46 protein-coding genes, 1 tRNA gene, 1 other RNA gene and 4 pseudogenes (2 of these 52 only partly in view) are annotated in these 57671 nt (G+C 63.3%); 20 read left to right on the top strand and 32 right to left on the bottom strand.

All coding sequences use genetic code 11. The features are described 5' to 3' along the window. Together ACSQ76_RS10515 and ACSQ76_RS10510 are read right to left on the bottom strand one after the other, a co-directional pair. Positions 1-170 carry the 5' portion of an exopolysaccharide biosynthesis protein gene (locus tag ACSQ76_RS10515; protein ID WP_437156542.1) on the bottom strand. The gene continues 148 nt to the left of window position 1, outside the view, so 170 of the gene's 318 nt are visible here — the first part of the coding sequence; it begins with the start codon at positions 168-170; its stop codon lies off the left edge, out of view. After that, positions 167-1177 carry a TerC family protein gene (locus ACSQ76_RS10510; protein WP_437156541.1) on the bottom strand — a complete coding sequence of 337 codons (1011 nt, stop codon included), beginning with the start codon at positions 1175-1177 and terminating at the stop codon, positions 167-169. Before ACSQ76_RS10510 ends, ACSQ76_RS10515 begins: the two co-directional genes overlap by 4 nt. Before the next feature lie 242 nt (positions 1178-1419). Here ACSQ76_RS10510 and secD point away from each other — a divergent pair, with 242 nt between their 5' ends. Further along, entirely contained in the window at positions 1420-3990 is a 2571-nt protein-coding gene (gene secD / locus ACSQ76_RS10505; protein WP_437156540.1) for a protein translocase subunit SecD, read from the top strand. Positions 3991-4042: 52 nt separating this feature from the next. Further along, the gene (locus ACSQ76_RS10500) at positions 4043-4441 is read left to right on the top strand and encodes a hypothetical protein (protein ID WP_437156539.1); all 399 of its coding nucleotides are present in this window, start codon (positions 4043-4045) and stop codon (positions 4439-4441) included. A 299-nt stretch (positions 4442-4740) separates the two neighbouring features. Here the strand turns inward: ACSQ76_RS10500 and ACSQ76_RS10495 are convergent. The 10 genes and pseudogenes from ACSQ76_RS10495 to ACSQ76_RS10450 all read right to left on the bottom strand — a co-directional run bounded on the left by ACSQ76_RS10495 (position 4741) and on the right by ACSQ76_RS10450 (position 16182). Then, positions 4741-4830: transfer RNA gene (locus ACSQ76_RS10495), tRNA-Ser, on the bottom strand. A gap of 150 nt (positions 4831-4980) precedes the next feature. Continuing rightward, the gene (locus tag ACSQ76_RS10490; protein ID WP_437156538.1) at positions 4981-7470 is read right to left on the bottom strand and encodes a DUF3772 domain-containing protein; all 2490 of its coding nucleotides are present in this window, start codon (positions 7468-7470) and stop codon (positions 4981-4983) included. A 5-nt stretch (positions 7471-7475) separates the two neighbouring features. Further along, positions 7476-8506: pseudogene (locus ACSQ76_RS10485) on the bottom strand (cysteine synthase A). A 58-nt stretch (positions 8507-8564) separates the two neighbouring features. After that, positions 8565-9515, bottom strand: coding sequence for an NUDIX domain-containing protein (locus ACSQ76_RS10480; protein ID WP_437156537.1), 951 nt, complete (start codon positions 9513-9515; stop codon positions 8565-8567). 4 nt (positions 9516-9519) lie between these two features. Next, positions 9520-9978: a TrgA family protein gene (locus ACSQ76_RS10475; protein WP_306128341.1), complete on the bottom strand. Its 459-nt coding sequence runs from the start codon at positions 9976-9978 to the stop codon at positions 9520-9522. Next, positions 9969-11137 (bottom strand): annotated as a pseudogene (locus ACSQ76_RS10470) (class I SAM-dependent methyltransferase). Before ACSQ76_RS10470 ends, ACSQ76_RS10475 begins: the two are co-directional and overlap by 10 nt. A 131-nt stretch (positions 11138-11268) precedes the next feature. Next, positions 11269-12693, bottom strand: a complete 1425-nt coding sequence (locus ACSQ76_RS10465) for a cryptochrome/photolyase family protein (RefSeq protein WP_437156536.1) — start codon at positions 12691-12693, stop codon at positions 11269-11271. 53 nt (positions 12694-12746) lie between these two features. After that, the gene (locus ACSQ76_RS10460) at positions 12747-13973 is read right to left on the bottom strand and encodes an aminotransferase class V-fold PLP-dependent enzyme (RefSeq protein WP_437156535.1); all 1227 of its coding nucleotides are present in this window, start codon (positions 13971-13973) and stop codon (positions 12747-12749) included. Between the two features lie 95 nt (positions 13974-14068). Further along, positions 14069-15721: a BCCT family transporter gene (locus ACSQ76_RS10455; protein ID WP_437156534.1), complete on the bottom strand. Its 1653-nt coding sequence runs from the start codon at positions 15719-15721 to the stop codon at positions 14069-14071. 44 nt (positions 15722-15765) lie between these two features. Continuing rightward, positions 15766-16182, bottom strand: a complete 417-nt coding sequence (locus ACSQ76_RS10450) for a universal stress protein (RefSeq protein WP_437156533.1) — start codon at positions 16180-16182, stop codon at positions 15766-15768. 291 nt (positions 16183-16473) lie between these two features. Here ACSQ76_RS10450 and ssrA point away from each other — a divergent pair. Next, positions 16474-16822, top strand: a transfer-messenger RNA (tmRNA) gene (ssrA, locus tag ACSQ76_RS10445). 65 nt (positions 16823-16887) lie between these two features. Here the strand turns inward: ssrA and ACSQ76_RS10440 are convergent. Then, complete coding sequence (locus ACSQ76_RS10440) at positions 16888-17325, bottom strand: DUF2383 domain-containing protein (protein ID WP_437156532.1); 438 nt, start codon at positions 17323-17325, stop codon at positions 16888-16890. 258 nt (positions 17326-17583) lie between these two features. Between ACSQ76_RS10440 and chrA the strand changes: the two are divergent. The 6 genes and pseudogenes from chrA (at position 17584) to ACSQ76_RS10410 (ending at position 21651) form a co-directional block, all read left to right on the top strand. Beyond that, positions 17584-18830 (top strand): annotated as a pseudogene (gene chrA, locus ACSQ76_RS10435) (chromate efflux transporter). Positions 18831-18897: 67 nt separating this feature from the next. Then, positions 18898-19386: an SspB family protein gene (locus ACSQ76_RS10430; protein ID WP_437156531.1), complete on the top strand. Its 489-nt coding sequence runs from the start codon at positions 18898-18900 to the stop codon at positions 19384-19386. A 100-nt stretch (positions 19387-19486) separates the two neighbouring features. Then, a complete protein-coding gene (gene fumC, locus ACSQ76_RS10425; protein ID WP_437156530.1) occupies positions 19487-20884 on the top strand; it encodes a class II fumarate hydratase in 1398 nt (465 codons plus the stop codon). Beyond that, positions 20881-21060 (top strand): DUF4169 family protein, encoded by a 180-nt coding sequence (locus ACSQ76_RS10420; RefSeq protein WP_437156529.1) that lies wholly within the window; start codon positions 20881-20883, stop codon positions 21058-21060. Before fumC ends, ACSQ76_RS10420 begins: the two co-directional genes overlap by 4 nt. Next, a complete protein-coding gene (locus tag ACSQ76_RS10415) occupies positions 21057-21275 on the top strand; it encodes a ribbon-helix-helix domain-containing protein (RefSeq protein WP_306128330.1) in 219 nt (72 codons plus the stop codon). The genes ACSQ76_RS10420 and ACSQ76_RS10415 overlap by 4 nt, the downstream gene beginning before the upstream one ends. 145 nt (positions 21276-21420) lie before the next feature. Then, positions 21421-21651 carry an N-(5'-phosphoribosyl)anthranilate isomerase gene (locus tag ACSQ76_RS10410; RefSeq protein ID WP_437156528.1) on the top strand — a complete coding sequence of 77 codons (231 nt, stop codon included), beginning with the start codon at positions 21421-21423 and terminating at the stop codon, positions 21649-21651. Between the two features lie 60 nt (positions 21652-21711). On the opposite strand, the gene ACSQ76_RS10405 is transcribed toward ACSQ76_RS10410, so the two are convergent. The 3 genes and pseudogenes from ACSQ76_RS10405 to ACSQ76_RS10395 form a co-directional block, all read right to left on the bottom strand. Continuing rightward, positions 21712-23076 (bottom strand): cytochrome P450, encoded by a 1365-nt coding sequence (locus ACSQ76_RS10405; RefSeq protein ID WP_437156527.1) that lies wholly within the window; start codon positions 23074-23076, stop codon positions 21712-21714. Then, complete coding sequence (locus tag ACSQ76_RS10400) at positions 23073-24281, bottom strand: hypothetical protein (protein WP_437156526.1); 1209 nt, start codon at positions 24279-24281, stop codon at positions 23073-23075. Before ACSQ76_RS10400 ends, ACSQ76_RS10405 begins: the two co-directional genes overlap by 4 nt. A gap of 64 nt (positions 24282-24345) precedes the next feature. Beyond that, a pseudogene (locus ACSQ76_RS10395) lies at positions 24346-25097 on the bottom strand (cytochrome c biogenesis CcdA family protein). A gap of 105 nt (positions 25098-25202) precedes the next feature. Here ACSQ76_RS10395 and ACSQ76_RS10390 point away from each other — a divergent pair. Next, a complete protein-coding gene (locus tag ACSQ76_RS10390; protein ID WP_437156525.1) occupies positions 25203-25430 on the top strand; it encodes a sulfurtransferase TusA family protein in 228 nt (75 codons plus the stop codon). Between the two features lie 292 nt (positions 25431-25722). Here ACSQ76_RS10390 and ACSQ76_RS10385 read toward each other — a convergent pair whose 3' ends face one another. Beyond that, the gene (locus ACSQ76_RS10385; RefSeq protein ID WP_437156524.1) at positions 25723-26061 is read right to left on the bottom strand and encodes a hypothetical protein; all 339 of its coding nucleotides are present in this window, start codon (positions 26059-26061) and stop codon (positions 25723-25725) included. A gap of 196 nt (positions 26062-26257) precedes the next feature. Then, a complete protein-coding gene (locus ACSQ76_RS10380) occupies positions 26258-26671 on the bottom strand; it encodes an ASCH domain-containing protein (RefSeq protein WP_437156523.1) in 414 nt (137 codons plus the stop codon). Positions 26672-26813: 142 nt separating this feature from the next. On the opposite strand from ACSQ76_RS10380, the gene ACSQ76_RS10375 reads away from it, so the two are divergent. Further along, positions 26814-27176 carry a phasin family protein gene (locus tag ACSQ76_RS10375; RefSeq protein ID WP_306128322.1) on the top strand — a complete coding sequence of 121 codons (363 nt, stop codon included), beginning with the start codon at positions 26814-26816 and terminating at the stop codon, positions 27174-27176. Between the two features lie 285 nt (positions 27177-27461). Then, positions 27462-29261 (top strand): phosphomethylpyrimidine synthase ThiC, encoded by a 1800-nt coding sequence (gene thiC / locus ACSQ76_RS10370; RefSeq protein WP_437156522.1) that lies wholly within the window; start codon positions 27462-27464, stop codon positions 29259-29261. 241 nt (positions 29262-29502) lie between these two features. Here thiC and ACSQ76_RS10365 read toward each other — a convergent pair whose 3' ends face one another. From ACSQ76_RS10365 to purC, 7 genes are all read right to left on the bottom strand, one after another. After that, the gene (locus ACSQ76_RS10365) at positions 29503-32277 is read right to left on the bottom strand and encodes an Rne/Rng family ribonuclease (RefSeq protein ID WP_437156521.1); all 2775 of its coding nucleotides are present in this window, start codon (positions 32275-32277) and stop codon (positions 29503-29505) included. Positions 32278-32747: 470 nt separating this feature from the next. Continuing rightward, positions 32748-33503, bottom strand: a complete 756-nt coding sequence (locus tag ACSQ76_RS10360; RefSeq protein ID WP_437156520.1) for an SDR family NAD(P)-dependent oxidoreductase — start codon at positions 33501-33503, stop codon at positions 32748-32750. 61 nt (positions 33504-33564) lie between these two features. Next, the gene (locus ACSQ76_RS10355; protein WP_437156519.1) at positions 33565-34899 is read right to left on the bottom strand and encodes a sigma-54-dependent transcriptional regulator; all 1335 of its coding nucleotides are present in this window, start codon (positions 34897-34899) and stop codon (positions 33565-33567) included. A gap of 6 nt (positions 34900-34905) precedes the next feature. Beyond that, positions 34906-36681: a sensor histidine kinase gene (locus tag ACSQ76_RS10350; protein ID WP_437156518.1), complete on the bottom strand. Its 1776-nt coding sequence runs from the start codon at positions 36679-36681 to the stop codon at positions 34906-34908. A gap of 79 nt (positions 36682-36760) precedes the next feature. Then, positions 36761-37429, bottom strand: a complete 669-nt coding sequence (purQ, locus tag ACSQ76_RS10345) for a phosphoribosylformylglycinamidine synthase subunit PurQ (protein WP_437156517.1) — start codon at positions 37427-37429, stop codon at positions 36761-36763. Next, complete coding sequence (purS, locus tag ACSQ76_RS10340) at positions 37429-37668, bottom strand: phosphoribosylformylglycinamidine synthase subunit PurS (RefSeq protein ID WP_437156516.1); 240 nt, start codon at positions 37666-37668, stop codon at positions 37429-37431. Before purS ends, purQ begins: the two co-directional genes overlap by 1 nt. A gap of 13 nt (positions 37669-37681) precedes the next feature. Beyond that, positions 37682-38443, bottom strand: coding sequence for a phosphoribosylaminoimidazolesuccinocarboxamide synthase (gene purC, locus ACSQ76_RS10335; protein ID WP_152492292.1), 762 nt, complete (start codon positions 38441-38443; stop codon positions 37682-37684). 159 nt (positions 38444-38602) lie between these two features. On the opposite strand from purC, the gene ACSQ76_RS10330 reads away from it, so the two are divergent. Together ACSQ76_RS10330 and bmt are read left to right on the top strand one after the other, a co-directional pair. After that, on the top strand, positions 38603-38917 hold the full coding sequence (locus ACSQ76_RS10330) for a DUF1476 domain-containing protein (RefSeq protein WP_306128315.1): 315 nt from the start codon (positions 38603-38605) through the stop codon (positions 38915-38917). Positions 38918-39352: 435 nt separating this feature from the next. Next, positions 39353-40375 carry a betaine--homocysteine S-methyltransferase gene (gene bmt, locus ACSQ76_RS10325; protein ID WP_437156515.1) on the top strand — a complete coding sequence of 341 codons (1023 nt, stop codon included), beginning with the start codon at positions 39353-39355 and terminating at the stop codon, positions 40373-40375. Between the two features lie 321 nt (positions 40376-40696). On the opposite strand, the gene ACSQ76_RS10320 is transcribed toward bmt, so the two are convergent. Next, a complete protein-coding gene (locus ACSQ76_RS10320; RefSeq protein WP_437156514.1) occupies positions 40697-43129 on the bottom strand; it encodes a GcvT family protein in 2433 nt (810 codons plus the stop codon). A 339-nt stretch (positions 43130-43468) separates the two neighbouring features. On the opposite strand from ACSQ76_RS10320, the gene ACSQ76_RS10315 reads away from it, so the two are divergent. Together ACSQ76_RS10315 and ACSQ76_RS10310 are read left to right on the top strand one after the other, a co-directional pair. Further along, a complete protein-coding gene (locus ACSQ76_RS10315; RefSeq protein ID WP_437156513.1) occupies positions 43469-45886 on the top strand; it encodes a GcvT family protein in 2418 nt (805 codons plus the stop codon). A gap of 31 nt (positions 45887-45917) precedes the next feature. Continuing rightward, positions 45918-46517, top strand: a complete 600-nt coding sequence (locus ACSQ76_RS10310; protein WP_437156512.1) for a nucleotidyltransferase family protein — start codon at positions 45918-45920, stop codon at positions 46515-46517. Positions 46518-46868: 351 nt separating this feature from the next. Here the strand turns inward: ACSQ76_RS10310 and ACSQ76_RS10305 are convergent, their stop codons facing one another. Continuing rightward, positions 46869-50861: a Hint domain-containing protein gene (locus tag ACSQ76_RS10305; RefSeq protein ID WP_437156511.1), complete on the bottom strand. Its 3993-nt coding sequence runs from the start codon at positions 50859-50861 to the stop codon at positions 46869-46871. A 637-nt stretch (positions 50862-51498) separates the two neighbouring features. Next, complete coding sequence (locus ACSQ76_RS10300) at positions 51499-51744, bottom strand: hypothetical protein (protein WP_437156510.1); 246 nt, start codon at positions 51742-51744, stop codon at positions 51499-51501. 110 nt (positions 51745-51854) lie between these two features. Here ACSQ76_RS10300 and ACSQ76_RS10295 point away from each other — a divergent pair, with 110 nt between their 5' ends. Continuing rightward, entirely contained in the window at positions 51855-52235 is a 381-nt protein-coding gene (locus ACSQ76_RS10295) for a hypothetical protein (RefSeq protein ID WP_437156509.1), read from the top strand. A 68-nt stretch (positions 52236-52303) separates the two neighbouring features. Here ACSQ76_RS10295 and ACSQ76_RS10290 read toward each other — a convergent pair whose 3' ends face one another. Genes ACSQ76_RS10290 through ACSQ76_RS10275 form a run of 4 tightly spaced genes read right to left on the bottom strand, consistent with a single transcriptional unit; the run spans position 52304 to position 55551 of the window. Beyond that, on the bottom strand, positions 52304-53203 hold the full coding sequence (locus ACSQ76_RS10290) for a substrate-binding domain-containing protein (RefSeq protein ID WP_437156508.1): 900 nt from the start codon (positions 53201-53203) through the stop codon (positions 52304-52306). A gap of 55 nt (positions 53204-53258) precedes the next feature. Further along, positions 53259-54077, bottom strand: coding sequence for a substrate-binding domain-containing protein (locus ACSQ76_RS10285; RefSeq protein ID WP_437156507.1), 819 nt, complete (start codon positions 54075-54077; stop codon positions 53259-53261). Positions 54078-54104: 27 nt separating this feature from the next. After that, a complete protein-coding gene (locus ACSQ76_RS10280; protein WP_437156506.1) occupies positions 54105-54860 on the bottom strand; it encodes an ATP-binding cassette domain-containing protein in 756 nt (251 codons plus the stop codon). Continuing rightward, on the bottom strand, positions 54853-55551 hold the full coding sequence (locus ACSQ76_RS10275; RefSeq protein ID WP_437156505.1) for an ABC transporter permease: 699 nt from the start codon (positions 55549-55551) through the stop codon (positions 54853-54855). Before ACSQ76_RS10275 ends, ACSQ76_RS10280 begins: the two co-directional genes overlap by 8 nt. Positions 55552-55801: 250 nt before the next feature. Here ACSQ76_RS10275 and ACSQ76_RS10270 point away from each other — a divergent pair, with 250 nt between their 5' ends. From ACSQ76_RS10270 to ACSQ76_RS10260, 3 genes are all read left to right on the top strand, one after another. Further along, entirely contained in the window at positions 55802-56593 is a 792-nt protein-coding gene (locus ACSQ76_RS10270) for a molybdate ABC transporter substrate-binding protein (protein ID WP_437156504.1), read from the top strand. Between the two features lie 163 nt (positions 56594-56756). Beyond that, the gene (locus ACSQ76_RS10265) at positions 56757-57299 is read left to right on the top strand and encodes an aromatic ring-hydroxylating oxygenase subunit alpha (RefSeq protein ID WP_437156503.1); all 543 of its coding nucleotides are present in this window, start codon (positions 56757-56759) and stop codon (positions 57297-57299) included. Beyond that, positions 57191-57671: the 5' portion of an RHO alpha subunit C-terminal catalytic domain-containing protein gene (locus tag ACSQ76_RS10260; RefSeq protein WP_437156502.1), read on the top strand. Its footprint extends 299 nt past the window's final position; the window shows 481 of its 780 coding nt (coding positions 1-481); it begins with the start codon at positions 57191-57193; its stop codon lies beyond the right edge, outside the window. The genes ACSQ76_RS10265 and ACSQ76_RS10260 overlap by 109 nt, the downstream gene beginning before the upstream one ends.

Genomic DNA, 57671 nt, shown 5'->3' with positions numbered 1-57671 from the left:
GGCACCGCGAATAGCACCATCAGTGGCGCGAAGCTTCGATCGCGGAGACCGGACACCAGGTCTCCGAGCGCGATGCGCGGTCCGAGTCCGTACTCGAGATCCCGCAAGACATCCGAGAGGCGGCGCGGCGCCGCGGCGAGCGCTGGATTTAGAACGGGATCGAGTGTCATTTGAGCACCGGATCCGCCGCGGATATCGAATTCGGGTTTGTCGGAGCTTTACCAGTTTTCCACAGTGAGAAGGCAACGCCGGCGCCAAGGATCGCGAAGGTGATGCCAAGCGACCAAGCGGGCGGAAACTTCTCCCATCCGATGATATCAGCGATGAAGATCTTCGAGCCGATGAAGAGCAACAGCATCGAGAGCACGTACTTAAGATAGGCGAAGCGATGCAGGATCGCAGCGAGCGCGAAATACAGGGCGCGCAGGCCCAGTATGGCGAAGATATTCGAAGTGTAGACGATGTAGGGGTCGGTGGTGATCGTGAAGACGGCAGGGATGGAGTCAACCGCGAAGACGATATCCGCGATCTCGATCATGATGAGCGCAAGCAACAACGGCGTCGCATAGCGGACGAGATGCCCGGTCTCGGGATGGGGCTTGAGCACGAAGAAGGCATGACCTCGGATTTCGTCGGTCACGTGCATCCGGCGCTTGAAGAACCGGATCAGTCCGTTCTCCTCGATCTTGTGCTCCTTGTCGGCCACGAACAGCATCTTGATCCCGGTGAAGATCAGGAAGGCCGCGAAGACATAAAGCACCCAGTGATACTGGTCGACGATGGTGGCGCCGAGGCCAATCATGATGCCGCGCAGCAAGATCACGCCAAGGATGCCCCAGAACAGCACCCTGTGCTGGTACTCCCGCGGGATGGCGAAGAAGCCGAAGATCAGTGCGATGACAAAAATGTTGTCCATCGCCAGCGTTTTTTCAACGACGAAGGCGGTCAGATATTGAGCGGTCGCCTCGGCATCTATCTGCCACCAGATGGAGCCCGCAAAGGACAGGCCTAGGACGATGTACATGCCCGAGAGCTTCAGGCTTTCGGCGACGCCGATCTCGTGATCGTCCTTGTGCAAGACGCCGAGATCGAAGGCAAGCAGCGCAACAACGAGACCAAGAAAGAGCAGCCACATCCAGAGCGGCTTGCCCAGAACCAACAGGAGCAGGAATTCCAAGATAGTGACTTTTCAGCACACCACGCCTGGGCGGTCACGGGCACGTCGATGCGTCAGCGACACCGGGCGGAGAGGTGCGGTCCGACATTACGAAGGTCATCCGTCGTCAGAGGGGCCCGGACCGCGATGGAGAAGTGGAGATCGCTGTATTCTTTTCAATGGATCGACAAATTATTTTTACATCGCCTCTTGTGCGCGAAGCTTAGGCACCTGATCTCATTCGTGCCAGTCGCAGAACAAGTATGGCGGACCGCCCCCTTGTCGCTTCGATGATCGGCGAGGCGCACCCGGCGCTTCCGGGTTTGGAGACCTCGGTCTTGAAGCTGCCCCTCTGGCGTTTTGCGCTGTATCTGCTGGTTATTCTGACCGGCCTTGCCGTCGCCCTGCCCACCTTTCTGCCGCGAAACCTTGCGCAATCCTGGCCGACCTCCCCGGTCTCGCTCGGGCTCGATCTGCGCGGCGGAGCCTCGCTCACGCTGCGGGCCGACGAGGCCGCGATCCGATCAAAGCTCTTGTCCGACTTCGCAGGCGCCTTGACCGAAGCGGAGCAGGGTCTGACGACGCGCGCGACCGACGACGGTTATGGCCTGATCATAACCGAACCGTCCGGCATGACGTCGGAGGCCGTGCTGAGCCTCGCGCGGCAGCACCTGCCAGAGGTCGGCGGGGGTCCTTTGAGCCAAGCGGAACCGACCTTCTCACTCGCTACGGGCGACAACAGTGTCGTTGCCACGCTGCGCTCTGCTGCCGTTGCACTTGTGCAGGAGGACGCGGTCGCGCGTAGCATCGAGGTCATCCGCAACCGGATAGACGAGGCCGGTGTGGCCGAGCCATCGATCCAGTCCATGGGGCGGGATCGAATCCTGGTCCAGATGCCCGGGATCGAGGACCCGGCAGGCCTGCGCGCGCTGCTTGGGGCCACGGCAGAGCTGACATTTCACAGGGTTGTACCCGCAGACACGGAAGGCGCGCTCACCCTGACCGAAGCCGGCGGCGTGGAGATATCCGTCGTCGCGCGCCCGGCGCTTGACGGCGAGCTGTTGGCCGATGCCAGCGCGACCTTCGACCCGGAGAGCGGTGCGCCGCTCGTCCAGTTCCGTTTCGATACCGAGGGCGCGCGGACCTTCGGAGAGCTGACCCAAGATCTGGTTGGACAGAGGTTCGCCATTGTGCTCGATGGCGAGGTCATCTCGGCTCCAGTCATCCAGGAACCGATCCTCGGTGGCTCGGGCGTCATCAGCGGCGCCTTCACGGTCGAGGAAACAACAAGGCTGGCGGCCCTGCTGAGCGCGGGAGCACTCCCTGTACCGCTCGAAATCATCGAGGAACGTACGGTGGGCGCCGATCTCGGCGCCGACGCAATCGCCATGGGGCTCTGGACAGGACTTGCAGGCTTCGCCCTGATCGCCGTGATGATGATGGCGCTCTACGGTGCCTGGGGGGCGGTGGCCACCGCTGCCTTGCTAATCAATGTCGCGCTGACTGTCGCGGCACTCGTTCTGCTCGGCGCAACGCTAACGCTGCCCGGCATCGCCGGCCTGATCCTTGGCATGGGGCTGGCAGTGGACGCCAACGTGTTGATAAATGAACGCATCCGCGAGGAAGCACGTGGAGGCAGACGCGCGGCCTCGGCCGTGCACGCCGGTTTCGACCGGGCCTACCGCGCGATCCTCGACTCGAACCTGACGAGCCTCATCGCGACGGTGCTCCTCTTCTGGCTCGGTTCCGGCCCTGTACGCGGCTTCGCCCTGACCATGGGCATTGGCATTGTGATTTCGCTTTTCACCGCCGTCGCGGTGGTACGGGCAGCGATGGACATCCACCTGCGCACCTGGAAGCTGAAGACATTCGAGATCCGCCCGCTGTTCCGATTTCTCGCGTCGGAAACCACCCCATCCTTCCGCTTCATGCGCGCACGGGTTGCGGCGCTAGCGGTGTCGCTGGTGCTCTCGGTAGCCTCGATCGGGCTCTTCATCGCGCCAGGGCTCAACTACGGCGTCGACTTCCGCAGTGGCGCGCTGATTGAGGCTCGCAGCGATGCGCCCGCCGACCTTTCGGCCTTGCGCGCCAGCGTCCAGGGCTTGAACCTCGGCGAGGTCTCGCTGCAAGAAAGCCATGGCGGCCGCTCCATCCTGATCCGTGTGGAGGAACAGCCCGGCGGCGAAGCCGCGCAAACAGCAGTGGCCAAGGAGGTGCGAAGTATCGTCAGCGAGGTTTCGCCTTCCGCTGAGATCGACCGTACCGAAATCGTCGGACCGCGTGTCAGCGACGAACTGGCAGTCGCAGGGCTCATCGCCGTCGCGGTCGCGAGCCTCGCCATGCTGATCTATATCTGGGTGCGCTTCGACTGGCCGTACGCAGTGGGCGCCATAGCAACACTGGTGCTCGATGTTACGAAGGTCGTCGGATTTCTGGCGCTCACGGGACTCGATTTCGGGCTGACCGCTATCGCAGCGTTGCTGACGCTGATCGGTTATTCGGTCAACGACAAGGTCGTGGTCTACGACCGGATGCGCGAAAATACTGACCGGCACCCTGACATGCCGCTACGCACCCTGATCGATCTGTCGATCAACCAGACGCTCGCGCGCTCGCTCTATACCTCTGGCACAGCGTTGCTGGCCATGCTCCCCATGGCGATCTGGGGCGGCACCGCCGTCCAGAGCTTCGCGATCCCGATGATCTTCGGGATCCTCGTCGCAGCTTTGTCGTCGATTTTCATCGCCGCACCCATCCTACTTCTCATTGGCGATTGGCGTCGTCATCGCGGTCAGGACGGAACACCATCGACAACGTTGAAACCCATTGCCTGAAATCAATGCTTTGCCCTGACTATTGCCGGCGCTTACTGAAAGGAACCACCAGATGATCCATGCTGCCGCTCTATTCTCAAGCCTCGCTTCGCTCGCGCTCGCCTTTCTCATCTACTCTTGCCACGTCTTGGCTTCGCGCGACAGTCGGCTTCGAGCCGAATGGCTCACGTCAATCTTTTTGTCGCTTCTGACTGGTCTATTTCCGCTATCACTTGCAGCATCGGTAACCGGCCTGTGGGACGTGTTCTCCGCGGGTATCACGCTCGACGCAATCATTGCGGCCAGCGCGGACTTGGCCAGTCTCGCCACATTAACCGCAACGGTCATCGTGTTTCGGTCAATGCTCAAGGCAAATGCGGCCTCGCGGGCTGTCCCGTCCAACATCATGCCGCTGCCGCCACTCGGGACGGATTCCCATGTCGGCACCACAGCAATGAAAGATGGCGCGTAACGAAGCAGCCCGGACATCAATGTGCCGACGATGATCGAGGAATTCTGGTAAATTGCGGCTGTTGGGTTCGCAGCGAAGACGGTCGACGGTGCGCTCGGCATGGCCTACGGGTTAACTTCGACCTCGCTGTTGCTTACCAAATCTGTTCAGTCGAGAGGTCCAGAGAATATCGGCCTTGAGAGACCACTTCCGGCCCTCCCGGCACCGGGGCCAGTGCTCAGCCCCTCCCGCATAACCCTCTAAAACAACGAAAAAATCCGGCCGCGGCCGGATCGGGAGAACGCTTTCGCGGGGGCAAGTGGCGGAGAGACAGGGATTCGAACCCTGGAGACGGTTTCCCGCCTACACGCGTTCCAGGCGTGCGCCTTCGACCACTCGGCCACCTCTCCGGTCTGGCCTCTTTATCGCCTGCGCTCATGCCAGTTCAAGAGCTTTCTTGAGGATCAGGCTGTGCGCGTTTGCAAGTTGTCGATTGCCCCTGCCCCATCTGAGAACCCAGGCAGACTGTCGTGCGCGTGAACTTGATCGAACTGGGTCCGTTAGCGCGCGTCGCCCGCCCCACCAGAGTCTCCGTCGGCATCGCCGTCCATGTCCGGTGGCTCGTCGCGTTGACGCGGCGCGGATGGGTGCATCACGGCAGCCTCAGGCACGTCATTTGTCTTGAGCTTGTCCTCCGCCGGTTCGACACCGCCCCCGCCAAGCACTTCGGCGTTGCGGATCCAGATGTCGCGCTGCGCAAATGGGATCTCTATTCCAGCAGCCACAAAGCGGCTGGCAATCTCGTGGTTCATTTCGGAATGCACAGACAGCACGTAGTTCACATCGCGCAAGATCGCACGGATCTCGAAATCCAGCGCATCGGCGCCGAAGCCTCGGAAGATCACCGCCGGGGGCGGGTTCAGCAGGACAAGCGGATGCGCCTCGGCAATCTCTTGCAGTATTCCCTCGACCATCTTCGTGTCCGTGCCATAGGCCACGCCCACCGGAACGATCAGCCGCCCGACGGTATTCCCGCGTGTATAGTTCGTGACCCTCCCCGACACGAGATCTGCATTGGGGACAATAACGTCGGAGCGGTCAAAGGTCTGGATGATGGTCGACCGGACCGAGATGTCCTTGACGTTGCCGTGCACGCCGCCAACTTCGATCCAGTCGCCTTCGGAAATGGGTCGTTCGACCAGCAGGATGATACCGCTGACGAAGTTCGACACCACGTTTTGCAGGCCGAAACCGATACCGACCGACAGCGCGCCTGCAACATAGCCCAGGGCCGTCAGGTCGATACCCGCGCTGGTGATCGCAATCACCGCCGCGAGGAAGATACCGATGTATCCCACGCCCGACAGGATGGCGTTTCGGCCCCCCGTGTCGATCTTGGTCTTTGGCAGGATCGTGTTCTTGAGCGCGCCCTGCAGCAGCCGCGTCGCGGTGTAGCCAAGCACGAAAACGAAAGCCAGTGTCAGGAAAATCGTGGGCGATATGCGCGTCTCCCCGATAACGAACCCTTCGGCGGCGCGAGCATAAAGCTCGGTCAGGTCCGCCACGCGGGCCCCCCAAATCAGCGCGAAGATCGGCAGCGACAGCAAGACCAGGGCCACGCCAACCATGATCGGAACAAGCGATTCCGCCGCGCCGGCGCGGTTTCGGGTCACCAGGACGTAGAATTCGACCACCACCCGCTGCAGCACCAGCAGCACCGCCAGCACCTCGATCGAGGCAAGCGACGGGTAGAGCAACGCCTGGGCCAGCCGGAAATATCCGATCGCCCCCAGCACCGGCACGACAATGGACAGCGCCGCCATGAGGAAAGCAAGGATTCCCGTCATGCGCGAGCGGTAGGTTTCCTCGCCCTCTATCGCCGCATCTGCCCTTACATGTTCGCGCAGAAGACGCGAGATCCGCAGCAGAAGCAGGCTGCACACGACCATGAGCGGGAACTGGTTCACCACCGAGGCAGAGTGGCTCCATTGGGAAATCTCTCCGACCTGCTGCAGAAAAACGCTGCCCGAAGCGAACGCCCCCAGAAGCATGCCATAGAACCGTCCCTTTCGGCGGCTTTCCGGCGACAGGTTCAGCGGCAGTGTGCGGGCCTCCTGCGCCGGGAAGACCCGTGACGCCAGCCATCGCGCCAGAAGGAAAGTAAAGACGAGCGGGCCCAGTACGTCCAGCATACGGCTGCCGCGCAGTCCGACCAGGCCCGAACTGGAAACGGCCTCGATCAGGAAGTACACACCGAAAAGCGGCAGGAACAGGGTTCCCATGGAAACGACGAAGCCGACGATCCAGCGTGCGGCGCCAGGCTCTTCACCAAGGATCCTGCGCGTTAACTTGTGTGTCCACCTTCGGCCCCACGCCACCAAGACGATACCGATCACCGTCATCACCAGCAGGGCGGGAATGTTATTCTTGGTTTCGCCACGCTGAACGGGGTTGTCCAATGCGCTGATGGCTTCCGAGCGCAGGGTCGAAAACGTGCGACCGAGCGCGGCGACGCCTTCTGGCCAGTGAACCGGGTTCAGCGGTGACGCGCCGAACTCCATTATTTCCCTGGTTTGACGCGCGCGAATGATCGCGTCGATGCCCTGGATCAGACCGTCGGCACGGGTAAAGGACAGTTCGGCCTTGCGCACCGGCTCGCGCAAACGATCCATCCGTTCTTCCAGCTGGCTTCGCTCCGCCGTGATGTCGGCGGGTTCTGTCGCGCCCTCTTCCGGCGCGGGTCCAAGCGCGTCCAACTGCCGTTGAACCGTCTCGATCGCGTTGCGGTTGATATCCTGCGCGTCCAGAAAACGCTGCCGCCAGTCCGCCAGTTCGACGCGCAGCATCTCCAGCGCGTTTGTCGAGGCTCGCCCGGTCTCGATCGCCTCGTCGGCCCGTGCGGCCACGCGGTTCCACGCCTCGTAATCCGGGGTGATGTCCGACACACTGGTCTGTGCCACAGCCGGTGAAGCGGTCAAAATCAGGGTGGTCGCAAGCGGTGCCCCGTACCCGGCCAGCAGTAGGGCCAGCAAGGTCAGGCAGCGCAGCATTGAGGTCATTCCACGAAGACCCCGGGAATGCTGCGTGGCGCCTCGGTCAGCCAGTTGGGCGTAGGCAGGTTCTTCTCGCGCAGAAATTCGGGATTGAACAGCTTCGACTGATAGCGCGTGCCGTAGTCGCACAGAACGGTCACGATCGTATGTCCCGGCCCCATGTCGCGGGCCATGCGGATCGCGCCGGCCACGTTGATTCCGGTAGACGCGCCCATGCACAGGCCCTCGTGTTCCAACAGGTCGAACACGATCGGCAGGGCCTCTTCGTCGGGAACCTGGTAGGCGAAATCGGGTGTGAACCCTTCAAGATTCGCTGTGATCCGCGCCTGTCCTATGCCCTCGGCGATGGAACTGCCCTCGGCCTCCAGTTTCCCGGTCGTGTAATAAGAATAAAGCTTCGCGCCCATCGGGTCCGCGATGCCCATCTTGACGCCTTTGGATTGCAGCGCCATTGCCACGCCCGCCAGCGTTCCGCCCGAGCCACAGGCGCAGATGAATCCGTCGATCTTTCCGCCTGTCTGCTCCCATATCTCGGGGCCGGTTGTCTCGACATGGGCCTGGCGGTTGGCGGTGTTGTCGAACTGGTTGGCCCAGATCACGCCCTTTTCGGCGGTCTCGGCCAGTTTTTGTGCAAGGCGTTCGGAGTAGCGCACGAAATTGTTGGGGTTGGTATAAGGCGCCGCCGGCACCTGAACCAGTTCCGCGCCGGCCAACGTCAGCATGTCCTTCTTTTCCTGGCTCTGCGTTTCGGGGATCACGATCACTGTCTTGAATCCCATCGAGGCCCCCACAAGCGCCAGGCCGATGCCGGTGTTCCCGGCCGTCCCTTCGACGATCGTGCCCCCGGGTTTCAGTTCGCCGCGCGCCATCGCATCGGTGATGATCGACAGCGCAGCGCGGTCCTTGACCGATTGGCCCGGGTTCAGAAACTCGGCCTTGCCATAGATGTCACATCCCGTTTCCTCACTGGCCTTGCGCAGTTTGATGAGGGGGTGTTTCCGACCGCGTCGGCCAGATCCTTGGCGATCCGCATCGCTTAGGCTCCTTAAATCAGGTATTTGGAATCTGATTAAGGCGGAACCGCCGTGAACTCAAGCGGATGCGGTCAATCGGTGGCGTTCCCGTTCAAGCCAGAGCAGCAGAGCAAAGAGCGGACCGATATTAACCTCGCCAGTACGTGTCATCGCCATCGCTGTCTCGAACGCGATGACATGGCGGCGCAGGTCCTCGTGCTCAGCCTCCAGCCCGCCATGGCTCTGCCCGCCGTCCGGCAGGTCGCACAGACCGACGTAACAGTGGAACATCTCGGTTGAACAGCCCGGAGAACAATAGTGCGAAGAGACATGTTCTAGCCGCGTGAGGGCAAGGTCGGCCTCTTCGCTGCATTCGCGTCGGGCAGTTTCCTCCGGCGCCTCGCCGGCATCGACGCGTCCCGCCACCGGCTCCAGCACCCAGGGGTGCGGGTCGCCGCGTCCGAAAGGCCCCATGCGGAACTGTTCTATCAGCAGGACCCGGTCGCGCACGGGGTCGTACGGCAGCACGATGGCGGCGTCCGTGGCGACGAATACCTCCCGCGTGAGGGGGGCGGTCATCTCTCCGTCGAATTGCGGATGGCGCAACCGATAGCTGCGCGTCAGGAAAAATCCCTCGTGCGGAGTTTCCTGCGACAGGATTTCGACAGCACGGGCCTGTGTGGCGCTGCGCAGCTGCACCGGCGCACCCTGGCGCGCCGCGATAATCCGCGCCGCGGCACGCGAGAGGATCATCTGGCGGCGGGGTACAAGTTCTTTAACCGCCATCCGACCGAAATACCCCATGATTTCGACTGCGGCGTGCCGGTACAGCTCCGGGTCGGCATCGTCTTCGGCCCGAAGTACCACAGCCTGACCGCCCTCGTCGTGCGAAAGGCCCACCACCTCGGCGAAGTAAAGCGCGCGCTCGGCTTCGGCGCCGGTCAGGTGGTCACCGGGGCCGATCCCGTCGCCGAAAAGGCGCAGCAGCGCTTCGGTCCAGATCGGACCCTCAAGAAGAATGTCGCTCACCGGTTCAGCGCCAGCGCCGCGCGACCCATTCCGACACAAGCCCGATCACGATACCACCGACCACCAGAAGCACGATCAGCGGGATGTGCCACATGGTGAACAGGTAATCCAGGCCGATCTCGAAAATGGCGATGATGCCCTCGACCGGACCGTCGTACCGGTTTTCCAGCGCACGGCGCAGCATTTCGTTGAAGCTTTGCAGGAACAGCGCCCAGAAGACCAAACCGCCGACCCCAGTCAGGCCGGCGCCGATGGCGTTGCTGTACCCGTGGTTCAGCCGCGCCCCGATCACTACCCAGCCCATCAGCAAGCCCAAGCCCACATTCACCCAGTTGAACCAACCAAACCCGGTGCCCTCGGGCATGAGCGGGCGAAACATCTCGGAGGCATACCAGGCAAGGATCGCCATCAATATTGCGGCGACGCCTCGACCGGTGGTCGGCATACTGTCGGTTACGGGCATTCCTCTGCGGGCCTCGCGATCGTGATCTGTGTCACATCGCAGTTACCCGCATGAAACGCCGCCGCACAAGAGGTCAGGTAAAAATTCCACATCCGTCGAAAGCGTTCGTCAAAGCCCATTTCGGCAATCTGCTCCCACTTTTCGTTGAACGTGCCGTGCCAGCGGCGCAGCGTCTGGCTATAGCTTTCTCCGAACTCGATGGATTGCCGCAATAAAAGTCCGGCCCGCTCGATCTGCGCACGAAGGGCCGCGGGGCTGGGCAGCATGCCCCCAGGGAAAATGTACTTCTGAATGAAATCGACGTCCTTGCGATAGGCGTCGAACCGGTCGTCGCCCACTGTGATGATCTGAAGCGTCGCCTGCGCGCCCGGTTTCAGACGGGCATGCACCGTATCGAAATAGACTGGCCAGTACCGCTCTCCAACGGCCTCGAACATCTCGATGCTGGCAATGCCGTCATAATGTCCGGTTTCATCCCGATAGTCCTGAAGCTTGAAAGTTACCAAGTCCGAAAGCCCCGCATTTTCAATGCGTTCCTCTGCGCGTACTTGAACTGTTCCTCGCTGATCGTCAGACAGGTGACCCGCAGCCCGCGCTGGCCTGCCGCATATTCCGCGAACCCGCCCCACCCACAGCCGATTTCCAGCACGTGATCGCCGGGCTTTGCGCCCATTTGATCGATCAACGACGCGTACTTGGCCGTTTGCGCCAGCTCTAGGCTTTCTTGCCCGGTATCGAAGATGGCACTGGAATAGGTCATCGTATCGTCCAGCCAGAGCCCGTAGAAATCGTTCCCGAGGTCGTAGTGATAGCTGATGTTGCGCCGTGCCTGTTTACGCGTGTTGCGCTGGAACCAGAACCGCAGCTTTTCGTAAAGCTCCACCAGCTTCTGCCCCGGATAGCCGTTGTACATGTCGTCATTGTCGCTGTTGACAAGATCCATGAAGGTCTGAAGATCCGGCGTCGTCCACCATTCATCGAGGTAGGCCTCGCAGAACCCAAGATAGCCTTCGCGCAGCATCCGCGAGAAAAGCTCGTCATTGTGGATATCGATCCGCGCCACCGGCCCCGGTGCCGCCCCCTCGGCGCGAAACACCCGCCCATCATCCAGCCCGATGTCCAGCCGGCCATGCTGCAGCGTCAGGGCCACCTGAAACATGCGGGCGAAATAGCGCGGAAGCCCGGTCTGCCCTTCGGTGTTCGTCAGAACGGTCTCGGACCAGCGCTGACTTGGTTTGCTGTCTTCCGGCGCCGTGGCCCGCGCGGCGCCCGGTGGTGTTCCCAGTGCTTTCAAAACGGTCTCGCTTCATAGGCTTCGAGCGCGCGCTTTCGGCCCTCAGAGAGGTCGATCAAGCGCTCGGGATAATCGTCATCGGGTTGCATGGCCCAGCTGCGCGGTATTGCATCGAAATAGCTAAGCGCGGTCTTGCTGGGCCGGCTCCGCCCCTCGGCGATCCAGCGGCTGCGGTAGGCGCCTTCGGGATCGAATTTTTCCAATTGGGTCTCCGGGTTGAAGACGCGGAAATATGGCGTGGCGTCCGGACCGCTGCCGGCTGCCCATTGCCAGCCCATGGCATTCGACGCCACGTCCCAATCCGTCAGGCAATCGTCGAACCACGCTTGCCCCACCTTCCAGTGGGTCATCAGGTGCTTGCTCAGATAGCTCGCCACGATCATCCGCGCCCGGTTGTGCATTTTGCCGGTCACGTACATCTCGCGCATGGCCGCATCGACGAAGGGCTCCCCGGTGCGGCCCTGTTTCCAAGCCTTGACCTCCGCGCGGCGCTCGTCCTGGTTCCAAGGGAAGGCATCCCATTCCTCGCGCCAGTTGCCATCCTTGATGCGCGGCGTGTGATAGATCAGGTGATATGCAAACTCGCGCCAGACCAGTTCCTGCAACCAAGTCTCGGCGCTCTTGCCGCCGCCTTCGTGAAGCGCGCGCTGACCGGCATGCCAGCATTGGGCCGGGGAGATCTCGCCATAGGTCAGGTTTTCGGACATGCCTGACGTTCCGTCCTCGGCGGGAAAATCGCGGTTCTTCCGGTAGTTCGAGATGGCATGGTCCGTGAACCAGCCCAATCGCTCATTCGCCGCTTTTTCCCCGACCCGCTGATGTGGCAGGCAGACCTCGGCGCCACGGTCCATCGCCTCGCCCATCTTCCAGTCGTCCAGCGCGTCGCTTTCCGGCCAGTTTTCGGGCGCCGGTATTTTCGACGGAGCGGGCAGTGGCGCATCGACCTCGCGGTCGCGTACGGCGCGCCACATCGGGGTATAGACCTTGTAAAAGCCGCCGGCCTTTGTCTCGACCGTCCAGGGCTCGAAGAGCAGATGGCCGGTATGGCTCTCGGCTTTGATATCCGCGTCTTTCAGGGCCGCTTTCACCTTCTTGTCGCGCTCAATCGCATCCGGGTCATAGGCGCGTGACCAAAACACCGCCCCTGCCCCGGCCTTTTTGGCGAGATCCAGCAGGATATCGGCGGGTCTGCCCGCGCGGAACACGATCCGGCTGCCCCTGTCGCGCAACCTTGCGTCAAGGTCGGCAAGCGACAGGCCCAGCCGCCATTTCGGCGCGGCGCCAAGATCGTCGACCAGCTTGTCACGGATGAACACCGGGATCACCGGCCCACCCTGCTCGACCGCGGCGGTCAGGGCTGGATGGTCCGACAAACGCAGGTCGCGGCGCAGCCAGAGGATCGTCGGTGTCGTGTCGGTCATTGCTCGAAGCCCCCCGTCGTCAAGGGGCTATACGGCCTGCAAGTCCCCGTGGATCAAAGACAAGTTTCCAAAGCCTCCAGAAGGCTGTCGACCTCGGTCTTGTTCGTGTAGTGAACGAAGCTAAGCCGCAGCACGCCCTTGTCCAGATCAATCCCCATCGCCTGCAGTGGGCGCGCGCCGTAGAAATCACCACCCCCGGCCATGACCCCGTGTTCGGCCAGCCGCGCCGCCATCTCGGCCCCCGGTCCGGGAAGTTCCACGGCCACGGTGGGCGCCTTGAGGGAGGCATCGCGAGGGCCGATCAGGCGCAGCGTGTTCTTTTCGGACAGGTAGTCGAGCAAAGGTTGCAGCAGTTCGGTCTCATGGCCTCGCATCAGGTCATGCACACCGCTTGTCCGCCCGGCCGCATCGCCTGTAATGCCGTGGTGCCCGGCCAGCGCATCGTAATAGTCCGCCATGCCCGCACAGGCGGCCACCTGGGCATGGTCCGGCCCGGCGGGCGTGAACCGCTTGTAAAGGCTGTCCGCGTTGAACCAATGCGCCTGGTTAGGAAGCATCTGTCCAAGCTCCCGCCGAATGACCATGACGCCCTGATGGGGGCCATAGGTTTTATATGCCGAGAACAGGTAGATATCGGCGCCAAGGTCGCCTACGTTGACGAACCCGTGGGGCGCATAGGACACGCCGTCGACACAGACGAAAGCTCCGGCAGCATGCGCCGCGGCGGTGATCTCGACGACCGGGTTCACCGCTCCCACGATGTTGGAGCAATGCGGAAAACAGACCAGCCGCACTCTATCGTTTAGAAGGTCCTCCAGGTCGTCGAGGCGGAGAAGGCCAGTCTCGCGGTCGATCCGCCACTCGCGCACATCGATGCCCGCGTCGGACAGCCGCCGCCAGGGGCCGGAATTGGCCTCGTGGTCCTGATCGGTGACGATGATCGCGTCTCCGGGCTCCATCCACTGGCGAAAGGCCTGGGCCAGCACATAGGTGTTCTGCGTGGTGGACGGCCCGAAGCTCAGCTCGTCGGTTGAAACGCCCAGCATCGCGGCCAGGCGAGTGCGGGCCTCGTCCATTTCCTCGCCGCCCAGACGGCTGGCCTCGTAGGGCCCATAGGGCTGGACCTTGCGCTGGTGGTAGAAACGCGTCAGTCGCTCGATCACCGGGGCGCAGGTATAGGACCCGCCCGCATTCTCGAAAAAGGCCTGCCCTTTCAGGCCCGGTTCCGCGAACGCGGGAAACTGCGCCCGCACGAAATCGATATCCAGCGCCCTGCTCATCGCATCTCTCCCTTTTGTTTGCGGCCACACAACAGCAAAGCCCCCCGGGGTGCAAGAACCCGGGGGGCTTCGATTTTACGGCTTTGGCGCTGACGTCAACCCCGCGGTTCGGACGAAAGACCCTTCCAGATCGCGAAGCACATCAAGAGCAGGATCAGCGTAAACGGCAGACCCGTCGAGATGACCATCGCTTGCAGCGATGTCAGACCACCACCGATCAACAGTGCGATCGCCACCAGCCCCTCGAACGTGCACCAAAACACCCGTTGCGGGACCGGTGCGTCCACCTTGCCGCCCGCGGTGATCGTGTCGATCACCAGCGAACCGGAGTCCGACGAGGTGACAAAGAACACGATCACGAGGATGATCCCGATGGTCGAGGTGATCGCGGCAAGCGGCAGCCCGTCCAGCATCGCGAACAGCGACAGTTCAGGCGCGTAGTTGTCGATCACGTTGGCCTTGACGGCCGACGCATCTGCATTGGCGACCATGTCGTTGATCGCGGCCCCGCCAAAGACGGCCATCCAGAACACGCACACCAGGCTTGGGATGATCAGGACACAGGTTACGAATTCCCGAACCGAACGGCCCCGGCTGACGCGGGCGATGAACATGCCGACGAAGGGCGACCAGCTGATCCACCACGCCCAGTAGAACGCCGTCCAGCCCTCGCGATAGCCGTCATCCTCGCGCCCGAAGGGCATCGACAGCGGTATCAGCTCGGTGAAATATGCGCCCATGCCGGTGAAGAACTCGCTGATGATCGTGGCGGCACCCGCCGCGAAGAGAACGAACAACAGCAACAGCAGCGCGATCATCATGTTGATCTCGGACAGCACCTTGACCCCGCCGTCCAGACCGCGCAGCACCGACACCAGCGCGACCGCCGTAATGCCGCAGATCAGGATGACCTGCACGGTGATGTTGTTCGGGATGCCGTAGACAAACTCCAGACCGGCATTCGCCTGCTGCGCCCCCAAGCCCAGCGACGTGGCAAGGCCAAAGAGCGTGGCAAAAACCGCCAGCGTGTCGATGGCGTGCCCCCACCAGCCCCAGACACGGTCGCCCAGGATGGGATAGAAGGCCGACCGGATCGAAAGCGGCAGGCCCTTGTTGTAGGAAAACAGCGCCAACGCCAGTGCCACGACGGCGTAGATCGCCCATGGGTGAAGCGCCCAGTGATAGGAGGTTGCGGCCAGGGCCATGCGACGGGCCTCGGCAATATTTTCCTCGATCAGGGCCCCATCTTCCGTAAAGGGACGCACGACCCCGAGCGGTTCGTCGCCCCAGGGCGTGCCGAAGTAGTAAGCCGGTTCCAGAACGCCAAAGAACATCAGGCCGATGCCCATGCCCGCAGCGAACAGCATCGCAAACCAGCCGGCATAGCCGTAATCCGGTGTTGCATCCGAACCGCCAAGCCGGACGGACCCCATGGGCGTCACGATCAGCAGAAGGCAGAAGATCACGAAGATGTTGGCAGCCGACAAGAAGAACCAGTCGAAGGTGCTCGTCAGCGCTGGACGCAGCCATCCAAAGAAATCGCCGGCCTGCTGCGGCGCGATCAACGCATAGGCCACGAACAGGATGACGCTGAGGCCCGAGATCACGAAGACCGGGTTGTGAATGTCGACGGGGAACGGCCCGACCCGCGTCTCGATGTTATCCTGACCAATCTCGTACTCGGTCGGAATCACATCCGAGTTTCCCTCAGGCTGCGGGATGCCCTGATTTGCTTGTTCATCGGCCATATGCGGCCTCCTCTTTTAATTTTTTCTCGATTCACACGGCGGGATCACGAGCGGACCACCATCACCGAGCAATTGGCGTGCTCCGCGATCTTGCCGCCGTTTGACGGCCACACGTAGTCCATGATGTTGGGCACGTGGCTCGCCATCACGACGAGGTCGACGTCATTGTCCTTGGTCGCCTTGAGAAGCACGTCATCGACATCCGAGCTCGGATCGTGACTGACGAGCGCCTGGCCCGTAGCCGTGATTCCGTGCGTTTGAGCCTGTTCCCTGGCGAAGGCGTCGAGTTTTTCGCCATATTCCTTCGGCGTATGGGCCGTCGAACTGGGCGTGGTCGTGGTCACGCCGACAAAGACGACCTCCGCACCGTAATGCTTGGCCAGGTCGCCGGTACATTTCAGCGCCTTTTCGAGACGCTCCTTATGAGCCAGGTCGACCGGGGCCATGATCTTTTTGAACATGTCTGTCCCTCCTCTGGCGCAACCTATTCAGTGGCTCTTGGTGGCCGAGTGCGCCGGTGTCCCAGGGATCCATGGCGCGCCCACGGACTGCCCTGTCTGCAAAACACTAACGCGTTTGCATTGGAAACTTCAATGAAATGCGGCTGATTTCCGACCGCGAACGACATCTTAAAGCTGTGGTCTGGCGTCGCGCCGCTGCCGGGCGGAGCGCCGGTGTGGCGCGCTCGCGCCTTTTTTTGCTGCATTTCCGATCGTACAACCGGGGAAAATAGTGGCGACTCAAGCCACCTCACCCTTTGCAATTCTTCATGCCTTGCCTATATTGAAACTGTCCTTCGGGACTATGGACATAAACGCGCTCGTAATAAGCGGATCGGACCCGGGGGCGGTACCCGGCGGCTCCACCAATCGCCCGTCGTTGGAGGGATATGGGGCCGAAACAGGATCGACGAACGTCTAAAGGGGTTTGCTTTGTCCCGGTGAGATACCACCGTTATCGGTTCGCTAAGCATAATTGCCAACGACAATCGTGCTCCGGTCGCAATGGCTGCGTAAGCAGTCGGAGTAACCGAAACTTAAGTCCTGGCCTCTAGCAAGGTCAGGCGGGGTTCGCAGGCACCTGGCAACAGAAGCCTGCACTTTCGTTCGAGAAGTATGAATTAACGCCGCGCCGTTGATAGCGGCCTGCATCCTGCGCTTACCTGATCAGCCGAATTTCCGACGGGCCCTTTGGGTGATTTCGTACAGATTTCCGCGCTGCCTGCTCAGAAGGGCGATGTCATCCTCATCCCGCGCGGCAGCGATGGCTTCGTCGTAAAGCGACAGGATCCTTTCCTCGCCCTTGATCACGGAGTTGAGCGCCGACTCGTCGATATCGTCAACGAAGGCACGAGTCTTTATTACGGCGCGCTGCACGGTGGAAAAGAAACTCCCGTCCTCATCCGGAACACATCCATGGTCCCGCAAGCGCGCCGAGATATCCGCCTCGTGCTTGTTATGGGCCGTATACAATTGCTCCATGAGGGGACGAATGTCCGGCTTGGCCTGGTCGAGTATCTCGTCATAGCCCGCCAAAGTATCCTTGATCCTGACCTGCAACTTGGCAAGCGCGTCGCGGTATTCCGCTGAAGTGGCAAGCGCCATACACTGTTCTCCTATCGAAAACACTAACGCACCAACAGCTCGCGGTGTTCCGTTACACCTTGGCCGGGGCGAGTTAATCGCAAGCAGGAGATGCACCAGCTTCAGCGGCCTGCTTGCGGTTTTGGGCCGGGCTGTCACAGCGGTTTGACAATGATCGTGCACGAATGCAGGCCGATATGGCAGTTTGCAATGCGCTGTACCGTCGGGGCCGGGCCGGGTATGACGACGGCCATGAGTGCCCAGCGACGCGGATGCGTAATGACGGTTTCGTTTGAAGAGATGTTCCGCGTTTTCGGGCGGATTGGCCTGCTATCCTTTGGTGGTCCCGCCGCGCAGATTTCCCTGATGCAGACGGAGCTCGTGGACCGCCACAAATGGCTGACAGAAAGTCAGTTCCTCCAGGCGTTGTCTTTCTGCATGCTATTGCCCGGCCCCGAGGCGATGCAGCTTGCCACCTATTCGGGGTGGAAGTTGCGCGGTGTCAGGGGGGGCTTCTGGCCGGACTGCTCTTCGTTCTGCCCGGTGCGGCTGTGATATTTGCGCTGGCGTTCGGATATGCCTATTTCGGCCAGGTGCCGCTGGTCCAAACAGTGTTCGCGGGCATAAAGGCGGCCGTGGTCGTGATCGTGTTCCAGGCGCTTTACAATCTGTCGCGCCGGGCGCTTCGGGGCGGTCTGGCACTGACGCTCGCGCTCGGGTCTTTCATCGCGATCTTCTTTTTCTCGCTGCCCTTTCCCGCCATCATCGCAGTCGCGGCGGTCATCGGGCTGAGCCTTGCACGATCCCAGACCGCGCAGAGCCCACCCGCACCCCCCGTCACGCAAGGCGGCGGCACCATGCGGACGATCGCATCGTGGGGCGCGATTTGGGCTGCGCCCCTGCTGGTGCTCTGGGCGCTGGACCAGACGCTGCTCTTGCAGGTGGGGCTGTTCTTTTCCAAGCTCGCGGTCGTCACGTTCGGCGGGGCCTATGCCGTTCTGGCCTACATGACGCAGGAAATCGTCAACTCTTACGGCTGGCTTAGCACCCACCAGATGATCGACGCACTCGGCCTTGCGGAAACCACACCTGGGCCGTTGATACTCGTGACCCAGTTCGCGGGATTCATGACAGGCTTTCTTCAGGGCGGTCCGGGTCTGGCCGTCGCCGCGGCGCTGGTCACGCTCTGGGTCACGTTCGTGCCCTGTTTCCTGTGGATCTTCGTAGCCGCCCCCTATGTCGAGGCATTGCTCGCTCGCCCCCGTCTTAGGGGAGCGTTCGACGCGATATCGGCCAGTGTCGCAGGCGTGATCCTCAACCTCGCCGTCTGGTTCACCCTGCACGTGCTGTTCACGGATGTCGGCAAGGGGGCGTTCGGCCCTGCCCTGCGCCTCGACAGTTTTTCGACCCAGAACGCCGTGCTGGTCCTTCTCGCCGTCCTGCTCTACCTCGGGTTGCGGCTTCCGATGGTCGCCGGGCTTGTCGTCATGGGCCTTCTGGCCTGGGGTATCCATCTGCTGATCTGAGTTGCGCGGCCTCTTTTGTTTTGCTTCGAATCCCTTATTGTGAAGTTCGACAGGTTCGGGGACGAAAATGCCGCATTCGATCGATTATGGAAAACTGATGCATCGCGCCATGCGTGGTTTGATCCAGGAGGTGTTGTGTGGCGTGCGTGACAATGGCCTGCCGGGGGCGCATCACTTCTTCATAACGTTCGAGACGACCCACCCCGATGCCGAGTTGGCCAACTGGTTGCGCGAACGCTATCCGAACGAAATGACCGTCGTGATGCAGCACTGGTTCGACAATCTGGAGGTGACCGACGAAGGTTTCACCGTCACCCTGAATTTCGGCGACAGCCCCGAGACGCTGTATATCCCTTATGACGCGATCCAGACCTTCGTCGATCCTTCTGTAGAATTCGGCCTGCGCTTCGAATCGCAGGAAGAGGCGGAGGACGAAGACGACGACGACACCGAAGAAGACGGCCCGATGGACGAGGACGGGATCGAAGCGGAAGAAGACGATGTCGCTAAGCCGCGCGATGCCGAAGTGGTCAGCCTCGACAGTTTTCGGAAATAGCTTCAGGTGATCGCACTGGACGGTATCCCACCGCATACAATGTTGATCTTTCCGTCCGGTCGGCTATGAAGCCCCGACAGCAGTTTCAGGAGTGTCCGCCATGACCGCAACACGCACAGAATCCGACAGTTTCGGCCCGCTCGAGGTTCCGACGGAAAAGTACTGGGGCGCCCAGACACAGCGTTCCCTGATGAACTTTCCCATCGGCTGGGAGAAACAGCCGGTGGCGATTGTCCGCGCGCTGGGCGTCATCAAGAAAGCCTGCGCCATGGCCAACAAGGAGGCCGGAGTACTGGACGCAAGGCTGGCGGACGCCATCATCGAGGCCGCAGGCGAAGTGGTCGACGGCAAGCTGGACGATCATTTCCCGCTGGTGGTGTGGCAGACGGGGTCCGGCACGCAATCGAACATGAATTCCAACGAGGTGATCGCCAATCGCGCCATCGAAATCCTCGGCGGCGAGATTGGCAGCAAGGACCCGGTGCACCCCAACGATCATTGCAACATGGGGCAGTCCTCGAACGACACGTTTCCGACTGCAATGCATATCGCCACGGCCATGTCGGTGCGTGACGTGCTGCTGCCGGGGCTTACGAAGCTGGCGGAAGGCCTGGAAAAGAAGTCCAACGAATTCAAGGACATCATCAAGATCGGCCGCACCCATACGCAGGATGCGACGCCGCTGACACTCGGCCAGGAGTTCTCGGGCTACGCGCACCAGATCCGCATGGGGATCGAACGCATCGAGTCCGGCCTGCCGGGCATCTACGAGCTTGCCCAGGGTGGCACCGCCGTGGGTACCGGCCTCAACACCCGCAAAGGCTGGGGCGAGGCTGTGGCGGCGAATATGGCCGAGATCACAGGTCTGCCCTTCGTCACCGCTCCCAACAAGTTCGAGGCGCTGGCCGCTCATGACGCGATGGTTTTCCTGTCGGGTGCGATCGCCACGGTAGCGGGCAGCTGCTACAAGATTGCCAACGATATCAGGTTCTTGGGTAGCGGCCCGCGTTCGGGCCTGGGCGAGTTGATCCTGCCGGAGAACGAGCCGGGCTCGTCGATCATGCCCGGCAAGGTGAACCCCACCCAGGCCGAGGCGCTGACGCAGGTCGCGGCACATGTCATGGGCAATGACGCAGCGATCAAGTTCGCGGGTAGCCAGGGGCATTTCGAACTGAATGTCTACAACCCGATGATGTCGTATAACCTGTTGCAATCCATACAACTTTTGGGCGACGCGGCGGACAGCTTCACCGAACGGATGCTGCTGGGAATCGAAGCCAACGAGGCCCGGATCGACAAGTTGATGAAGGAGAGCCTGATGCTGGTGACGGCGCTGGCGCCGACCATCGGCTATGACAATGCCACCAAGGTCGCCAAGACGGCGCACAAGAATGGCACCACGTTGAAGGAAGAGGCCATCGCGCTGGGCTTCGTGGACGAGAAGACCTTTGACGAGGTGGTGCGCCCCGAGGACATGATCGGCCCGAAGGACGCATGAGCGAGATCGTCAATCTCAACCGGTTCCGCAAGGCGAGAAACCGCATCAAGAAGCGCGCACAGGCTGATGAAAACGCAGTGAAATTCGGCCTGTCGAAGAGCGAGCGGATGTTGGATGAATCGCGGGCGGAAAAGGCCCGTGAAGTGCTGCGACAGCATCGCCTCGACGAGGAATGAGCCGCCCGGTCAAGCACTCCCTGACCCTGCGTGGCCATCGCACCAGTGTCTCGCTCGAGGAGGAGTTCTGGCAGGCATTCCGCCAAATCGCCGCTGAGGAAAAGATGCCCTTGAACGTGCTGGCTGCGCGGATCGACGAGGCGCGCGGGGTCGACATGGGACTGGCCTCGGCGATCCGGTTGCATGTTCTACGGTATTACCGGGACAAAGGTTAACGGCTCTCTAGCCGTCTAAATCGCAACGTCGGTATCGCGTCGGTATTGCAGCGGTTTGGGGACGGTGCCGTTTTCGCAAAACTCCGGATGACCATACCGCCCGCCCTTAACCCGCCCTTAACCTCGTTCGACGGAGTATCGGGCCATGTCAGAACTTCGCCTTCTCCTGCCGGCCGACATCTGGATGCGCAAGATTTTCGATGCGAAAGCCGCTCGGGAAGGCGGTGTCGTCCGCCGCAGCGTTCGGGACATCGAGAGGATCGTGGGCAGAGACCGGTTCCGGCGCGAGATCGCGCGGCGAGGGTATCATGCGGTCGAGAACGCGGGACAGCTGGTGATCTTCTGCAATAACGAGCGGGTGTCGGTTTGGTGTTGAGGGCCAAAAGCTTTGAGAAAGCTTTTGGCAAATCTTTTCTGAAAAGATTTGCCCCGGCCTCTAGCGCGGTGTGACCCTGAGCCAGATGCCGTCCTTGCCGCGCACGGTCAGGTGCGCCACCGGCATGGCGGGAGGCTCCGGGACACGCTCGAACCGGTAGGCCGCCACAAGCATGGACAGAAGCAGCGGACCCTCGATCATGGCGAACCCTGCCCCGGTGCAGACGCGCTGTCCGGCAGAGAACGGCATGTAGGCGCTGCGCAGGCAGGCCTTGCCGTTGTCGGTGGCAAAGCGCGAAGGGTCGAAATCGTCAGGGCGGTCCCAGAGGCGTTCGTGGCGGTGCTGGTGCCAGGGGCTGAGGACGATCTGGCTGCCTTTTCTCACCGCGCGGTTGCGGAAGGTTTCGGGACAGGCGGCCTCACGCACCATCATGGGCACGGGCGGGTAAAGGCGCAGGGTCTCGCGGAATACATCGCGGGACACGCGCAGCTTGCCCATGTCGGAGAAAGGCATGGTCCCGTCGGACAGCACGCCGTGGGCCTCATCGGCCAGCCGGTCCTGCCAGTCGGGGTGCATCGCCAGAAGGTAGAGCGCCCAGGCGAGTGCGGAAGCGGAGGTTTCGTGGCCCGCGAGGAAGAAGATCGCCACCTGGTCGACCATTTCGGGCGTGTCGAAACGATCGCCGGTTTCGGGGTCGGTGGTGGTCATGATCTTGGTAGCCAGATCGTCTGGCGCGGTGCCGGCCGCGATCTCGTCCATGCGGCGCGTCGTCAGCCGGGTGATCAGGTCGCGGATGGTGCGCGCGGTCGTCTTGGTCCTGGCCCGGTGAAAGCGCGGGAACCAGCTCGGCAGCGGCAGGAAGGCCGCGAGGTTCAGCATCGGCTGGGTGCGCTGATGCTCGCGAAATTCGTTGAAGACGCGGGTGGCGATCTCGTCCTCGATGGGGATCGAGAAGAGCGTGCGAAAGATCACGTCGGCGGCGACGTGGCTGGTCTCGGCCTCGATCTCGACGGGCTGGCCGGTGGCGTGCCGGGCCAGCCTGGCGACAGCGCCCTGCCCCGCGGCCAGCATGGCCGGAAAGGTATCGCGCAGGCGCCCGCCCTCGAAGGCCGGGTCGATGATGCGGCGCTGGCGTTTCCAGGTCTCGCCATTGGTGACGAAGACGGAGTTGCCCAGGAGCGGCGTGAGGCCTTCGCGCACGCGGTCGGATTTCGGGAAATCGTCGGGGCGCTCCTTGAGCACGAGGTCGACAAGCTCGGGCTGGTTGCAGAGGTAGGAGCGGAAGAACGGCGTGCGGAACTCGGCCATCCAGGCGCGGTATAGCCGTGCGGGCTGGGCCGAGAGAATGTCCTGACGGAAAAGCCGCATGTAGCGCCAGAGCGAAACGCGGCCCTCGCGGGCGGGCGGCTTGGGCGGTTGGCTCATGCCGCCATGCTCGTGTAGCGGGACGTGGCGCGTGTGATGCGGCTGGGCGACGGGGCGCGGTCGGCGTAGCGTTCGCCGAGAGTTTGGGGCCCGGCGGTGATCTGGAAATAGTCGTAATCGCCGGGGCGGTCGAAGGCGCAGAGATATTGGAAATGCAGGCGAAAGAAACGCCAGCGCAGGGCTTTCCAGCGTTCCGGACTGAGGGTCTGAGTGAAGGCAGCCGACAGGATCAGCGGCCAGCGCTGGTTTTCGGGGGCGACGCCCGAGACGCCCACGGGATCGCACAGCGCGAAGGCGCAGCCGTCGCCGGGCGCGGTGACGTCGACCCAGGCGAGTTCATCGCGGGAGCAGAGATAGTTGAGGTCGGCGCGGAGGCGGTCGGCGTCTCGCAGAAAGGACACCATCGGGACGACTTGTCCCAGCGTGAGGAACGAGAGTGTCGGGCCGTTTTCCGGCACGCGGCCCTGGCGGATGAGGTCGGCGAGGATGGAGACGCCCAGATGCACGCCGGAGGAATGGCCGACCACCAGCACCTCGTCCACGTCGCTGGTGAGCGCTGCTGCTATCTCGTCGGTGAACTGGGCCATCCGCGCCTCCAGCTCGGGCGGATTGGCGCCCTTGGATTGGGCCGAATACGCATAGTCGTGCATGAGGTAATAGGCGAAGAGCTTGTTGTCGCGGGCCTTGAACCAGTGGAGCACGGGCGGGATCACCGCGAGGCCCGCCCAGGCCGCGTAGGGGTGCAGAAGCGCCAGCAGGCGGCCCAGGGCGTAGGCCAGCGCGAGGGCCAGAGCCAGTTGAACGATCAGGAACCCCACCGGGTAGAGCGCGGCGATGACCGGCCCCTTGCGCAGGCGCATCAGGCGGAAGAGCGCGCCGGAGGCGATATAGATCCAGGCGGTGCGGATGAGTTGCAGATAGGTGCCGGCAATGCCGCGCTCCATGCTGTCGCGGACGATGTCGGACCAGACCAGCACGTCGAACTCTGCATGCACGCCCTGGCCGTCGATACGCGCGTCCACCTGCCAGCCGTAGCGGCCTTCGGATTTGCGGGCGGACAGGTCCAGCGCATAGCCCGAGAGGCGTGCCTGTTCCGCGCCCTCCTTGCGGTAGAGCTCGCGGTAGCGGCGCGGGTGGATGGGATCGTATCCCGGGATGTAGAACACCCGGCGGCGGGTGACGGTTGTGTCGGGTGGGCTGCTCATGCCAGACCTTTTATGGCCTCTTCTTGGCGCGATGGTAGCGCAAGTTTGGGGCGAGAGTAAGGCTTTAGCCCAGGGTGGCCAAGGCCGGGAACATCTCGAGCAGCCAGTAGGAGAAGGCGGCGAAACCGCCGGTCAGCATCAGCAGGCCGATGGTCCACAAAAGCAGGCCCATGATGCGCTCGATCTGGTCCATGTGGCGCTTCATCCAGGCCATGAGGCCGGTGAGGCGCGGCAGGAAGGCGGCGACCAGCAGGAAGGGAATGCCGAGGCCCGCGGCATAGACAGCGAGCAGCAGCGTGCCTCGCGTGACCGATGCCTCGGACGCCGCAAGCGACAGGATCGCGCCCAGTTGCGGCCCGATGCAGGGGTCCAGCCGAAAGCGAAGGCGAGACCGAGGATGTAGGCGCCGAACGTGGTGCCACCCTTGTCGCCCACGTCGAGGCGGGCCTCGCGGTCCAGCAGGCCTATGCGGAAGATGCCGAGGAAGTGCAGGCCGAAGACCATCACGATGAGGCCGGCCGCGGTGTTGAAATAATCCTGATATTGCAGCAGTTGGCGCCCCATGGCCGAGGCGGCGAACCCCAGAAGCAGGAACACCGTCGACAGGCCGAGCACGAAGAAAAGCGCGGGCAGGATCGCCTTGTTGCGCGTGGCGCGTGCACCTTGCAGGTCGGTCACGGTGACGCCGCTCATGTAGGCCAGGTAAGGTGGCACGATGGGCAGGACGCAGGGGCTGAGAAACGACACGACGCCGGCCACCAGCGCGATGGCCATGGCGGGGATCAGGGTGGCGTCTATGATGTCGATTCCGTACATGATCCTCGGTCTAGTTCAAAACGCGGGGGGCGTCACGCGGTGCGGGGTCACGCCCCGGTCACATCTCGGTGGACAGGCTGTAACGGTTGGATTACCTGCGGGCCCATGAGCGAACCTGAAATGATCGACGCCACCGGGCTGTTGTGCCCCCTGCCCGTTCTGAAGTTGCGCAAGCGGATGAAGCCGCTGGCGCCCGGCGACGTGATCGTGCTGCGCGCCGATGACCCGGCGGCGGTGATCGATGTGCCGCATTTCTGCGCCGAGGCGGGGCATGAACTGGTCGAGATGGTTGAGGACGGGGCAGTGACGCTGTACCGCGTGCGCAAAGGATAGACCGCATTCGGACCCGAAGGGCTGCTTGACAGGAAGAGTTTGACGCGGCGTCAGGATGCGTGCTCTCGAAGCGGCTTTTTGCCCCCTTCGTCATCCACGTGATCCCGATAGCGTGTCGATATCTTTGCCGCGCCCCGCCCGTCAATCGCGCGCATTGATCGAACCCTCGTCCTCTGACGCCGACGGTCCTTCGCAGGAGTTTGCGGCTCGAGGGTGATGAGGCTGGTGAGGTCAGCCTCATCGCAGGTGGAGATTGGTGTCCTCCGGGGCTTTTTTCGCTCCGGAGGTTCTCTCACCAGTCCTGGATCGGGTCACCGTTGCGGTCATGGCATTCGTAGTTGTCGTCTGGTGCGGTTACCATACCGCCACCTGCATCGTTGCAGCGCGCCACCCAGACATCGAGCTGTGCGTCGGTGTCGTGGTCCAGCCCGTGTGTGCCCGGACGGCCGTTTCCCTTCAGACCGCCAATTCCGGTGTCGCTGGACGTGCCAGACTTGAACTGGTGCATGCCTTCCGGATCGGTATTCTTGCGAGTCGCGGGCGTGTCCGCCATGGCGACATTGGTTGACGCCACGACGGTAATCGCCGAAAGGCCAAGTGCGATATTCGACAGAAGTTCACGGCGTTTCATGATCAGCTCCATTTTCAACGCATTATCAGTACGTCTGTAGGTCTCTTCGCCGAGCAGATTGGTTCAAAAGATTTCCTGCGCCGGCGCTTTGCCAATCTTCATCGCGGTTGCCCTGAACGAGGCCGGTCCCCGCATGCGCCAGCCCTGCGGCGCGCGGGTCGCCACCATGTTCGGCATACGGATGCTTGGAGACGTGTCAGCCCAGATCTTCGACCAGGCGGAAGCGTTCCCAGATGATCTGCATGTCGGGGGTAAAACCGCAGGTGCGTTCGAAATAGGCGCGGTGGCCTTCGCGCCAGCCTTCGAGGCTGTCATCCTCGCCTTCGGCCAGGGCCATCGCCTCGGACACCTCGTCGAAGCGGCAGCGGATCAGCTCGATCGTTTCGATCACCAGCGCCGGTGTGCCGTCCCAGTTGAGCGCGATGTCGCAACGCCCGACTTCCGGCGTGGCCTCGCCAGCCTGGAACTCGGCCAGCGCCCCGCAGGTCGCCACCTTTCGGCCCGCCCGCACGAGGGCCAGCAAGGTGTCGCACAGGGTGCGGTTGTCACCGAAGGTGAAGGTCTCGGCGCCGGGGTAGCGATGTTTGAGGGTTTCGAGGTCGGGGGACATGCAAGGAGTCCTTGGCGCTTGGCCCTGCGGTGCGGAGATTTTGCACGACACTGGCCCGAGGTAAAGATGCACCGGGTGGCGAAGGACGGGAATCGCGCTAGGATCATCCCTGCCCCGAGACCGACCGAAAGGAGTGGCAGAGATGGCGAAATCCACGAAGACGAAAGAGACCGCCGACGCCGTGGACCCGGCGGGCGCGGCGACCCGCGCGGGGATGGCGGCCTTCAGCCCCGTGGCCGCGACGGCGTGGATGGAGATCATGCAGGAAAGCATGCGGTTCATGAACGCACGGCTTCAGGAGGATATGGAGGTGCAGCGCGCGATGCTGGCGTGCACGACCCCGCAGGAGCTGATGAAGGTGCAGACCGATTTCTGCCGTAAGGCGATGGCGGATTATACCGAGGAAACGCAGCGCATGATGCGCAAGATGGGCCTTGCGGTGGAGGTGACGGCGGAGAAGGCCAAACCGAAGCCGGGCCGCGACCTTGACGACGTTCCGGTGTGATCCGGCGCGTTTCGCCGATTGACCGTTGAAATGACGGAAGCCTTTCGCTAGCGTGGCGCCACGCAGGGGGTCCCGCCCAGGGGACTGAGAGGCTGACGTGGGCAAATGCCCGGTGATGCGACCCTTTGAACCTGACCCAGTTGACACTGGCGTAGGAAGCTAGGATCGCACTCCCGGGCCGCCCGGGCGCTGCTGTCCGAAGACGGGGCCAAAGCGCCCCCGCGTTTCCCCCAAGCCACGCATCTTCTGGTGTCTTTTTGAGTATACCGCTTGAGGAGCGCCAAAATGAACGTACCCAATCCCAAGATCACCACGGGCGAGTTGCCCGCGTCGCGCAAGATCTATGTGAACGGCACGCAATACCCCGATATCCGGGTGCCGATGCGCGAGATCTCCGTGCATCCAACCTCCGGTGAAGAGCCCCTGCCCGTCTATGACAGTTCGGGGCCCTATACGGACCCGAATGTTCTGACGGATATCCGAGAAGGGCTGCCGAAGCTGCGGCGCGACTGGATCACTGCGCGGGGTGACGTCGAGGCGTACGAGGGCCGCGTGGTCAAGCCCGAGGACAATGGCTTTGTCGAGGGCGACCGGTTGACGCCGGAATTTCCCAATCTGGCCGCGCCGATGCGCGCGAAGGATGGCAAGGCGGTGACGCAGCTGGCTTATGCGCGAGCGGGCGTGGTGACGCCGGAGATGGAGTTCATCGCGATCCGCGAGAACCAAATGCGCGAGGCCGTGGCCGAAGCGCGGGACGGCAATGACTGGGGCGCCAATATCCCCGATTACGTGACGCCGGAATTCGTGCGTGACGAGGTGGCGGCGGGCCGGGCGATCATCCCGGCCAACATCAACCACCCCGAATCCGAGCCGATGATCATCGGGCGCAATTTCCTGGTGAAGATCAACGCCAACATGGGCACCTCCGCCGTGACCTCCTCGATGGAGGAGGAAGTAGACAAGCTGGTCTGGGCGATCCGCTGGGGGGCGGACACGGTGATGGACCTCAGCACCGGGCGCAACATCCACAACACGCGCGAATGGATCATCCGCAACAGCCCCGTGCCGATCGGGACCGTTCCGATCTACCAGGCGCTGGAGAAGGTGAACGGGATCGCCGAGGACCTGACCTGGGAGGTGTTCCGGGACACGCTGATCGAGCAGGCGGAACAGGGGGTGGATTATTTCACCATCCACGCGGGCGTGCGGCTGCACATGGTGCCGATGACGGTGGACCGGGTGACGGGCATCGTGTCGCGTGGCGGGTCGATCATGGCCAAATGGTGCCTGCACCATCACCGCGAGTCTTTCCTCTATGAGCATTTCGAGGAGATCTGCGACATCTGCCGGGCCTATGACGTGTCGTTCAGCCTTGGCGACGGGCTGCGGCCCGGGTCGATTGCGGATGCCAATGACGAGGCGCAGTTTGCGGAGCTGGAGACGCTGGGGGAGTTGACCAAGATCGCCTGGGCCAAGGATTGCCAGGTGATGATCGAGGGGCCGGGCCATGTGGCCATGCACAAGATCAAGGAGAACATGGACAAGCAGCTGGAGTGCTGTCACGAGGCGCCGTTCTATACGCTTGGGCCGCTGACCACGGATATCGCGCCGGGATACGACCATATCACCAGCGGGATCGGCGCGGCGATGATCGGGTGGTTCGGCTGCGCGATGCTGTGCTACGTGACGCCGAAAGAGCACTTGGGACTGCCGGACCGGGACGACGTGAAGACCGGCGTCATCACCTACAAGATCGCGGCCCACGCCGCCGACCTTGCCAAGGGCTTGCCGGGGGCGCAGCGGCGCGACGATGCGCTGAGCCGCGCGCGGTTCGAGTTCCGCTGGGAGGACCAGTTCAACCTGTCGCTGGACCCGGAGACGGCGCGGGAATTCCATGACCAGACCCTGCCCAAGGAGGCGCACAAGGTGGCGCATTTCTGTTCGATGTGCGGGCCGAAATTCTGCTCGATGCGGATCAGCCACGACATCCGCGCCGAGGCGCAGAAGGAAGGGATGGAGAAGATGGCCGCGAAGTTCCGCGAAGGCGGGGATCTGTACGTGCCGGTGGATGAGGCGGAGGAGTGAGTGCCGGGCTGACCCGGCACTCATCCCGGACCTGATCCGGGATCTCTTTATGCGGAGATTCTCGGGTCGAGCCCAAGGATGACGGAGGCTGGTGGGTTAACGTCATCCCGGACCTGATCCGGGATCTCTGACCGATGAGGTCCCGGGTCAAGCCCGGGACGGGTGGTTCTTGAACTGCCACAGCGCACAAATAAAAACGCCGGGGTCCTGCCCCGGCGTTTCCGCTTTTCGTCGAAGCGGTCTAACCTCCGAAAGACCACCAGCCCTTGCGCTTGGGCTTGTCCTCGTCCGCCTCTTTCGTGGCGGCCTCGGCAGTGTCGGCGGCCTCGGCGGCGACGGGCTCGGGCTTTTTCCGGGTCGAGGTCGAACGCGTGCGCGGTTTCCTGGCCGGCTTGGCCTCGGCCTCTGGTTCAGGAGACGTCTCGGCGACCGATTCCGACGCGGCTTCCGCTGCCTCCGGGGCCGGTGCTGGCGCAGGTTCCGGAGCGACCTCGGGAGCGGGGTCCGCTGGCGCTTCCGCCGCGGTCTCGGCTACGGGCTCTGCCTTTTTCCTGCTGCGCGAGCGCGGCTTGGGCTTCGGCTTGTCCGCCGGTTTGTCCTCGGGCGCGGCCCCGGCGCTCTCGGCCGCGGCCTCGGCGGCGGAGGTTTCTTCCTTGGGCGCGTCGTCGGTCTTCTTCTTGCGCGAGCGGCTTACGCGCTTGGGCTTGTCCTCTTTCGGCACCTCTTGTGAAGTATCTTCCGACTTGGCCGCGACAGGCTCGGCCTCGGACGGCTTGTCGTCCTTTTGAGACCCGTCCTCGTGCTGGGGCTGGTCGTTGGCCGATTGGTCATCGCCTGACTGGCCATTGTTGTCCTGGCCGTTGCCGTTCTGCCCGTTCTCGCCATTGCCGGATTTGGAACGCGAGCGCGACCGGCGCCGCCGCCGGCGCTTTTTCTTGGGCTGGCCCTCGTTATCGCCGTTGTCATTCTCCGGCGCGGGCGGGGCCTCGACGGGATCGGGCGCTTCGGCCGCCTCGGCGGCGTCGATATCGTCCATCAGCGAACTGTCGACCGATACCACGGCAGCGGAGGTCTGTTTCACCACGCGTGTCGCGGTCTTGAACTTTTCAAGCGAGAAGTCGGGGCTGATGAGCGCGGGGTCGCCCTCGATCCGCACCGACAGGCCATAGCGGCCCTCGATCTGCGCCACGTGTTCGCGTTTCTGGTTGATCAGGAAGTTGGCGATGCCCACGGGGCACTTGACCAGCACCTCGCGCGAGCGGCCACGGGTGCCTTCCTCTTCGATCTGGCGCAGGATGGAAAGCGCCATGCTGTCGTCCGAACGGATGAGGCCGGTGCCGTGGCAGGACGGGCATGGCTGGGTCGTGGCCTCGAGCATGCCGGGGCGCAGGCGCTGGCGGCTCATCTCCATCAGGCCGAAGCCCGAGATGCGGCCCACCTGGATGCGGGCGCGGTCGGTCTTGAGCCGGTCCTTCATGCGCTTTTCGACGGCGGCGTTGTTCTTGCGCTCGTCCATGTCGATGAAGTCGATCACGATGAGTCCCGCCAAGTCGCGCAGGCGCAGCTGGCGGGCGACCTCGTCGGCGGCTTCGAGGTTGGTCTTGAGCGCGGTTTCCTCGATCGAGCCTTCCTTGGTGGCGCGGCCGGAGTTCACGTCGATGGCCACCAGCGCCTCGGTCACGCCGATGACGATGTAGCCGCCGGATTTCAGCTGGACCGTGGGGTTGAACATGCCCGCGAGGTACGATTCCACCTGGTAGCGCGCGAAGAGCGGCAGGGTGTCGCCGTATTGCTTCACGTTCTTGGCATGGGACGGCATGATCATCTTCATGAAGTCCTTGGCGATACGGTAGCCGCGCTCGCCTTCCACATGCACCTCGTCGATATCGCGATTGTAGAGGTCGCGGATCGAGCGTTTGATCAGGTCGCCCTCTTCGTAGATCTTGGCCGGCGCGATGGATTTCAGCGTCAGCTCGCGGATCTGTTCCCACAGGCGTTGCAGGTACTCGTAATCGCGCTTGATCTCGGACTTGGTGCGCTTGGCCCCGGCGGTGCGCACGATCAGGCCCGCGCCCTTGGGCAGGTCGATCTCGTTCGCGATCTCCTTGAGCTTCTTGCGGTCGGTGGCGTTGGTGATCTTGCGGCTGATGCCGCCGCCGCGGGCGGTGTTGGGCATCAACACGCAGTAGCGGCCCGCGAGGCTGAGATACGTGGTCAGCGCCGCGCCCTTGTTGCCGCGCTCTTCCTTGACGACCTGCACCAGCAGGATCTGGCGGACCTTGATGACCTCCTGGATCTTGTAGCGGCGCGGGCGCGGTTTGCGCGGCGGGCGGATATCCTCGTGGTCGTCGTCATCGGCGACGGATTCGATGGTCTCGTCCTTGGAGGAGGCGTCGGAGCGCTTTTCGCTGTCGTCGTCGTGATCGTGACCGGCACCCTCGTCCGTCTCTGCCGTGGCGGCCTCGGTCGTGTCATCGTCCGAGTCGTTGTCCGTCTCGTCGTCCTGCGGTTCCTCGACCGGAGTGTCGGCCACGGTTTCCATCGGCGAGAGCCCCTCGCCCTCGGCCGTACCCTCGTCGTCGAGGTCGATGGTTTCCATCCCGTCGATATCCGATTTGGCAACGGAATCTCCGTTGTCCGCGTCAGTCGCCTTGGACGAGCGCCGCCGGCGGCTGCGCTTGGGTTTGGGTTTCTCGTCTTCCTCGTCGCGCGCCCTCATTGCCTCGGCATAGGCGCGTTCCTCTTCCAGGAGCGCCTCGCGGTCGGCCACGGGGATCTGGTAATAGTCGGGGTGGATCTCGGTAAAGGCGAGGAAACCGTGGCGGTTGCCGCCGTAATCGACGAAGGCCGCCTGAAGAGACGGCTCCACCCGTGTGACCTTTGCGAGGTAGATGTTGCCAGCTAGCTGGCGCTTGTTTTCCGATTCAAAGTCGAACTCCTCGACCTTGTTTCCGTCCACCACCACGACGCGGGTTTCCTCCGCGTGGGTGGCATCGATAAGCATTTTCTTGGGCATGTATGTCCGTTGCACGACGAAGGCCGCCGGCCCCCTGGGGGTGCGAGCGTGCGTTGGTCGTGTCTTTTTCGAGCGATATGCGACACGCGGCAGGCCCGACCGGATCGGGTCTTGCTGTGGAACGTCGATGTTCTCGCGCGCGTCATCGCGGTTCTTCTCCAGGGCGTCGGGCCTCGGCCCCTGCCCCCGTTCATGTGCCGCATCGCCCCTTGGGGCGTGCCGGCGTCTCGTGGTCCCGTCGGGACCCAATCGGTTGCCCCGCGACCCGTCTTGCGGATCCGAGGCAGCGAAACTCTGGAATGGTCCACAAAAGGTGAACCATCTTCCCTAAATAAGGGCTGAGTGCGGTAAAACACAATGGGTAATCTTGCGCCTGCCACAAATGGCGGCGGTGCGCCACCACACGCGATGGGAGAATGCCCGCGAAAAATGCACCTGCGCGGAACCTGTATCGCGCAGGTCTGCGGAAGTCAGGCCGAGAAGTTCGGCTGGCCGTTCGATGCCGAAAGGCCGCCATCGACGGGCAGCACCACGCCGTTGACGAAGCGGGCGTCATGCGAAGCGAGAAAGGCGATGACGCTTGCCACCTCTTCGGGTTTGGCGCCCCGGCCCATCGGGATGCGATCGGAAAAACGCTTCATCAGGGCGTCGTCGTCGCGGATATCCGTTGTCAACTCGGTCTCGGTCAGCGACGGCGCCACGGCGTTGACGCGGATCTCGGGCGCGAGATCGAGCGCCATGGCACGGGTCATGTTGCTGATCGCGCCCTTCGAGGCGTTGTAGCCGAACATCGCCCAGTCGCCACGTTCGCCCGACACCGAGGACGTGTTGACGATGCAGGCGCCGTCGGCCTTTTTCAGCTCCGGCAGTGCCGCGGTCACGCAGTTGAAGGTACCGCCCACGTTGATGTGCATCTGGGCATTGAAATCGTCGTGGCTGAGTGCGCCCGGCTCGCCGCCGCGGGCGATGCCGGCATTGTTGACGAGGCAGGTCAGGCCGCCGAAGCTGTCGACCGCCTCCTCGACCAGGCGCGCGGCATCATCAGGGTTCGCCACGTCGCCCTGCACCACGCGGACGTGCATTTCGGGCAGCTCGGCCGCGACGGCATCGAGCTTTTCGCGGGTGCGGCCGTTGAGAACGACGTTCCAGCCGTCATCTGCAAAGCGTTTGGCGGTGGCGGCGCCGATACCGGAACCGGCGCCGGTGATGATGACGGTGCGGGTCATGCTGCTCTCTCCTTGTTTGTTACAGGAGAAACGCGCGGGCGCTGACCCGGTTCCGGCAGGCTCAGAGGTAGTCGGAGCGTTGCAGGCCGTATTTCGCCATCTTCTCGTTGAGGGTCCGGCGCGGCAGGCAGAGTTCCTCCATCACGCTGGCGATGGAGCCCTTGTGGCGGCGCATGGTGTTGTCGATCAGCATCCGCTCGAACGCCTCGACATATTCCTTGAGCGGCTTGCCCTCGGTCGTCATTACCGGCTGCATGTCCTGATGGTCGGACATCAGGAGCGAAGCAATGGTGCCCGAGCCGCGGCGCGATTGCAGGACGGCGCGTTCGGCGATGTTGATGAGTTGCCGCACGTTGCCCGGCCAGGGCGCCTGCAAGAGTTGCGCGGCTTCCTGGGCGGAGACCTGTGGCGCCTCGCAACCGTAATCGTCGGCGAAGGCGTCGGAGAAGCGGGTGAAGAGGGTCAGGATATCCTCGCCCCGCTGGCGCAGGGGCGGCACGGTGATGCGCAGCGCGCCGAGGCGGTAGAAGAGGTCTGAGCGCAGGGCGTCCTCGCAGGTGCGGTCCTGTTCCTGCATGTTGGAAATGGCCACGACGCGGGTTTCGGGCGGGGTGCCTTCCTCGTTGACGAAACTGAGCAGCTTGGCCTGCGCGGGTTCGCTGAGTTTCTCGATATCCTCCAGCACCAGCGTGCCGCCGCGGGCCTCTTCCACGGCAGGCAGGCGAGTGTCCTCGGGCTGCATCGGGCCGAAGAGGCGCTTCATCAGGGCGTCTTCCTCGATGCCCGAGCAGGAGATCAGGACGAATTTCTTGCCGGCGCGGGCGCCGACGGCGTGCAGGGCGTGGGCCACGAGGGTCTTGCCGGTGCCGGTCTCGCCCTCGATCAGGACGTGGCCGTCGGCCTGGCCCAGGTCGAGAATGTCCTCCTTGAGGCGTTCCATCACCGGCGAGGCGCCGATGAGCTTTTTCATCAACTGGCCGCCATCGGAAAGCTCGCGCCGCAGCGCGCGGCTGTCCAGAACCATGCGGCGGGCGTTGGTGGCGCGCTTGGCCAGCTCGTTCATCCGGTCGGGGTTGAACGGCTTTTCGAGGAAGTCGTAGGCCCCTACCCGCATCGCCTCGACCGCCATGGGCACGTCGCCGTGGCCGGTGATCATGATCACTGGCAGAGAGCTGTCGCTGCCCATCAGCTTTTTCAGGAATTGCATCCCGTCCATGCCGGGCATCTTGATGTCGGTCACCACGATGCCGGGATAATCCGGCCCCAGCACCTTGAGCGCCTCTTCGGCGGAGGGGAAGGCCTCGGTGTCGTATCCCGACAGGGCCAGCCATTGGCTGATCGACTGGCGCATATCCTTTTCATCGTCGATGATGGCGATTTTCATGGCGGTCGGCATGTCCTTTTACTCCGCTGCTCTTGTCGCGTCCGGTTGGGCGTCTTCGGTCAATATGGGTAGCTGCATTTCGAATACAGCCCCCCCGTTGGCGGCGTTGCGCGCCGTCAGACGGCCGCCGAGGTCGTTTACGATACCCGAGGAAATGGCAAGCCCCAAGCCGACACCGTCGCCGGGCTGCTTGGTGGTGTAGAAAGGCTCGAACAGGTTGTCGATATCGGCGATGCCCGAGCCGTTGTCGCGCACGGTGAGAACGGCTGTCTCGCCCGCGGCCAGCAGGATGTCGATCCGGGCCTCGGGTTCGTTCTGGGTGGCGTCCATGGCGTTGCGCAGAAGGTTGATGATGACCTGCTCGATACGCACCCGGTCGCCCATCACCCAGACCGCTTCCTCGGGCATGGTGCGGGTGATATCGACCTTGCGTTCGCGCAGCTGCGGTTCCATCAGCGCGAGCGCCGAATAGATCGCATCGCCCATGTTTACAGGCTGAAAGCGGTTGCCGTCCTGCCGGGCGTAGGATTTGAGCTGCTTGGTGATTGCGCCCATCCGCTCGATCAGGTCGTCGATGCGTTGGAACGAGCTGACGGCCTCGTCGGGGCGGTTGCGCGACAGCAGGAGGCGGGCGCCGGCCAGGTAGGTCTTCATCGCCGCAAGAGGCTGGTTCAGCTCGTGGCTGACGGCCGCCGACATCTCGCCCAGCACGGCCAGCTTGGAGCTTTGCTGAAGCGTCTGTTCGGCCACCGCAAGGTTTTCCTGCACCCTCTGGCGTTCGGCGATTTCCCGCTGCAACCGCGCGTTCAATGCGCGAAGCTCCGCCGACTCGCGCTGGAAGAGCGAGGCGCGCGCCGCCGTCTTGCGGTTGAGGAAATAGAAGGCCAGCGCCAGCAGGATGGCGAAGATCATGATTTCAAGCGCCAGCACGCCGTTCACCTTGTCGCGCACCGAGGCGTAGGTGGTGAAGGACGCGATGCGCCAGCCCCGGAAGGCCACCCTGCCCTCGACCCGCATCACCGCCTCGCCTTCGACATAGGCGTCGGGCGGCAGGCTGGACCAGTCGGTGGTGGCCTGGATGGCGCGGAAGATTGCGGAACTGGGCGGCTCGCGCGTCAGCGCGTCCTGTTCGGTCAACCCGCGCCAGCGCGGTTCGGTCGCCAGGATGATGCGGCCCTGCGAGTCGGTGACCAGCACGGCGTCGGAAATACCGGCCCAGGCGCGTTCGAATTTCTGCAGATTGATCTCGACCACGATCATGCCGGCCAGCGTCTGGTTGCTGTCCACGCGGCGCGAATAGAAAAAGCGGAAGGCGCCGGTTTCGTCCTGCACGATGGTGAAGACGTTGTCGCGGCTGCGCAGGGTGTCGACGAAGTAAGGCGCATCGCGGGCGGATTGCCCGATGCGGGCGCGGTCGGTGGCGGCGACGACACGGCCGTCGGCGTCCAGAAGCGTCAGCGAGGCGGCCTCGATCTCTTCGTTGAAGGTGATAAGGCGTTGGGACGATTGCGTAAAATTGCCCGCGTCAAGTGCACTGATGAGCGCCGGGTCACGCGCCAGAAGCTGCGGCACGATGGCGTTCTGGCGCAGCTCGGACAGAAGGTTGCCGGAATAGAGTGCCAGGCGCAATTCGGCGCGGTTACGGGTGTTTTCGGTGAAACGGTCGGTCAGCAGGCTGTTGGTGACGGCGACGACTCCGATGGCCAGCGCCACCAGCGTCAACAGCGCCAGACGCGCGCGCCAACCCAGCGTGCGCCCGTTCCTGTCCTCGCGTGAAAAGAACCCCCTGGCCATGCTTCAGATTACGCCGTCGCCGGGGGCGGAACAAGAGTGGTCCACGGCGCGCCCGGCGGGTTGCCGCCGGAACACGGGATCAGGCGTTCTCCAGGCTGCCGACGAGGCTGGAAAAGAGTGTCGCGCCCTCGGTGTTGCCGTGGGTTTCCTCGGCCATGCGCTCGGGGTGGGGCATCATGCCCAGCACGCGGCGGTTGTCCGACAGGATGCCGGCGATGTCCTGCTGCGAGCCGTTGGGGTTTTCGACGTAGCGAAAGGCGACGCGATCCTCGTCGTTCAAACGCTGGAGCGTGTCCGCGTCGGCATAGTAATTGCCGTCGTGATGCGCGATCGGAATGGTGATCGTGGTGCCCGCGTTGTAGCCCGACGTATAGGCTGAATTCGAAGTTTCCACTTTCAGGTCAAGGGCTTTGCAGACATACTTCAACCCGGCGTTTCGCAGCAGAACCCCCGGCAGAAGCCCGGTTTCCGTCAGCACCTGGAAACCGTTGCAGATGCCCAGCACATAGCCGCCCTTTTCCGCGTGCGCCTTGACCGACTGGCAAATGGGCGAGTTGGCCGCAATTGCGCCGCAGCGCAGGTAGTCGCCAAAGGAAAAACCGCCCGGCACGCCGATCACGTCGACCCCGGCGGGCATCTCGGTGTCCTTGTGCCAGACCATCGAAACCTTGGCGCCCGCGTTCTCGAACGCGACCTTCATGTCACGGTCGCAGTTGGAGCCGGGAAAGACGATGACGGCGGCGTGCATCAGGTGATCTCCACCGAATAGGATTCGATGACCGTGTTCGCCAGCAGCTTTTCGCACATGGCCGTGACCGTTTCCTTGGCCTTGCCCGGATCGGTCTCTGTCAGGTCCAGTTCGATGATCTTGCCCTGGCGCACGCCCTCGACCCCGTCGAAGCCCAGCGAGCCAAGCGCGTGGCGCACCGCCTCGCCCTGCGGGTCCAGAACACCGTTTTTCAGCATGACGTGTACGCGGGCTTTCATGTGGTCGATTCCCCTAGTTGATCAGAGTCGGTTTGGTCACGGGCGGGTTGGTCTTGGGCATGACGCCCAGGCGCTTGGCCACCTCGGTATAGGCATCCGTCAGGCTGCCCAGGTCGCGGCGGAACACATCCTTGTCGAGTTTCTGGCCGGTCTCGATATCCCACAGCCGGCAGCTGTCGGGCGAGATCTCGTCGGCCACGATCAGGCGCATGAAATCGCCGTCATAGACGCGGCCGATCTCGATCTTGAAATCCACCAGCTTGATGCCGACGCCGTACATGACACCGGCGAGGAAGTCGTTCACGCGCAGCGCGAGCGACAGGATATCGTCCATGTCCTGCTGCGTGGCCCAGCCGAAGGCGGCGATATGTTCCTCGGTCACGAGCGGGTCGCCGAGGGCGTCGTCTTTCAGGCAGTATTCCACGATCGGACGCGGCAGCTGCGTGCCCTCGTCCATGCCCAGCCGCTTGGCCATCGAGCCGGCGGCATAGTTGCGCACGATCACCTCGAGCGGAATGATCTCGCAGGCACGGACCAGCTGCTCGCGCATGTTGATCCGCTTGAGGAAGTGGTTGGGGATGCCGACATTGGTCAGGCCGGTCATGAAGTATTCCGAGAGCATGTTGTTGAGCACGCCCTTGCCTTCGATCACATCGCGTTTTTCCGCGTTGAAGGCGGTGGCGTCGTCCTTGAAATACTGCACGATGGTGCCCGGTTCGGGGCCTTCGAACAGGGTCTTCGCCTTGCCTTCGTAGATTTTCTTGCGCCGCGCCATGGGCTCTCTTTCATATGGGGCCGCGTTGAGGGACTCGCGGCATCTGGCGTTCTCATAGTGCATGCGGCGAAATGGGGCAAGAAGCCCTTAGGCACTTGCGTCCGCGCGGGCTTGCGGCCATATCTGGGACAACTGAAATACCTGCCCCGGGGAGAGCTGATGAGCACTTTCGACGATCGTGAAAACGCCTTTGAAAACAAGTATGCCCACGACGAGGAAATGAAATTCAAGGCCGAGGCGCGGCGCAACAAGCTGTTGGGCCTGTGGGCGGCGGAAATCCTGGGCAAGACCGGGGCGGATGCCGATGCCTATGCGAAAGAGGTCGTGCTGTCGGATTTCGAGGAAGCGGGTCACGAGGACGTGGTGCGCAAGGTCGCGGGTGATCTGGGCGACATGGCCGATGCCGATACGATCCGCTCGAAGATGGACGAGCTTCTGCGCGTGGCGCAGGAGCAGTTGATGAAGGAAAGTTGAGGGCGCGTGGGTTCTCACCCATTAGAGGTGGGTTTTCACCCGCCCTACGCGGCAAGGGCGACCAGGTCGCGATTAACTTCCCTTAATTTGATCTGTTAAGCTGCTGGTAACGCCAGGTCTTCAACCTTGGGGCGGTTCGCTGAGCCCAAGCGGTGTTCATCGCCTGGCAGGACAGTTCAAGAGCAGCTTTGGCGCCCTGCCGGTGCCGCGCCTGGCGCTGGTCCGGAGCCGTTTAGGGCGGTGCCTGGGCCTGCCGGGCCTGTGGCTGGTCATTCGCCGGCCTGCCGCGCGCATGGTATAGAGACGCACGAACGAGACGCGCGCGGGACGCTGGCGGCGGACGGTATCGTGGTTCAGGAAGAAGTCGCGTATTTTGGATTTGCGCGCGCACGGAATGTATGAGATTGCCTGCCGATATTGGACAGAGGGCAGCGCATGACCAACGCACTGAGCAAGATGATGGCCGAGCGGGACTGGATCCTCGCGGATGGGGCCACCGGCACCAATCTTTTCAACATGGGTCTGAGCTCCGGTGACGCGCCCGAGATGTGGAACGTGGAGCATCCCGACCGGATCGAAAAGCTTTACGCCATGGCCGTCGATGCGGGCAGCGACCTGTTCCTGACCAATTCCTTTGGCGGCAACGCCTCGCGACTGAAGCTGCACGGCGCGCAGAAGCGGGCGCGCGAGTTGAGCCGCGTCTCGGCGGAGATCGGGCGCGAGGTGGCCGACCGTCGCGACCGCCCCGTGGTTGTGGCCGGGTCCGTCGGCCCCACCGGCGAGATCATGGCGCCGATGGGCAGCCTGACCCACGAACTGGCGGTGGAGATTCTTCACGAACAGGCCGAAGGGCTGAAGGAAGGCGGCGCCGACGTTCTGTGGCTGGAGACGATCAGCGCCCCCGAGGAATACAAGGCCGCGGCGGAAGCGTTCAAGCTGGCCGAGATGCCGTGGTGCGGCACGATGAGTTTCGACACGGCCGGGCGCACGATGATGGGCCTGACCTCGGCCGACATGGCCGTGATGGTGGAGAAACTGGATCATAAGCCGCTGGCTTTTGGCGCCAATTGCGGCGTCGGCGCGTCGGACCTGATGCGCACGGTGCTGGGCTTTGTGGCGCAGGGCACCGAGCGGCCGATCGTGGCCAAGGGCAATGCCGGCATACCGAAATACGTGGACGGGCATATCCATTACGACGGCACACCCGACCTGATGGCGGATTACGCCGTGCTGGCCCGCGATGCGGGGGCGACGATCATCGGCGGTTGCTGTGGCACGATGCCCGAGCACCTGTCGAAGATGCGCGAGGCGCTGGAGACGCGGCCGCGCGGCGCGCGCCCGACGCTGGAGCAGATCACCGAGGCGCTGGGGGCGTTTTCGTCGGCGGTGGACGGCACCGAGGATGATGACGACGACACGCCACGCCCGGCGCGGCGCAACCGGCGGCGGCGCGGGTAAGCGGCACGTCTCTTCGGGCCGGAGCGGCACGTCGCGGGCGTAGGGTGGGTGAAAACCCACGCCCCCTGGCCCGCCGGGTTCGCTGCTGCCTTTCGGGCGGCGCGATCGACTTCCGTAAGGATCGCGGCCCGGAGGATGACCCGAAGACGGGTGGTCGGCTGCTGTAGGTGAGAAACCCGGTGCCGTACCGGTGTGGGCCTGCGTCGCACCGGAGCATGAAGAACCGACTCTCGCCGATCCTTCGCCGTTCGGGACAGTCGAAGGACCGGCATTGGCACAGTCAGGGTTCCCCTTTCTGCGCGCGGGCAGGCAAGGCTTGCCTCAGGCGCGCAGCTTTTCGCCCTTGGGATCGAACGGCGGCTCGTGCAGGATGCGGGCCTTGTGCGGGCGGCCCAGCACCATGACCTGCACATCGTCGCCGGGCTTGACGGTGCCGGATTTCACGTAACCGAGCGCGAGACTCATGCCGACAGTATAGCCATAGGTGCCCGAGGTGACGCGGCCCACCGGGGTGCCGTTCGCGTCGCGGATCGGCTCGCCGCCGGTGGCGTCGGCGTTGGAGGCATGGGTGTCCTCTTCGTCGATATGGATCAGCACCAGTTCCTCGCGCGTGGGCTCGGCCATGGCCTTTTCCGCCGCCGCCTTGTTGAGGAACTCCTTGTCCATCTTGCAGAGCGGTGCAAAGCCGACCTCGTGCGGGAAATACTCGGGTGAGTATTCGCGGCTCCACGAACCATAGCCCTTTTCGACCCGCATGGACATGAGCGCACGGGCGCCCACGGGGCCTGCGTCGAACTCCCTGCCGGCCTCCAGCAGGGCCTTGTAGAGCTTCTCCTGGTCCTCGGTCTTGCAATGCAGTTCCCAGCCCAGATCGCCGGTGAAGCTGACCCTGAGGGCGAGGCAACGGACGCCCGCGATGTCGATCATCTTGGAGCGCATGAAGGGGAAATCCTCGGTGGCGAGGCTTACGTTGGTCAGGCGCTGCAGCATCTCGCGCGATTTCGGGCCGGCGACGTTGAAGCCGCACATGGCCTCGGTTTTCGTCTCGAAGGTGGTGTCCTCGGGCAGTGGGACCATGTCGAAGAACCGCTTGTGATAGCGTTCGGCCATGCCCGAGGAGACGACCCAGAACTCGTCTTCGGCCACGCGCGTCACGGTCGCGTCCCCCGCGATGCCGCCGCGCACGCCGATGAGCGGCGTGAGGCAGGACCGGCCCACGGATTTGGGCATCCGGTTGGCGAAGACGGCGTTCAGCCAATCCTCGGCCCCCGGCCCTTTCACGTGGTATTTGGCGAAGTTCGAGATATCGATGATGCCGGCGCGGTCGCGCAGCATCTTGCATTCTTCGCCCACGGGAGCCCACCAGTTCTGGCGGATGAAACCGTTGGTGTCCTTGGCGCCGGGCTCATTGGCGAACCATTGCGGGTGTTCCCAACCGTAGTTCAGGCCGAAGACCGCGCCCATTTCTTTCTGCATTTCGTAGACGGGGCGTGTCCGCAGCGGACGGCCCGCGGCGCGTTCCTCGTTGGGGTAATGGATGGCGAAACGGTGGGCATAGACATCCTCGACCTTCGCCTTGACGAACTTGCGGTCGTTGGCCCAGAGGCCGAAGCGCGCGATGTCCCAGGCGAACATGTCGTATTTCATCTCGCCCTCGACGATCCACTGGCTGACCATCAGGCCCATGCCCGCCGACTGGCTGAAGCCGGGGATGATGCCGCCGACCATGAAGTAGTTCTTCAATTCCGGCACCGGGCCAAGGATCACGTTGCTGTCGGGCGACCAGATCATCGGGCCGTTGATGACCCGCTTGATCCCCGCCTCGGCGGCGACCGGGACGCGGTCCATCGCGCGCATCACGTTTTCCATGATGCGTTCCAGGTCGTCGGGGAAGAGGTCATGGGCGAAGTCGAGCGGCGTGCCATCTTCGGCCCAGAAGCGCATGTCACGCTCGTAGGCGCCAATGAGCAGGCCCTTGCCCTCTTGCCGCAAGTAATACTCGCCGTCGCGGTCGGCGACGGAGGGAAGGCGGCGGTCCATGCCGTCGATCTCTGCGATGGTTTCGGTCACGAAATACTGGTGCTCGGTGGGTTGCAGCGGCACCTCGATGCCCGCCATTTTCGCCACTTCGCGGCCCCAGAGACCGGCGCAGTTGATGACCCATTCGGTTTCGATATTGCCCTTGGGCGTCTCGACGATCCAGGTGCCGTCGGGTTTCTGCGTGGTGGCCGTGACAGGCGTGAAGCGGTGGATTTCCGCGCCGCGCTGGCGGGCGCCCACGGCATAGGCGTTGGTCACGCCCGAGGGGTCCACGTTGCCGCCATCGGGTTCCCACATGATGCAGCGGATGCCGTCGAAATTGACCAGCGGGTGCTTTTCCTCGGCCTCTTCGCGGGTGATCTCGAAGAAGTTCATCCCGTAGAGTTCGGCCTTGGCGGCCTGAAGCTTCAGCTGATGCTCGCGGTTTTCCGTCTGCGCGAGGTAGAGCGAGCCGGGCTGGAAGACGCCGCAGCTTTGGCCGGTTTCCTCTTCCAGGCTGTTGTAGAGGTTCATCGTGTAGTGTTGCAGGCGGCTGATATTGGCGCTGTCGTGCAGGCCATGGATGTTGGCCGCCGCGTGCCAGGTCGAGCCGGAGGTCAGCTCGTCGCGCTCCAGCAACACCACGTCTGTCCAGCCCAACTTGGTCAGGTGATAGAGGACCGAGCATCCGATGACGCCACCCCCGATGACAACGGCCTGTGCATGAGTCTTCATCTCGTCTTCCTATCTGACTGTTTGGCGGCACACTGCCCCACCGGGACGGCCCGCGTTTGTCGGTTCCCGACATCATCGGTCGTGCGGAAGCATTTTGTCATGTCGTTTCCGACAGGGGTTACGGTTTGCGTCAGGGGGTGGTTGTCACAGCCCGAGGCCGCGTGATTGGCTGAGGGCGAGCCAGCATTCATGCGACGGCGCGGCGCGTGCGCGTCTGGTCCGCTCGGTTCCCTTCGATCCGTAGTTGCACCACTTTACGACACATCCTGTCGCAAACGGACATGCTGTCCCTCGGCAACCAGACAGTCTGGAGCTAACACCAGGAGCAAGGAATACCCCATGAAAACCACCACCCGAGTGGCCGTGATCGGCGGCGGCGTTGTCGGCTGCAGCGTGCTTTACCACCTGACGAAACTGGGCTGGTCGGACGTGATGCTGATCGAACGCTCGGACCTGACCTCTGGCTCGACGTGGCACGCCGCGGGGGGCTTTCATACGCTCAACGGCGACACCAACATGGCCGCGCTTCAGGGCTATACGATCAAGCTTTACAAGGAGTTGGAGGAAATCACCGGCATGTCCTGCGGGCTGCACCACGTGGGTGGCGTGACGCTGGCGGACAACAAGGACCGGTTCGACATGCTGCTCGCTGAACGGGCCAAGCATCGTTACATGGGGCTGGAGACCGAGATCGTGGGGCCCGACGAAGTGCGCAGGATCGCTCCGGTGACCAACACGGATGGCATTATCGGGGCGCTTTACGACCCATTGGACGGCCACCTTGACCCGTCGGGCACCACCCACGCCTATGCCAAGGCCGCGCGGATGGGCGGCGCCACGATTGAGACGCATTGCAAGGTACTGGAAACGAACCCGAAACCGGATGGCACCTGGGAGGTGGTGACCGAGAAAGGCACCATTTTGGCCGAGCATGTGGTCAACGCGGCGGGCCTTTGGGCGCGGGAAGTGGGCGCGATGGCGGGCGTTTACGTGCCGATCTACCCGATGGAGCACCAGTACCTCGTGACCGAGGAAGTGCCGGAGATTGCCGCCATCATCGACGCCGGCGGAGAACATCCGCATGTGATGGATCCGGCCGGTGAAAGCTATCTGCGGCAGGAGGGGCGCGGGGTCTGCATCGGGTTCTACGAGCAGCCCTGCCGGGCCTGGGCGGTGGATGGCACGCCTTGGGAATTCGGGCATGAGTTGTTGCCCGACGACTTTGACAAGATCGAGCAATCCATTGATTTCGCTTACAAACGCTTTCCCGCGCTGGAACGTGCCGGGGTGAAATCGGTCATTCACGGGCCGTTCACCTTTGCGCCCGACGGCAACCCGCTGGTGGGCCCGGTGCCGGGTCTGCGCAACTATTGGTCGGCCTGTGGGGTGATGGCCGGGTTCAGCCAGGGCGGCGGTGTGGGCCTGATGCTGGCGCAGTGGATGACGACGGGGGAATGCGAGCGGGACGTGAGCGCGATGGACGTGGCGCGTTACGGCGACTGGATCACGCCCGGTTACACCCTGCCCAAGGTGATCGAGAACTATCAGAAACGGTTTTCCGTCAGCTATCCGAACGAGGAGTTGCCCGCCGCGCGCCCCTTCCGCACCACGCCGATGTACGACATCTTTGACGGGATGGGCGCGGTCTGGGGGCATCAGTTCGGGCTGGAGGTGGTGAACTATTTTGCCCAAGGCGACGAGCCACGGTTCGAGACGCCCAGCTTCCGGCGCTCGAATGCGTGGGAGGCTACGGCACGCGAGGTGAAGGCCGTCCGGCAAGGGGTTGGAATCAATGAGGTTCACAACTTCGGCAAGTACCTGGTGACCGGCCCCGCCGCGCGCGATTGGCTGGACCGGATCATGGGGGGCCGCATCCCGAAAACGCGGCGGATAAGCCTGACGCCGATGCTGTCACATGCGGGTCGACTGATCGGCGATTTCACGGTGTCCTGCCTGTCGGACGAGGCGTTCCAGCTGACCGCCTCTTATGGCGCGCAGGCTTATCACATGCGCTGGTTCGAGCGAAACGCGGCGGACGGCGTGATGGTCGAGAATATTTCGGACCGGCTGAACGGGTTTCAACTGGCGGGGCCGAAATCACGCGAGTTGCTGGCGGCCTGCACGCGGGCGGATATTTCCGACATGGCGTTCATGGATCTGCGGCAAATTTCCGTGGGCATGGTCGACTGCCTCGTTCAGCGGGTCAGCTATACCGGCGATCTGGGTTTCGAGATCTATTGCGATCCGATGGCGCAGCGAGCGCTGTGGGACCAATTGTGGAGCCAGGGCAAGGCGTTCGGCCTGAAACCTTTCGGGATGCGGGCGATGATGTCGCTGCGGCTGGACCGGTTCTTTGGCTCCTGGCTCTCGGAGTTTTCGCCCGATTACACGCCGGGCGAAACCGGCATGGACCGTTTCATCAGCTTCGGGAAAAACGCCGATTTCATCGGGCGCGCGGCGGCCGAAAAGGAACGGGCGGAAGGGGCGAAGCGGGCGCTGGTGGCGTTCGAGGTGGATGCGACAGATGCCGATGTCAACGCCTATGAGCCGGTCTGGATCGACGGCAGCGTACAGGGGTTCTGCACCTCGGGCGGGTATTCGCACCATGCGGAGAAGTCGATTGCGCTGGCGCTGATCCCCACCCAACATGCCAAGCCGGGGCTGGAAGCCGAGATCGAGATCCTGGGCGAGATCTGCGCGGCAAAGCTGCTGACCGAGCATCTGTTTGACCCCGACGTGAGCCGGATGCGAGGGTAATCCGGGATCAGACACGAAAGGCCCGGCACAGGTGACATTGGGGATCGTTCTGCCCGCGGCGGGCGCGTCATCGCGGATGCGCGGGCGCGACAAGCTGCTGGAAGAGGTGGACGGCATGCCGCTGTTGCTGCGGCAGGTGCGGCGGGCGTTAAGCACAGGTTTACCCCTGCTTGTTACCCTTCCCCCGGAGCCTGGTGCCCGTGCCGCATGCCTTGGCGATGTGACGGACGCGGCGCTCGAAGCGCGACGCGTGCCCGATGCGGCCAACGGGATCAGCGCGTCTTTGCGCGCGGCGGCGCATTGGGCCATGGAACGGGATATGAGCGGGCTGATGATCGTACTGCCCGACATGCCGGACCTGACGGGCGAGGATATGCGGGCGGTTGGTGCGCTGCACGTAGAGCATCCGCGCGACGTGATCCGCGCGACGGATGCGCAGGGGCGGTTCGGGCACCCGACCCTTTTGCCCGCCCGGCTGTTACCGGCGCTTGTCACGCTGCGCGGCGATACCGGTGCACGGGAGGTGATCGCGCAAGAGCGAGTACGGCCCTGCCCCCTTGGCGGGACCAGGGCCACGTTGGATCTGGACACGCCCGAAGCCTGGGCGGACTGGCGGACGGCGAAAGACTAGAGCAGGGTTTCCGGTTTGCTTGCCATGCCGCACATCGCATGATCGCGGTGCGGAAAGCTGCCTGAACACGGCGGCCGAGATCGCGGTGTGTGGGTCGAAGGTCAGGCGAAAACGGCTTTCCCGCGTCGGTGCCCGCTGCGGCGAGCGTGCTTTCGCGGCCTTCACGAAAGCCCCGGTGAAATTCACGAATTTCAGACAGACGCGGCGTCACGATACGCTTTTGCGCGAACAACTTTATGAAAACGAAACAATCCCGGTCGGTGACCGGGATTGTTTACTGGAACTCGAGTCAGCCCCCGTAACCGATTCCATGTGACCGGCCCCGGAAAGGGCCGGTCGGCTGCAAAGCTGTTACTTTACCAGAAGCCGCGCTTCGTGCCTCTTCAGTGACCGGCGTGCGGCGGTGTAGGCCTTCAGGCCCTCTGCCTCCGACAGTTCGGGGAAGAGCTCGAAGATCTCCTTGCGCTGGGCGTCGCCCATCGCGTCGAGCACCGTGTCGCCGGGCTGGAAGCTTTCGGTCCAGGCGCCGTTGGACAGCACCACCTCGTGCTGGTCGAACATGAAGTGGATGTAGCTGACCGAGCTGGCCTCGACCGAGGTCACGCCTTCCATGCCGGTGAGGTGCTTGGCCGCTGCCAGAACCTCGCGGTCCTCGAAATAGAGGGCAGACTTCTCGTTGTTGATCAGCACACGGTGCTGCGGCGACACCATCATGTCACGTTCCGGCAGTCCGTGGCCCAGGGACCCCGCACGGATCAGGACCGGCTGCAGGTGCGGCGCGTTGGCCAGCTCCTGCCCCGACAGATCGCGGCGGCCCACCCAGCGGATCTCTTGCAGACCGTTGTCGCGGGTGATGATCTTGTCGCCTTCACGCAGCTCTTCGACGAGGCGCTCGCCTTTCGGGGTGGCGATGACGGTTCCCGGCGTGAAGCAGGGAATGATGTCCTCGATTTCGGTGAACTTCAGGACGCCTTCGACGTTGCCGTTGGCATCGAGGAAGTTGACCTGGCCGGTAAAGCTGTTGCCGTCCGGATCGTTCGGCGTGGTCAGGTCCAGCGGGGTGACGCCGTCGCTTTGGACGATCTCGAACCGGCCCATGCCTTGCAGGTAGAGCTGGTCGTTCTCGTTGTCGGTCGTCGGGTCGTTGTCGCCATCCTCGGTGCCGCCGTCGATCTCGTCGCCGAAGGCATGTTCGCGCTCGTCAAAGCGGAACTCGTCCGAGCCGGCCTCGCCGTACATCGTGTCGGCCCCCTGGCCGCCATAGATGGTGTCGCGGCCGTCGCCACCGTAGATCAGGTCGTCATCTCTGCCGCCGTCCAGCAGGTCGCTGCCGCCACCGCCATAGATGGTGTCGTCATCGTCCTGGCCATACACCGTGTCATTGCCCGTGCCGGCGTCGATCCAGTCCCGTCCGTTATCTTCATCGGGGTCGGGGCCAAAGCTTCCGCCATCCGGTGCGTCGGGGATGTTGATCTGGTCGAACGGCACGACATTGGGGTCGAGACCGCCATAGATGAGATCGTCGCCACCGCCGGACGAGATCGTGTCGTTGCCCTCACCGCCGACGATGGTGTCATTGCCCCAGAGCGTGGTGATATCGTCGTCGTCAAGGCCGCCGTCGACATAGTTGTTCCCCGCGCCGGCGTTGATGGTGTCGTTGTCGTCGCCGGTGTAGATCGTATCGTTACCGCTGCCGGTAGTGACAAGATCGCGGTCGTCGTTCGGATCGGCATCCGCGGGCACGGCCGGGAACGGACCGTAGGACGGGAAGCCGTCATCGGGCAGCGGCAGCGCGCTGTTCTTGGACGTGTCGATGTAGTTGTTGCCGTGGCCGCCATCGACCGTGTCCGATCCGTCGCCGGAAATGACCGTGTCGTCGCCGTCGCCGGTGTCGATCTTGTCGTCGCCGTTGCCGCCAACGACCGAGTCGTCACCCGCGCCGGTTTCCACGTCGATCGGGCCATCGGCATCCTTGGCGTCGATGGTGTCATTGCCGCTGCCGGTGATGATGCGCTCGATCTCCTCGAAGGTGACGTCGGTGGCGCCATCGGCGTCGAGACCGTTGACCGTGCCGTTCTCGGGATCTGCGTCTTCGAGAACGACGGTCAGGTCCTCGGTGCGGTCGCCGAGGTTCAGGATGTCGCCCTCGTCGCCGTTTTCCGGGCCGTCGGGGTTGCCGTCGGTGCCGTCCGAGCCGCCGTCGATGGTGACGTCGATATCCGTGGCCGGATCGGTGCCGTCGATGGTGAACTCGTCGTCGCCGGTGCCGCCCCAGGCGCTGTCATTGCCGCCAACGGCGATATCGTCATCGCCCTGACCGCCGGTGATCGAATCGGTGCCCGCACCGCCCACGATAACGTCAGCGCCGGTGCCGCCATCGACCGTATCATTGCCGAGGCCGGCATTGATGGTGTCGTCGCCACCGTTGCCCTCGATGACGTCATCCAGCCCGTCGGGGCCGTCGATGATGTCGCCGCCGCCGTCGGTCGGGCCGTTGCTGTCGTCGTAGCCGGGGTTCATGACCTCGCCGGTTTCCTCGCCGTCGACAACACCGTCGCGCTGCGGATCGGTCAGGATCGTCTCGATCTGGCTGAATTCCAGCACCGAGCCGTCCTCGAAGGTCACGGTCCCTTTCTGGGCGCCATGATCGCTGGCATCGGCGGAAGCGACGATCGTCACCTGGCCCGCGCCGCGCAGGTCCAGCGTGTCGTTGTCCTTGGTGTCGTCGGGACCGTTGCCGCCGACCACCTCGTCGCCGTCGCCGTCCGCACCGCTGGAGACGATGAACGTGTCGTCGCCGCCCTCGCCGTACATTTCATCCGCGCCGGCGCCGCCGGTGATCACGTCGTTGCCATCGTCACCCAGGCTGTATCCGGTGTCGAAATACATATCGGTGATGTGGATGCCCGAATTGTCATAGCCGTTCTGCGTGTGCTCGACCACGACGCGCGATACCGGACCCGCGATCGAGACATTGACGGTCGTGTCGGGATCGTCCTCGTCCTGGTACGGGCCATCCGCATCGGCGACATTGCCGGTGATCTTGATGTCCTTGCCGCCGGTCAGGACAACCTCGATCGGGTTGTTGTCGGCGTCGTAGGCCTTCACGGTCACAAGGCCGTCACCGTCAAGGTCGTTGATATTGAATTCCAGGTTTCCGACGACTTCCGAGAATTCCCACTGGAACTTGCCGGTATTGCCCTTGCCGCCGGTTTCCGAGAAGAGCGAACTGTTGGTGTCGATCGACTCACCGCCGGTGTCGATGCCGGCAGTGTTCAGGTTGGTCGAATTGTCGATGTCGCTTTCATGTTTCCCGGTGTCCGCGATGCGGGTGTAGGTCACATCCACATTGCCGGTATCCTGGGTGGCGGTGCTGTCCGCCTGAGCGCCCGAGACCTTGTCCCAGTTGAAGCTTTCGCGCGGTCCGTTGAAGCCGGCCTCGCCGCCGGTGCCGCCATAGATGGTGTCGTCGCCGCCGGCGCCATCGATCGTGTCGTTGCCGCCGTTGCCATAGATCAGGTCGGCGCCGTTGGTGATCTTGTCGCCGCCCTGGTCGGTGGGCGCGTTGGAGTCGTCATAGCCAAGGTCCATGTCCTCGCCGAAATCCTCGCCGTCGACGGCGCCGTCCGGGCCTGCCTTGGGCGATTCATACAGCGCGACATAGTCGATCGCGCCCTGGAATTCCTTGTCATATTTCTGGTCGTCGACCTCACGCGCGCCAAAGCTGAACTCTTCGTCGTCGTCGTCGGTCAGATCGAAGGTCAGGCCCTTCTCGGTGCTTTCCATCGTCTCGGCCTTGCCGGTGGTCAGGTTCTCGACGGTGAGGGTCGCGCCGGTGTCGACATCGAAAGAGTACTTCACGTTGACCAGATCGCCCGGCTTGAAAAAGCCCTTGGAGGTGGACAGCGTGGCGACGGCATCGCCATCGTTCGTGTTGTGATAGGTCTGGACCTGGCCATCCTTGGTGACGCGGATCTCGAAGAAGCCCTCGTCTTTCTCGTCGATATTCTTTTCGCCGCGCGACAGGATCACGTCTTCGGAAGACCCGGAATGAGAGAACTGCGTGAACTGCGTCTCGATCGTGCCGCGGTCCAGGTTGAACTGTTCGTCATCCGCCGACGAGTTCGGGTCGGCCTTGATGTCGAGCACGGTGGGGTGCGAATTCGAGCCCGCGCCAACGATCAGACGGTCGCCGGAAAAGCTTACGTTGATGGCGTTGCCATCGCCGTGTTCGGCGTTTTGGGCGATACCATCGTCCAGGCCGGTGTCTTTCTTTTCGGCACCACTCTTGAAATCCCAAAGGCCGATGAGGCCGGTTACCGAGTTCGGATCAAAATTCGCCATCGTCTTCTCCATTCGGCATCACCGCACATGCGGCAAGGCCAGACCAAAACCAAACCCCAAAACCGGCGACGTGGCGGCCAGGGGGCAACCTGCACGAACCTCATTTCCAGGAGGGATTGATCCGCGAAGACGCGGCAGCAGAGCGGAGTTCAGCCTCCGCTTCCATTTGCGCTCAGTCAGCCGCGACAGCAGCCCGACGATCGCACTCAATCCCGCACAATGAATGATGCGGTTCGTGCGGTCGCCCCCGTGACCTACAGACATCGCCCCCCAGTTGGGCTGCGAGCTTTGTACGAGATGCCGTGTGCCGCACAAAGAGAAATTTGTCGGAAAACTGTCCGCGCAGTTTTTGAAAATGCCACAAAATACGGGCAATTAAGGCAGCCGCCGACACGCGCTTTACGATATTGTTTCCATAGGCGGTTCAGCGGGAATTTGCATATAAGCTTGAAAACAAGGGGTGTGCGATTTTTTGCCGATCCGGAATTCAACCTGTGGCAGAGCTTTGTTTCTGAAAGTGACAGAAAATGAGCGTGGCCGAATTGTGGCATGAGCTTGATCGCGCTCGATCAAAGTTATTGCTTAACCATGCGTCAATCTTGGCGAAATCCGGCGACTATCCTCGATCTGGAAACGGTCACGCCATATTTCGGACGAATCGAAGAGAATTTTCGTCGAAAGCAAACCGTCGGATCATGAACACCACCGGCTTGCCAAGGCATGCGCGGCGGAAATCCGGGACAATGGGGTCGAAAGAGTCCTGATTATGCAGAACGTGCGGCTGCGCCTGATAGCGGCCGACGCCCACGTCCTCGGGCGTCAGCGCGCCGGGGCATACGCGGCCGGGGGACGCGCCTGGTTTGAAGATTATGCGGTTTTGCACCCAATGCAGGAACCTATGGCCGGGACACGGCGTTTCGCACCCAATGGTTTACGTTTTGGATGCATGTCGCACGGGACGGATAAACCTACGTGACTGCATGGGAGCAAGTTATGACATTCAACAAGACCCTCTTGAAATCCACCTCGGTGCTCGGCCTCGTCGTTGCGCTGTCGCAACCCGCCTACGCCGTTACCTGTGCCGAATACAACGAGATGGACAGCGCCGGCCAAATGGAAGCCTTTGAAGGTTTCGGTGGCCGCGAGATGCTGCGCGATGAAGCTGTTGGCGCGGATGAAAACGCCGAAACGGACGCGGCCAGCGCCACCAACGAGCTGGGCGATCCTGACGACGATGTCGGCGGTCGCGCCGCGGCACGCGCCATGGCGACGGGCTCGGACGAGGAGCTGATGGTCGTGCTGATGGAAGAGTGCGAGGCGAACCCCGAGATGGACATGGCCGACATGTTCCAGGACGAAGACGAAGCCAAGTAAGTTCCGATCCGTTGGAAAATGCTGGCGGCCCGCATCATTGCGGCCGCCAGTTTTTTATGGGCCGCGCGCTAGGCGTTCCACAAAACGGTGCCCAGCCCTTCGGTATCGTAGCCTCCGTAGGCGTCCGCGCGGTCGCGGAACGCGCCTGTCGCGCAAAAGGCCATGAGCGCCTGCATCGGCGCCTCGAACCACGCCTTGCGGTCGATCAGGAGCGCGAACTCTTCCTCGATCACCGGAACGAATTCCAGCCCGAAACTCCGCGCCACAGCTTCGAGGCCGAAGGTCGTGTCGGCCGCGCCGCGGCGGACGGCCTCGACGGCGTCGTCCTCGGTGCGGGCAGTCTCGGCCTGTTCCACGGCGGACAGGTCCATCCCGTCGCGCTCGAGAAGATGTCGCAATAGCGTGTCGGTCCCCGAACCCGCCTGTCGCGGGACGAAGCGGACACCGGCAAGATCGCGCAGGTCCTTGGGCGCGCGCTCTCCGGGCCGGACGACCAGGCCGCGCCGCCGTGTCGCGAACCGCACGAGCACCGCGTTCTGTCGCGCGGCCGCGCGCGAGACGGCGGGCACGTTCCAGGTGCCGGTTGAGGGATCCAGAATGTGCAGGCCGGCGGCAATGCCCTCGCCTGACGTGAACCGGTCCAGCCCGTCATTCGAGCCGTCATGCAGCGTGGCCAGCCCGCAGCCAGACTGTCGGATGGCCCAGTCGAGCAATGGGTCATGGCTGCCCAGCATGATGGGCGTGCGCAGTTTCGAGCTGTGCATTGGCGCGGCGCCACCGCCAGACTGTGCCTGCTCGATCCAATCGCGGATCTCGTTTGCCGGAAACAGCAACTTGCCGGTGGCGCGTGAACACGGCACGGCACCCGAGGCCGCGAGATCGTATATCTTGCGTTCCTTCAGGCGCAGAAGCTCGGCCAGTTCCTTGACGGTCAGGTATTCGTGGTCGGGAAGGTCAAGCTCGGTCATGGCACCTGGATCTGTATCTCGGGGCGGCGGGTGCACCGCCGCCCCGATACGTCTATCAGTTTTCCGGTGCGTTGGGGAAGAACAGTTGCTGGCCGGCCACCGAGTAGGCCGCGATGGCCTCCTGCCCCTCGTCCGAAACCAGCCAGTCGGCGAACGTCTGGGCGGCGTCGACCTTGACGCTGGGGCATTTCTCGGGGTTGACCGGGATCACGCCGTACTGGTTGAACATGTCCTCGTCGCCCTCGACCTGGATCTCGTAATCCTGTTTGTTGTCGAAGCTTATCCAGGTGGCGCGGTCGGTCATCACGTAGGCGCCCATGCCGATGCCCGCGTTGAGCGTGGCGCCCATGCCCGAGCCCGTCTCGCGGTACCAGTCGCCGCTGGCCGCCGTGGGATCGACGCCGCTGTCGGACCAGAGCGCCATCTCCTTCTTGTGGGTGCCGCTGTCATCGCCGCGCGAGGCAAAGAGCGCGCCCGTCTCGGCGATCTTGCCCATCGCGCCCTGCACGTCGTCCATGCCGCCCACGCCGGCCGGGTCGTCTGCCGGGCCCACGATGACGAAGTCGTTGTACATCAGGTCCGTGCGCGCGGTGCCAAAGCCGGCCTCGACGAATTTCTCCTCGGACGGCTTGGCGTGAACCAGAAGCACGTCGCCATCGCAGTTCTCGGCATTCTTGATCGCCTGTCCGGTGCCAACGGCCACGACGTTGACCTGGATGCCCGTCTTGTCCTGGAAGATCGGAAGCAGGTAATCGTAAAGGCCCGAATTCGCCGTCGAGGTCGTGGACTGGACGATGATCGACTGGTCCTGTGCCCAGGCGCCCCCGGCCAGAAACAGAGCGACAGTGGCCGCACCGAATGATTGCATTTTCATGATGAATACTCCCTTTCTTGAAGTCTTTCAGACGACGAGTCTGCCGTTCAGGTAATCCCGCGCCGCCTGGCTTTGCGGCTTTGGAAAGAAATCGGCGGCGCGGCTGTGTTCCGCGATGCCGCCGCCGCTGAGAAACAGGATGTCGTCGGCCATGCGCCGCGCCTGTCCCATGTCATGGGTGACGAAGACGATGCGCACGCCGCGGGTGCTGGCATCCCTGACGATCTCTTCGATGGCCAGCACCGAGGCCGGGTCGAGGCTGGCGGTGGGCTCGTCGAGGAACAGCACCTCGGGGTCCGCCGCGAGCGCCCGGGCCAGCGCCAGGCGCTGCGCCTCGCCGCCCGAAAGCAGGCGGGCGGGCTGGTCGGCCTTGTGGGCCAGGCCCACATGCTCGAGAAGTGCGGTGCCACGCGTGCGGTCCTTGCCGCGCACCTTGAGCACGAAATCGACGTTGGCGGCCACGGACCGGCGCAGCAGGACCGGCTTTTGAAAGACCAGCGCCTGCCGTGCGGTGACGTCGGGCGCGCCCTGCCCGCGCCAGTCGATGGTGCCCGATGTCGGGGCGATCAGCCCGTGCAGCAGCTTCAGCAGCAGGCTCTTGCCCGCGCCGTTCGGCCCCATGACCATGGTGCAGCCCGCCGGTTGCAGATCGAAATTCACCCCCTCCAGAACCGTCGTCCTGCCAAAGCGCAGACCGAGGTCGCGCACCGCCAGGGGCAGGATGGCCGCGGGTCGTGCGGGCGGGGCCATGTCGCGGGCGAGAGGAAGCGCCGCGTCAGACATAGGCTTGCCGCGCCGCTGTCATGCGCACCGATTGAACCGCCGCGTTGACGCCAAGGGCGATGACCAGGAGGATGATGCCGAGCGCCAGCGCCAGAGCGAGGTCGCCCTTCGAGGTTTCCAATGCGATGGCCGTGGTCATGACCCGCGTCAGGTGGTCGATATTGCCGCCGACGATGATGACTGCGCCCACCTCGGCCACAGCGCGGCCGAAACCGGCCAGCCCCACCGTCAGCAGGGAATAGCGCGCATCCCACAGAAGCGCCTGAACGGTTTGCAGTTTCGTCAGGCAGAGCGAGCGGAACTGTTCGGCGTATTCCGCGTGCAGGTCTTCAAGCACCTGCCGCGACAGGGCCGCGACGATGGGTGCGATCAAGATGGTCTGGGCGATGATCATCGCGGTCGGCGTGTAAAGGAGCCCGAGAAACCCCAGGGGGCCGGAGCGCGACAAGTGCAGGTAGACCAGCAAGCCCACCACCACCGGCGGCAGGCCCATCAGCGCGTTCATCACGATCAGCACCGCGTTGCGACCGGGGAATCGCCCGATGGCGACCAGCGCCCCGATGGGCAGGCCGATCAGGCAGGCCAGCGCCGTCGCGGTCAGACTGACGCGCAGCGACAACAGCACGATCTCGATAAGGTCCGCATCGCCCGACAGGACGAGGTCAAACGCGAGGCCGAAAGCGTCTGTCATGGATTGCAAAATTTCCCGTATTGCAAATCTTCCCTTGCCCGGCACAGTATGCGATCCAACAGTGACTGTTCAAGCCCGACGATGAAAAAAAGCACATCACAGCGATGCGGAGACGACGGAACCCGGCGCGAACCTTGCCGGATAGTTGCAAAATTTCCGCAGACCTGCGGGCGCATCCCGGAATTCCGCACTGCCGCGCCCTTTTGACCCCGAACACCTGACTTACACGAACCAGAGATTGGAAGCCCCCATGCGACACGCATTCCTGACCGCCGCCGCCCTAGGCCTTGCGATGACACAGGCCCAGGCGCAGGACCTTTCGCTTTACGCGGCCGGAAGCCTGAAGGCCGCCCTGTCGGACGTGGCAGCGGATTATGCCGAGACCTATGGCACGCCCGTCGCGACCAGCTTTGGCCCCTCCGGCCTGATGCGCGAACGGATCGAGGCGGGCGAGACGGTGCACGTCTTCGCCTCGGCCAACATGCGCCATCCCCGTACGCTGGAAAGCGCGGGCAATGGCGGGCCCGTCGCCCTGTTCGCGCGCAATCGCCTGTGTGCGCTGGCCCGGCCCGAGGTAGAGGTCACACCCGAAACGCTGCTTGATGTCATGCTGGATGACGACACCCGCCTTGGCATGTCAACGCCCAAGGCCGACCCGTCCGGCGACTACGCCTTCGCGTTGTTCGACAGGTCCGGCCATGCCGAGGCGCTGAAGGCCAAGGCCCTGCAACTGACCGGCGGGCCGGACAGCGCCGCGCCCCCCGAGGGGCGCAACACCTATGCCTGGGTGCTGGACAGTAACCGGGCCGACCTGTTCCTGACCTATTGCACCAATGCCGTGCTGGCCCGGAAAGAAGTGCCCGAATTGCAGATCGTGCAGATCCCCGACGCCCTGTCCGTAGGGGCCGATTACGGGCTGATCGTGCTGGACGGCGCCCCGCCCGAGGCGTGGCAACTGGCGCTGCATATCCTGTCGCCCTCGGGCCAGGCGGTTCTGGCGGAATATGGGTTTGACGCCGCCGCGGTGCCGACAGGAGAGTGACGAAACGCCCCTGCTCCGGGGCCCGACCCGGCCGGATCCGACCGCGCGTTTCCCCGGGCCCGACGGGCGACGGGGCGGTATCTGCCGTCCCGTGAAATAATTTATTTGAGCGCTCAAAAAAACTTGTTAGAGTGCCGGCAAGCCCCTCAACCCGGAGTTTGCCATGACGCCCCCTGCCACCAAGGCCATAGACCTGCCCAACGACCACGACCGCAAGGGATTGCCCGCCTGGAGCTATTTCAACACCGAGATGCTGGAGATGGAAAAGGACCTGCTGTTCCGGTCGCACTGGCAGCTTGTCTGCCACGCCAACGACCTGCCGGAGGCCGGCGATTTCGTCACGCTGGACTGCGTGGGCGAACGCGCGCTGGTGGTCCGTGGCAAGGATGGCGAGTTGCGCGCCTTTCACAACCTGTGTCGGCACCGCGGTTCGCGCGTGGTCGCCGGGGAACAGGGCAATTGCAAGAATGCGATCATCTGCCCCTTTCACGGCTGGGTCTACAACCTTGACGGCACGCTGCGCGGCGCGGCGCAGCCCGACACCCTGCCCGAGCTTGACCCCGTCGCCTTTGGCCTGAAGGCGATAGAGCTGGACCTGTGGCGGGGTTCGTCTTCGTGCGGTTCCGCCCCGGCCCGCAACCGGCGATTTCCGAGGTGCTGTCGCGCTTCGACGACGAGATCGACCAGTACGATCTTGAAGGCCTGATGCCCTCGGGCGAAGGTTTTTATGCCGACGTGGCGGAGGTGAACTGGAAGTGCATCCGCGACGTGGACAACGAAGGCTATCACGTGCCCATGGCCCATCCCGGCCTGCAGGATCTATTCGGGTCCAACTATTATGACGAGGATTTCGAGGGCGGCGCCTCGCGCTCCTATTCCGAGTTCCGCGAGGCCAATCATCGCCTGTGGAGCGTACGGGCCTATACCTCGATCCTGCAGGCGCCGCCCGGGCTGGACGAGAGCCATGCCAGGGCCTGGCTCTATATCGGTATTTTCCCAAATTGCGTGCTTGGCATTTACCCCGATTGTGTCAAATTCTACCAGGAATTCCCGGTGGAGTATGGCAAGACCATGCAGC

The organism is Roseovarius sp. B08 (assembly GCF_051417955.1).
Lineage (GTDB): Bacteria > Pseudomonadota > Alphaproteobacteria > Rhodobacterales > Rhodobacteraceae > Roseovarius.
This window is presented reverse-complemented; position numbering and strand designations above follow the sequence as displayed.

What these genes read in the sequence shown, in the direction of transcription:
- secD (WP_437156540.1), top strand. Translation starts at nt 1,420, where the DNA reads ATGGCGGACCGCCCCCTTGTCGCTTCGATGATCGGCGAGGCGCACCCG.
- ACSQ76_RS10500 (WP_437156539.1), top strand. Translation starts at nt 4,043, where the DNA reads ATGATCCATGCTGCCGCTCTATTCTCAAGCCTCGCTTCGCTCGCGCTC.
- ACSQ76_RS10490 (WP_437156538.1), bottom strand. Translation starts at nt 7,470, where the DNA reads ATGCTGCGCTGCCTGACCTTGCTGGCCCTACTGCTGGCCGGGTACGGG.
- ACSQ76_RS10475 (WP_306128341.1), bottom strand. Translation starts at nt 9,978, where the DNA reads ATGCCCGTAACCGACAGTATGCCGACCACCGGTCGAGGCGTCGCCGCA.
- ACSQ76_RS10465 (WP_437156536.1), bottom strand. Translation starts at nt 12,693, where the DNA reads ATGACCGACACGACACCGACGATCCTCTGGCTGCGCCGCGACCTGCGT.
- ACSQ76_RS10460 (WP_437156535.1), bottom strand. Translation starts at nt 13,973, where the DNA reads ATGAGCAGGGCGCTGGATATCGATTTCGTGCGGGCGCAGTTTCCCGCG.
- ACSQ76_RS10455 (WP_437156534.1), bottom strand. Translation starts at nt 15,721, where the DNA reads ATGGCCGATGAACAAGCAAATCAGGGCATCCCGCAGCCTGAGGGAAAC.
- ACSQ76_RS10450 (WP_437156533.1), bottom strand. Translation starts at nt 16,182, where the DNA reads ATGTTCAAAAAGATCATGGCCCCGGTCGACCTGGCTCATAAGGAGCGT.
- ACSQ76_RS10440 (WP_437156532.1), bottom strand. Translation starts at nt 17,325, where the DNA reads ATGGCGCTTGCCACTTCAGCGGAATACCGCGACGCGCTTGCCAAGTTG.
- ACSQ76_RS10430 (WP_437156531.1), top strand. Translation starts at nt 18,898, where the DNA reads ATGCCGCATTCGATCGATTATGGAAAACTGATGCATCGCGCCATGCGT.
- fumC (WP_437156530.1), top strand. Translation starts at nt 19,487, where the DNA reads ATGACCGCAACACGCACAGAATCCGACAGTTTCGGCCCGCTCGAGGTT.
- ACSQ76_RS10420 (WP_437156529.1), top strand. Translation starts at nt 20,881, where the DNA reads ATGAGCGAGATCGTCAATCTCAACCGGTTCCGCAAGGCGAGAAACCGC.
- ACSQ76_RS10415 (WP_306128330.1), top strand. Translation starts at nt 21,057, where the DNA reads ATGAGCCGCCCGGTCAAGCACTCCCTGACCCTGCGTGGCCATCGCACC.
- ACSQ76_RS10410 (WP_437156528.1), top strand. Translation starts at nt 21,421, where the DNA reads ATGTCAGAACTTCGCCTTCTCCTGCCGGCCGACATCTGGATGCGCAAG.
- ACSQ76_RS10405 (WP_437156527.1), bottom strand. Translation starts at nt 23,076, where the DNA reads ATGAGCCAACCGCCCAAGCCGCCCGCCCGCGAGGGCCGCGTTTCGCTC.
- ACSQ76_RS10400 (WP_437156526.1), bottom strand. Translation starts at nt 24,281, where the DNA reads ATGAGCAGCCCACCCGACACAACCGTCACCCGCCGCCGGGTGTTCTAC.
- ACSQ76_RS10390 (WP_437156525.1), top strand. Translation starts at nt 25,203, where the DNA reads ATGAGCGAACCTGAAATGATCGACGCCACCGGGCTGTTGTGCCCCCTG.
- ACSQ76_RS10385 (WP_437156524.1), bottom strand. Translation starts at nt 26,061, where the DNA reads ATGAAACGCCGTGAACTTCTGTCGAATATCGCACTTGGCCTTTCGGCG.
- ACSQ76_RS10380 (WP_437156523.1), bottom strand. Translation starts at nt 26,671, where the DNA reads ATGTCCCCCGACCTCGAAACCCTCAAACATCGCTACCCCGGCGCCGAG.
- ACSQ76_RS10375 (WP_306128322.1), top strand. Translation starts at nt 26,814, where the DNA reads ATGGCGAAATCCACGAAGACGAAAGAGACCGCCGACGCCGTGGACCCG.
- thiC (WP_437156522.1), top strand. Translation starts at nt 27,462, where the DNA reads ATGAACGTACCCAATCCCAAGATCACCACGGGCGAGTTGCCCGCGTCG.
- ACSQ76_RS10365 (WP_437156521.1), bottom strand. Translation starts at nt 32,277, where the DNA reads ATGCCCAAGAAAATGCTTATCGATGCCACCCACGCGGAGGAAACCCGC.
- ACSQ76_RS10360 (WP_437156520.1), bottom strand. Translation starts at nt 33,503, where the DNA reads ATGACCCGCACCGTCATCATCACCGGCGCCGGTTCCGGTATCGGCGCC.
- ACSQ76_RS10355 (WP_437156519.1), bottom strand. Translation starts at nt 34,899, where the DNA reads ATGCCGACCGCCATGAAAATCGCCATCATCGACGATGAAAAGGATATG.
- ACSQ76_RS10350 (WP_437156518.1), bottom strand. Translation starts at nt 36,681, where the DNA reads ATGGCCAGGGGGTTCTTTTCACGCGAGGACAGGAACGGGCGCACGCTG.
- purQ (WP_437156517.1), bottom strand. Translation starts at nt 37,429, where the DNA reads ATGCACGCCGCCGTCATCGTCTTTCCCGGCTCCAACTGCGACCGTGAC.
- purS (WP_437156516.1), bottom strand. Translation starts at nt 37,668, where the DNA reads ATGAAAGCCCGCGTACACGTCATGCTGAAAAACGGTGTTCTGGACCCG.
- purC (WP_152492292.1), bottom strand. Translation starts at nt 38,443, where the DNA reads ATGGCGCGGCGCAAGAAAATCTACGAAGGCAAGGCGAAGACCCTGTTC.
- ACSQ76_RS10330 (WP_306128315.1), top strand. Translation starts at nt 38,603, where the DNA reads ATGAGCACTTTCGACGATCGTGAAAACGCCTTTGAAAACAAGTATGCC.
- bmt (WP_437156515.1), top strand. Translation starts at nt 39,353, where the DNA reads ATGACCAACGCACTGAGCAAGATGATGGCCGAGCGGGACTGGATCCTC.
- ACSQ76_RS10320 (WP_437156514.1), bottom strand. Translation starts at nt 43,129, where the DNA reads ATGAAGACTCATGCACAGGCCGTTGTCATCGGGGGTGGCGTCATCGGA.
- ACSQ76_RS10315 (WP_437156513.1), top strand. Translation starts at nt 43,469, where the DNA reads ATGAAAACCACCACCCGAGTGGCCGTGATCGGCGGCGGCGTTGTCGGC.
- ACSQ76_RS10305 (WP_437156511.1), bottom strand. Translation starts at nt 50,861, where the DNA reads ATGGCGAATTTTGATCCGAACTCGGTAACCGGCCTCATCGGCCTTTGG.
- ACSQ76_RS10295 (WP_437156509.1), top strand. Translation starts at nt 51,855, where the DNA reads ATGACATTCAACAAGACCCTCTTGAAATCCACCTCGGTGCTCGGCCTC.
- ACSQ76_RS10290 (WP_437156508.1), bottom strand. Translation starts at nt 53,203, where the DNA reads ATGACCGAGCTTGACCTTCCCGACCACGAATACCTGACCGTCAAGGAA.
- ACSQ76_RS10285 (WP_437156507.1), bottom strand. Translation starts at nt 54,077, where the DNA reads ATGAAAATGCAATCATTCGGTGCGGCCACTGTCGCTCTGTTTCTGGCC.
- ACSQ76_RS10280 (WP_437156506.1), bottom strand. Translation starts at nt 54,860, where the DNA reads ATGTCTGACGCGGCGCTTCCTCTCGCCCGCGACATGGCCCCGCCCGCA.
- ACSQ76_RS10275 (WP_437156505.1), bottom strand. Translation starts at nt 55,551, where the DNA reads ATGACAGACGCTTTCGGCCTCGCGTTTGACCTCGTCCTGTCGGGCGAT.
- ACSQ76_RS10270 (WP_437156504.1), top strand. Translation starts at nt 55,802, where the DNA reads ATGCGACACGCATTCCTGACCGCCGCCGCCCTAGGCCTTGCGATGACA.
- ACSQ76_RS10265 (WP_437156503.1), top strand. Translation starts at nt 56,757, where the DNA reads ATGACGCCCCCTGCCACCAAGGCCATAGACCTGCCCAACGACCACGAC.